Here is a 57,671-nt window from a genome sequence, read left to right as displayed (position 1 = left end):
ATGACAACTTCTATATCACGGTCCATAGCATAATGCTGCAAACCATCATCACTGATGATGATATCAACCAAGTGGCTAGCTTCTAAAACTTGAACCGCTTCTGCGCGCTTAGCTGACACGACTACAGGACACTGAGTACGGCGATACAGCATTAACGGCTCATCACCTACTTGTGACGCTAGAGAATCAGCAACAACAACAACTGGCTGACTGGACTCACGCTTATGGCCACGGGTCACAATACCTGGCCGATAGCCCATTTGTTTTAACATGGCCGCTAATGCAATGACCATGGGGGATTTACCCGTACCACCAACGGTGATATTGCCCACCACAATCACAGGCAGTGTTGATTGATAGCTTTGCTGCAGTCGCTTATTTAAAAACTGCTGCCGTTTATTACGTACAATCGGCGTAGTCAGCAACAACAAGGGCGCTAGACACCAGGTCCAGCCACACTTACTGTACCAAGAGCGAGAAATGGAGCGCTCTAGACTCACTGACCATCCTCTCTTTGCGCGGTATGAGCCAGTTTCGAAATACCCAGCTGCGCCGCGGCATCATACACCTTCATAACCATGTCATAGGATGCATGAGCATCAGCGGTGATGATCAAGGGACGATCGTAATTATCGTTGAAGGTTTCGCGTAAGCCTTGCACCAAGGTATCGATGCGCTCATTAATCAAAGACTGACCATTAATGACAAATTGACCGTCTCGCGTAATGGTAACTTCAACAGGATCTTGCGTCGCAATAGAAGGCGCACCATTGGCCGCGGTAGGCAGATCAATCGTTAGATCGGTTGTCTGCTTAAAAGTTGTACTGACCATAAAAAAGATCAGCAATAGAAACACCACATCAATCAAAGGCGTTAAATTGATGCTGATGTCTTCTATTTTCTGTCTGCGAAATTTCAATGAGTGCCTCTGCTATTCTTTGCCGTCCGCATTGAGCACATCAATCAACTTGGTTGATTGCTGTTCCATGTTTACTACGACCTCATCGATACGGCGTATAAAATAACGATGAAAGACCAGTGCTGGGATGGCCACAAGTAAGCCCGCAGCAGTCGTAATAAGCGCTTCTGAAATACCACCTGCCAGCAATTGAGTATTGCCTGCACCCTGCTCCATCAGCACATTAAAGACTTTGATCATGCCCACCACCGTACCTAATAGGCCGATCAGTGGAGAAATAGCAGCAATCGTACCCAAAGTGCTCATAAAGCGCTCTAACTCGTGGATAACATGGTTAGCCGCCTCTTGAATGCTTTCTTTCATCGCGCGACGACCATGTTTAGAATTCAGCAAGCCCGCAGCAAAAATAAAACTCAGACCAGACTGAGACTGCATGGTACGAATGTAGTCCAGCGTCATTCGGTCTTCACGCAGGCGCGCCATGACATCTGACAGCAATGATCTTGGCGCCACTCGGTTATTACGCAATGTCCAAAAACGTTCTAGAACAATTGCAAGCGTAAGAATAGAACAAAGCAACAGTGGCCACATAAAGAAACCACCTGATTTAAAAAGCTCTAGCACCGAGACCTCCTGTATCAAATTGCGGATAATTTAACACACTCTCAAGCCATTCTGCATGCTCGCAAGCAACTGTTTTCACAAGATTTAGTATTTGATAGCAATCTGAGGATTGAACCCGCCATTGGTCAGCTTCCAGATAAAAGCTGAGCCGCTCCCCCTCTCGCATCGATAACACATTGACTTGCATAGCACGTAACAGATTTACCTGCGTCAAATCATCGACCACGGCAAAGTTCCAGTCCTCCAGCAGAGCGCGCTCAGCAAGGGCTTCTTTTGTAGGGTTGAGTGCCACATTCACTTCACCAAGCCTAACCACATTCTGAGAGCCTAATGCAAAAGATTGATCTTCTTGACGCGACCAAGATGTCACCTGATAACGATCCTTATACCATTGCATACGCCATTCCGGAGCCGCAGGAAAAACAATGGCCGCCAAGAACACCAAACTTAGAAAAGCAAACGCACGCCGACTAGGCAACCAGAATACTCCCCAAAACGCCAGTCCGATCAACAGCACTTTCACCATATTGGTAGCATCAGATTTAGGCGTGATTGCTATGACTTCATATAGCGGCGTTTCCAACCAACCATAAGACCACAGCAATACCGAATCGATCTGGGCATATAAATAAGCACTGTCACAGCAAGTCTGCTCTAACAATGAAATAAGCGCCAATGGAAACCAAATAAAAGCCACAAACGGGATTAATAGTAAGTTCACTAACACCGTCAGAGCACTTAAAGATGACTGCCAACCTAGCGTTAATAGGAGTGCAAACAAAGACATAAGACATTGCATCCAAAGCACTCGCCCACGCTGACTCACGCGCTTGAGCAATAATGCAATTAACAGAACAAAACTAAATGACAACCAGAAAGAAGGATCCAATGCCCTGCCCGGCCACTGTAGCAACATCAGCCAAGCGCAACACCCTAGCACATGGAGTAGAGAAACCTTGTGATGAGCCGCCTTAAGCGAAAGAAACATAAGCGCCATCAATGCCGCGCGTATGGCAGGTTCGCCAAAGCCACTCCAATAGGCATAAGCAAAGCTTGCTGGTATCGCCGCCAACCAATCTAACCAAGACCTTTGCCGCACAAGATAACGCAAAGGTCGAACCCATCGCCACAGCAGTCGACTCAGAAATAAGGCCAACACGCATACAAACCCTACATGCAAGCCTGATACAACAAACAGATGGGTGATCCCCAAATAATTAATAAGCCAGCGATCACGCTCATCCCAATGGCTACGATCGCCTTTAATAATAGAATAGGCAAAACGCCAACTCGGATACCTATCCAGTAACGCTTCAGTCTGAACTTCTTGCGCTTGCTTAGGTAAATAAACAACGGCATCTACCCCCTTAACATAGGCCAGATGCTCACGATAATTGCCAAACAATCGGGCAAAGCTCAAGGTAACCGGAATAAGCTGGCGACTACTTTCTGTATCACACAGCTCTGCGTTGAAGGACCCCTTTGCCCCTCGGATCAAGATAGCCAAATGCGCCAATGAGTCCGCTGAGCGCAAGCAAGCACGCTCTACATCCCAATACAGGGGACTTTTTATTTCAGAATCTGACCATTCTTTCCAACTATTGCTACTTATCAGTGCAACTAAGGAAATAGTTACAATAAACAAACCAAGCCAGTCTTTACGAAAGATTTGATAGAGACATAATAAGAGGATACAAGTAGAATATTGCCACCGGAGCGATGGGGGTGTTAACAGCGCACCTACCAGCACGCAAATATTTAAAAGCAGCATTGGACCTCCTTGTCCATGTGTCGCCTAAGTAGTTATTATGCCTAAGCATTACATAAAGAAATTTGTCCCACATCCTGAAAAGCTGAAACAAAACAAAGCACTTGGGCTGCTGGGGTCACAAATCTATGAAGCCGATCTCTGGCATTTATCTCGCCGCTCTGTCGCCCGAGCATTTTGGAATGGTTTATTTTGGGCAGCGATCCCGATGCCTTTCCAAATGGTGGTCTCCGCATTATTCGCCATCCCCCTTCGCGCTAACATTCCTTTATCCATCGCGCTTGTTTGGATTACCAACCCACTCACCATGCCCGTTGTATTTTATGTGAACTACCTAATTGGCACTTGGATCGTCGGCAATGGTATCGACTCCGAATTCCAAATGTCAGTGGAGTGGATTTGGCACCAAATGGAACATATTTGGCTACCCCTGTATGTCGGCTCTGCGGTTACAGGGTTTGTGAGTGGTGGTATTGCCTACTTTTCAATCTTACTGCTGTGGCGACTCCATGTGGTGAAACGCTGGAAAAATCGTCGTTTGCGTAAAAAGCAAGACACCAAGTAAGCAGCACTTAACACTAAGCAACCGACATAAAAAAGGGGGATTGAAATATCAATCCCCCTTTTTGATTTCCGCCAACGTCAAATTTGACTCAATGTTTTATTACTTAAGCGGTAAGCACGATCCATCCAAGACAACATTTTCTCATCATGGGTGACGATCAAGAACGCCATTTGCTTTTCATTTTTCAGACGCACAATCAGCTCTTGGATCTCCTTAGAGGTAGTTTCATCCAAATTCCCCGTTGGCTCATCCATCAACACGCAAGCAGGGTCATGCGCCAGAGCTCGAGCAATGGCAACACGTTGACGCTCCCCCCCCGACAACTGGGAAGGCCGATGATCTAGCCGTTCGCCTAAGCCCACATCTTGCAGCAACGCTGTCGCCACTTGTTTAGCTTGGGCCGTTTTTTCACCGGCAATCAGTAATGGCATCATGGCATTTTCTAAGGCACTGAATTCTGGTAGCAAATGATGAAACTGATACACGAAACCTAGTTTCTCATTGCGCAACTTAGAACGTTTGGCATCACGCAGCGAATCCCAGGCTTGACCCTCAATCTCAACACGGCCACTGCTGGCTTTATCAAGACCTGCCAACAAATTAAGCAAGGTCGTCTTACCGGAACCTGAACTACCGACAATGGCCACCGCTTCGCCTTTATGCAAAGCAAATTCGATATTTTCGAATACCTGCACATCACGCTTACCATCACGATATTGCTTACTCAAACCGCTACTAGTTAATACTGCATGATTACTCATAACGAAGCGCCTCCGCTGGATCCACTTTTGATGCACGCCAAGCTGGGTACAAGGTTGCTAACACTGTCATTATAAACGCCGCAGAGACGATAAAACGCACGTCTTGCCACTCCAGTTCAGAAGGCAAGTAGTTTATGAAGTAGACATCACCACTTAGGAATTGAATCCCTAAGAAACCTTCTAACCAGGCAATAAAGTCACTGACATTCAGCGCCGCAGTTACCCCTAAAGCAAGACCAATCAAGGTCCCTAACAAACCAATGAAAATACCTTGCACTACGAACACCCACATCACCTGAGTCGAGGTGAGGCCCATGGTTCTTAGGATAGCGATATCATTACGCTTATCGGTCACCACCATCACCAAGGTCGAGACAATGTTAAATGCGGCTACCGCAACAATCAGCAATAGCAACAAACCAATCATGGTCTTTTCCATTTTAATGGCTTGGAACAAGTTACCGTGGGTACGGGTCCAATCGCTGACTTTGTTTTGCCCTGGTATCGCGCGAGCAATGTCCCAGACCAAACGCGGCGCATCGAATAAATCATCAAACGCGATGCGCAAGGCCTCAACATCATCTGCATCATAACGTTTCAGACGAGCCGCATCTTGGATATTGATATAAGCCAAACTCGAATCCAGCTCCGCTCCTACTTTAAAGGTACCTACCAAGGTAAAACGCTTCAAAGTCGGTGTAATACCCGCAATCGAGACATTCGCCTTAGGCAACAGTGCAGTGACCTTATCACCGATGCTAACGCCTAACATGCGCGCTAGCTGCTCCCCGAGCACAATGCCATATTCACCAGACTGCAACGCCTCAATCGAGCCTGAGGTCATGTGGTTGGGCAAAATAGAAACAGTCGACTCTAAGGCTGGGTTGATACCGTTTAACAAGGCACCATGCACACCACGATCCGATTGAAACATCACCTGCGCTTGAATATGCGGCGCAACCGCCTTGACGCCTGGCATGGTCGCCACCTGATCTGCCATTTGCTGCCAGTTCGCCAGAGTAGGCTCTCCCCATACGGTTGCATGAGGCACCATCCCTAGAATTCGCTGACGCAATTCACGATCAAAACCATTCATTACCGATAACACGGTAATAAGTACCGCAACACCCAATGCAATACCGGCAATGGATGAAAAACTGATAAAAGAGATAAAGTGGTTGGCACGCTTAGCACGGGCATAGCGCAGACCAATTTTCACTGGCAATAAATTCATTTAGCAACCGTCCATAACAAAAAAGGGGCTAAAAGCCCCTTCTTATGATCAGCAGATATTAAGCATCGAAATCGATACCAATACGGCGACCAACATCTTCGTAGGCTTCGATCACGCCGCCAAGACCTTGACGGAAACGATCTTTGTCCATTTTTTCTTTCGTTTCAGCATCCCATAGACGGCAACCGTCCGGAGAGAACTCATCACCAAGAACCACTTCACCATTGAATAGACCAAACTCAAGTTTGTAGTCTACTAGGATCATGCCGCCTTCAGCGAAAAGTGCTTTTAGTACGTCGTTTACTTTGAAAGTCAGCTCTTTTGCTTTAGCAAGATGCTCAGGTTTCGCCCAACCAAAAGACTCAACGTGAGACTCATTGATCATTGGATCACCTAGTGCATCGTTCTTAAGGAACAATTCAAACGTAGGTGGGTTTAGCTCCAAACCTTCTTGAACACCAAGACGGCGGCATAGGCTACCTGCAGCAACGTTACGTACAACACATTCGATTGGCATCATATCAAGACGCTTAACCAAAGATTCTGTGTCGCTTAGCAAAGCTTCAAAGTGCGTCGGGATACCAGCAGCTTCAAGTTTACCCATAATGAAGGCATTAAATTTGTTATTTACCATGCCTTTACGATCTAGCTGCTCAACTTTTTTGCCGTCGAACGCAGAAGTGTCGTTACGGAATACTAGAACCATTTTATCAGGGTCATCGGTACGAAATACCGATTTTGCTTTGCCTGCATATAGCTCTTGTCGTTTTTCCATGTGGAGAATCTCCAATAAATACTGTGAGGGATAAATTATTTCGCTAACAGCGAAAGGATTCGGTAAGACGTCAGTGCTGGATTTTCCGTCGCTGATGCATCTACCGTTAAAAAGTAGCCTTCCCGTTGGCGAATCAATTGATAAGGATAGCTACGCTCTGTCCATTCTACATCATCGAGATTTCGACGACGCACCTTAAATAAGATCACTTCTTCATCTTTTGCCAACGCGCCTAGTGGCACTTTAAAATCGATAATGTCGCCAACACGCGCTAGCTTATCTTGTGGCACCAAGGCCAATTCTTTTGGCTCTTCGCTGGTGATATGCAGACCTGACGTATTACGAATAAAGTTATCGACAGACGCTTCATCAGCAAAGTTGCCTAGATACAGCGCCAACTTGCCTTCGCGATTAGTCCAGATGCGAGATTCACGCACTGGCTCACGACCTTGATTTGACAACAACGCCGTTTCTACCGTTAGTTCTTTAGAAATATGCGCCCAAGCTTCAACCATTTGCGCCGCTGATGTCTCATCCAGCGTCAAATCCACGGCTTGCTCGGTACCTTCCGCATCAATTGCAACCAATTGAATTTTCGTCGTTGTTTGCGTACGCGTTGGCTCAAAACCGACCGTCAATCGGTATTGTGTCGGCTTCAAGCGTGTCACACTACTCCAAAGCTTACCTAGACCACTTTGACTCTCAAACTGTAGCGGCTCACTTACCAATTCGGTATCAGTATTGCTGTGAAATACCACGGCCTCACCACTAAAACTAGAGAAGTAGTCTGTCAGCAATTTTTTCGACTGTGCCAGACTCGCTGGAATCTGTAGCGTCACCTCGTACTGACCAATCACCATAGGTACGTGAGTCATCGACTCGTATGGCTTAGGTGCACGCGGTGTTTCAAACTCCCCTGTCGCTTGCAAGGTAGCAACACGATCCTCGTTAGGGATGATCATTTTGTCAGTGACATCATGACGACCCGCAGGCAACTTTAATTCAACTTCGCTACTGCGCGCTGATTGATAATCTAAACCGTGGTCTGTAACAAAGTTCGAACAGCCCGATAGCAGTACAACAGAGGCTAAGCTCCCTGCCATTACCAATTTCTTGGTATGTTTGCTCATACTTATTTGTCCTTAATACCGGAAACAACTAACGCTTCGTTCACTGCATCATGGAATGTTGCAGACAGCTCTGTCAATGGCAAACGGATTGACATGTCACACAGACCTAGCTGAGCCGCCGCCCATTTTACTGGGATTGGGTTTGGCTCAACAAATAACGCACTGTGCAAAGCTTTAATGCCGTTATCGACTGCATGAGCCGCGTCAGCATCGCCTGCTAACGCAAGTTCAGCCGCTTTAGCCACTGCCGCTGGTGCAATGTTTGCGGTCACAGAAATATTACCTTTACCGCCCATCAGCATAAGATCGACTGCGGTTGCGTCATCACCAGAGTAGACAGCAAAGCCTTCTGGCGCTTTCTCAATTAGCTCTTTCCCACGTTCTAGGTTGCCCGTCGCATCTTTGATACCGACAATGTTGGAAATGCTCGCCAAACGTAGGGTTGTGTCGTTTGACATATCCGCCACCGTACGACCTGGTACGTTGTATAGAATTTGTGGGATATCCACCGCTTCAGCGATCGCTTTAAAGTGTAAGTACATGCCTTCTTGAGTTGGACGATTGTAGTAAGGTACAACCAATAGACACGCATCAGCGCCCGCTTCTTTGGCACGCTGAGTAAGATCGATCGCTTCATGGGTAGAGTTAGCACCGGTACCTGCAATCACAGGAACACGGCCGTTAACTTTTTCAACAACCTGACGAATCACATCAGCGTGCTCATCGTAGGTTAATGTGGCAGATTCACCTGTCGTACCAACAGCAACAATACCGTGAGTACCTTGGGCAATATGGTATTCAACGAGCTCATCTAGCTTTTGCTTATCAATACTTCCATCGAGTTTCATCGGTGTGATAAGCGCCACTAAGCTTCCAGTAATCATTCTTACATCTCCACATTGAATTAAGCGTGCATAGTCTACCGCTCACGTAACCCCTATACAACACACGTTAAAGGCAATATTTAGCCTAACTAAGATATCAAGTACACTTGGCATCCAATTTGACGTTTTTCTACGTATAGAAAGCGGAAACTATTGAACAAACGGAGCAGAAAATGAGCTTAAGCATCGGACAAACCGCGCCAGATTTCACCTCTAAAGACCAAGATGGCAATCCTGTAAAACTGAGCGATTATCGCGGCAAAAAAGTAGTACTCTATTTCTACCCAAAAGATTCAACCCCTGGCTGTACCGCACAAGCCTGTAATTTACGCGACAATTACCAAGCTCTGACAGACGCTGGTTACGTTGTACTAGGCATCAGCCCAGATAGCGAAAAACGCCACCAGAATTTTATTAGCAAAAACGAGCTACCTTTCACCTTAATTTCCGATGAAGACAAGTCCGTACATGAACTCTATGGCACTTGGCAATTGAAAAAGTTCATGGGCCGCGAATACATGGGCACGGTGCGCACCACCTTTATCATTGATGAAAACGGCACCATTGAAAACATCATTGAAAAAGTGAAAACCAAAGAACACAGCGCTCAAATTCTTTAACCGCAAAAAAAGAAGCCCAGCAACATGCTGGGCTTCTTTTCAGACACTGACGATCTAGACCGTCTTATCCGAAGAGATCAATCTCTGATCATCCACACTTGGCCAAGCATTAATAATGGCCTTTACTAAAGTCGCCAGTGGAATGGCGAAAAACACACCCCAAAAACCCCAAATCCCACCAAAAAACAGCACAGCAATAATGATCGCCAGCGGATGCAGGTTAACCGCCTCAGAGAACAGTAGCGGCACCAGCACGTTACCATCCAGGGCTTGAACAATTAGGTAAGCCACAAACACGTACCAAAACTCATTACTCGTTCCGAACTGGTAGAAGGCCACCAGCACTACCGGCACTGTTACGCCCGCCGCACCGATATAAGGAATCAACACAGACAAGCCGACTAATAAAGCCAATAACGCTGAGTACCTTAGGTCAAAGAACCAAAACACCACAAACGTCACAAGCCCCACGACGATCATTTCGATTACTTTGCCACGAATATAGTTGGCAATTTGATCGTTCATTTCATGGGAAATATCACGCATCATTTGACGCTCTTTAGGCAACCAAGACGTCATATAACCAATAATCTTAGTTTGATCCTTTAACACAAAGAACATCACCAAAGGCACTAGCACCAAGTACAACATCAGCGAAAATAGCGATGGAATGCTGGTCAATGAGTACGACAAAAGCCATTGACCTACGGTCGCCACCTCTGACGCCAATAGGTTCACCACTTCATCTACCGCCCCCTGACTGACATAAGAGGAATGCTCTTGTGCCAGGGATTGGATCAATGCCTGCAAATCACCAAACATGCGCGGTAGATCATTCACAAAGCGTACCGCTTGCTTCCAAATAATTGGCACCATAACACCAATAAAAGCACCACAAATGGAGACAAAGGCCAAGAACACTATCGTGACAGACAGGTTATGACTCAACCCCATCTTTTTGCAACGACCGATCACACCTTGCAGCAAGAAGGCAAACACCACAGCAATAAAAACAGGCGCTAAAATGCCACCCCAGAAAGCAACCACAAGCAGCGTTGAAATCAACAGCAGAATAAAAATCACCACCTCTTCATTATTGAGGTAGCGAGTCATTAAATTATCAAGTATCCGAATCATAACTAGGACTCTTGTTTACGAGTGACAAAGTGAAAGGTTCCGCCCTGCTCACCTTGCTCAAGCAAGGGCAGGCCCACCAATGATAGAAAATGAGGAATATCTTTTAGTGATCCTTCATCCGTAGCGTAAACACAAATAGTTTCACCGACTGCCATTTTTGCTAAAGCTAGCTTCAACTTAAGTAAAGGCATTGGACATCGATCTTCTTTTGCATCTAGGATTACGTCATACTGCTGTGCGTTAAGCATTTTTTATCCCGCTTTAAAACTCAGGTCACTATGAGACATTTTTTTTTAGGAATCAGCAAGCTACTTCTCACAATTAGCTTGGCATCTAGCATCCAGTTAGCCCATGCAAACACCAGTGATTTACCGGATTTAGCACGCTATGAAAATGAACGCGGCCTATCCAACCCGAGCTATATTCTCGGGCAATACTGGTTCCGTAAAATTAACGGTAGCGCAGGGCTAATTGAGTTCCCACCAGCTTACAACTATTTGAGAGAAGCTGTCGCCAGTATCGTCCCTAACACTGGCTTATATGACAAGACGATTGATTTAGCGCTACTCAATAGCACCCAAACCAATGCCTTCGTTATTCCTGGTAACCATTTATTTCTTTACTCTGACATTCTCAGATTAATAAATAATGAAAGCACGCTTATGGGCCTGTTAGCCCATGAGGTTTCCCATTTGGAATTACATCATTACCAGCGCTCTATTGAAAACCAGAAGAACGAACAAGCCAAAGCCCTACTCTTATTACTAGCAGGAGTTGCAGCGGCGACAGCAGGCGATGGAGAAACCACCTCGGCTTTATGGTTGGGCGGCATGGCCAATCAAGTGGAAAACATGCTGAGCTATTCACGCGCTCACGAACAAGAAGCCGATCGACGCGGCCGTGAACTCATGGAACAAAGCGGTTTCCCAACCAGTGGTATGAACGAATTGTTAGCTGGATTATTTAAAGAATCCATGGGCAGCAACCGTATTGAGTTTTTATCGACTCACCCATTACCACAGAGTCGACTCAGTGACAGCCTCACCGGTCAGGAACAAACATCCGTTTTATTTAGCCCCTCATCAGAATCTTTTAGATACTTCCGTGCCACATTACTTTCCTACCGCGCAGCTTTAGAGGGCTCTCACTACAAGGATTTTCTACGTAGCAGCCTCACTACCCGCGACGAATACAACTATGGTTTAGCGTTAGTTGAATTACTGATGCACTACAATGAAACCGCGGCTGCAAGCATTGAGAAGGTTGCCACACGCAACGAGTTTACTGACTACCTAAAAACAATTATCTATCTCACCCTAGATAACAAGGAACAAGCGAAGCAGGTGATTGAAGCGCGTCTTGCTCTGGCTCCTAACGACCTAACCTTCATCTATCTGGCAGGCCAAGTAAATGAGCAAAAGTCGTATCTACACACTTCGACTGATCAGCTAAGCTATGAAAAACGCATGATTTACCGACACAACATTGAACTCGCACGACAAAGCAACAATCAACCTTTTGCATTGTACAACCATGCCCTGCTGCAATTTGAATTAGGTAAAGACAAACCTGCACTAAACCTTATTAATCGCGCCATTAAGCAATCAAGCGACACTCAAAAGAGCGAGATGGAAAGTATGAAAATCCAATTAGAACTCCTTGAAGACGCACAACGCAGACAAGACCTCAATTAATTCATGCCCTGCCCAACAACGAAAAAAGCAGCCAAATGGCTGCTTTTTAATCAACTAAAATAAACGCTAGCTTACGCTTTCTTGAAGTCCAACATACGCTGCAGTGGCTTAAGCGCTTTGACACGAACGGCTTCATCAACAAAGATCTCATCCGTACCGTCACGCAATGCATTGCGCAATAACTCCAGTGAGTTTAACGCCATCCACGGACAGTGCGCACAACTGCGACAGGTTGCACCGGATCCAGCCGTTGGCGCTTCTACAAAACGCTTATTCGGCGATGCCTGTTTCATTTTGTAGAAAATGCCACGGTCGGTCGCCACGATAAAGGTATCGTTTGCCATCTCTTTGGATGCTTTTAACAGCTGAGACGTTGAACCAACCACATCAGCGATTTCAACTACTGACTCAGGTGACTCTGGGTGTACCAAAATCGCTGCATCAGGGTAAATCGCTTTAAGATCTAGAATACCTTTAGCTTTAAATTCTTCGTGAACGATACAAGCACCGTCCCACAGCAACACATCAGCACCAGTTTGTGACTGTACGTAGTTACCTAGATGCTGATCTGGCGCCCAGATAATCTTTTCGCCGTTATCACTTAAATGCTGTACCACATCCAATGCAATCGCAGAGGTTACCACCCAATCGGCACGAGCTTTGACTGCAGCAGAGGTATTAGCATACACCACCACTGTACGATCAGGGTGCTGGTCACAGAATTTAGAAAATTCATCTTCCGGGCAACCGATATCCAAAGAACAGGTTGCCTCAAGCGTTGGCATCAACACCGTTTTTTCAGGACTTAGGATTTTGGCCGTTTCACCCATAAACTTAACGCCCGCTACCACAAGCGTTTTCGCTGGGTGCTGCGCACCAAATCTGGCCATTTCTAAGGAGTCAGCGATAACACCGCCCGTCTCTTCAGCAAGTTCTTGAATCGCATCTTCACAGTAGTAATGGGCAACGAGTACCGCATCTTTTTCTTTCAAAAGAGCTTTGATTTCATCGCGAAGCGCTTGGTTATCTACAACGGGCTTTTTAAGTGATTCTTCAGCTTCAGACAAATACTTCTGAACTGTCTCGCGTAATGCGGCTTTATCGATTAATTCAGACATTGAGTAACCCCTTGGGAATGGGCAGTGTTGGAGTGATGGTGGGTCGTACTGGATTCGAACCAGTGACCAATTGATTAAAAGTCAACTGCTCTACCAACTGAGCTAACGACCCATTATCACTAAACAAAGAAGAGTTGGTGGGTCGTACTGGATTCGAACCAGTGACCAATTGATTAAAAGTCAACTGCTCTACCAACTGAGCTAACGACCCAACGGGCGCGTATATTACAGTGGTCACTGGATATTGCAAGAAATTATTTCATATTATTCAAATAATTAGTCGCCAAACTGGCCGCATTTGAGTCAGGATGGTTAACAATCACGCGCTGAAAGTAGTCTCGGGCGCTGGCTTGATTACCTAACTGATCGTTGACTATGCCTAGCTTATAGATAGCATCTGGCACTTTCGCATGACCTGAAAAGGAGTCTTGCACGGTTTGGAACTGCACTAACGCTTCGCCTTGGTTACCCAACACTAAAGCCAACTCACCCAACCAGTAATGGCCGTTACCCGTTAGCATGTTATTTGGGTATTGTTTGACAAAACTTCTCAAGGCAGTTTGCGCACCTTCAAAGTTTTTCGAGCGGATCAATTCGTATGCAGCATCGTATGCAGCTTTTGCCTCAGCACTTGGCTCTACCAGCTTAACTGGAGCAGTCACCAAGGTAGAAGCTGTGGCGGTTGGCGCAGCCTGAATGGAAGCAGAACTTGGTGAACTCAATTCAGGAGCTGAATTCTCAACAGGCGCTGGAGCCACACGGGGTGCACTGGACACCTTATTAGACAAATCTGACACTCGCTTATCTAGATCAATATAACGATCCTTAGAAATCGACTGCAACTTATCTAACTCGTATTTCTGTTGCTCTACTTGACCGCGCAGCTGAGAGACCTCTTGCTGCAACGTTTCAAGTTGGTACAGCAAATCCGCCGCAACATTTGGCGAAATCGTATTCGCCGTTGCGATTGGTGCTGACAACGTCAGCACCAATGCAAGGGAGCTTATTTTGAAACGAGTGCTCATTACTCGTAGCGAACCTCAACACGGCGGTTTAGCTGCCAAGAAGAGTCGTCATGACCAAATGCAACTGGCACTTCTTCACCGAAGCTAACCGCTTCGATTTGAGATGCAGCAACGCCTTGGATAGTTAGGTAACGCATGATTGCTTGCGCACGACGCTCACCTAGTGCCATGTTGTACTCACGAGTACCGCGCTCATCAGCGTGACCTTCAAGAACGATACGCGCATCTGGGTTTTCCATTAGGAATTGAGCGTGTTTCGCCAATGCTTCACGAGCTTCTGGACGTACGATAGATTTATCGAAGTCGAAGTAGAATACAGTTGCCACGCCAGCTAACAGATCAGCGGCTTTTTCTGCAGCAGTACGGTTATCTACTACGCTGTTTAGTGAACTATCTGCACTAGCACCGTAAGTAGAATCAGCAGAACCCGCACCTTCGCTTGCCATAGAAGACGCGTCAGAATCTGACCCTGTCGTACTACAACCAGCCAACCAAGCTGCAGACAAACCGATTACTGCAAACTTACCTAATTTTGTTACACTCATTACTAGCTCCTTAAAAAGTGCTTGTTATTTAAAATAGGGAGACCAAGCAGGTTCTCGAACATCTCCTTCAGCAGATGGTAGCCTATATTTGACCAAACCATCAACTGAAACAACTGACAAGATACCTTTCCCACGATCAGACGTGGCATACATCACCATACTGCCATTTGGGGCAATACTTGGTGACTCATCCAAGTAAGTTTCTGTTAACACTTGCACACGGCCAGTGTTCATATCCTGTAAGGCAACATGATAGTTACCGTTATTCTTTTGCACCGTTACCAAGTAACGACCATCTGGGGTTAAACGTGCACGAGTATTCATTTCACCTTCAAAGGTTACGCGCTCAACATTTTTTGTACGCACATCTAGACGGTAAATTTGTGGGTTACCACCGCGATCTGAGGTAAAGATAATACCTTGACCATCCGGCTCCCAAGTGGGCTCCGTATCGATCGAATAGTGATTAGTCATACGCTCAAGACGACGTGTTGCAATGTCTAAGGTGTAAATCTCAGGGTTATTATCTTTCGATAATACTAGTGCTAATTTCTTACCATCTGGTGACCAGGCTGGCGCGCCATTCAAACCACGGAATTGTGTCAGTTGTTGCTGTTTTCCGGTAGATAGTTCTTGAATAAAAATGCTAGGACGACGGTTTCGGAACATTACGTACGCAATTTGACGACCATCATGGCTCCATGAAGGCGATAAAATAGGCTCTTTTGAACTTACGATCACCTGCGGACGAAAACCATCCGCATCCGCCACCTGCAATCTGTATGTCGGACTTGCTTTACCGCCCTCTGCAGTGACGTACAAAATACGCGTACTAAAGGCTCCACGAATCCCCGTCAACTGCTCATAGACCTTATCACTAATAAAATGCGCCGCATCTCGGAAGTTACTTGGAGTGACATCTAATGCTTCACGATTACCTACGCGTGCTTGAGTCAATACGTTGAGCAACTCGTAGCTAATTCGGTAAGTACCATTACCGTTGCTAGCGACACTTCCCACCAACACATAGTCGGCTTTCAATAGGCGCCAATCGCGGTAAAACACATTTTCAGATGAGCTTGGCAAACTTAACATATTGGCACGCGGAATCGCTTCAAACACACCACTACGCTTAAGATCGTTCTCTACAATGCCAGCCACATCTTCTGGTAACGGAGAACCACCCGTATAACCAAAGGGCACTATGGCAATTGGTAATAATTGATCCGAACCACTGGTAATTTCAATAACGAGCTGAGCCCTTGCAGGCAAAGCCAAAGCTAAACAAGCCACAAATAAGGCAAACAGAATGTTCTTTTTCATCAGTTTCTCAAATCTTGCGGGTTAAACAACAAATCGACTTGTCTAAAGTTACTCTCAAAGATATAAGACTCAACCTTTGACAACTCCTCGATTCGACCAACTTTATAAACAGCATCCATAGCGTATTTATCAAAGGTAGCGTTACCACTCCCTTTCAACACACGAACATCAGCCACCTCACCATTGGGTAAGAAGTTAATGCGCAACAATGTTTGCATCCCGTTACGCGCACTAGGCGGACGAATCCAAGCATCAGCCACACGACGGTTGATCAGTGCACTAATAGATTGCACCATCTGCCCCGCTTCGGCGGCTTTTCGCCTTGCATCTTCAGCATCCATGGCTTGCTGCACAGCCTCTTCTGCTCGCTTGCGACGTTCAGCTTCCTGACGCGCTTGCTCTTCTGCCTGACGCTTACGCTCAGCGTCCTGTTTTGCTTTTTCTTCAGCCGCTTTCTTCTCTTTAGCAGCCTGCTCTTTCGCCGCTTTTTCTTCAGCAGCTTTCTTCTCTTTTGCAGCCTTCTCTTTCGCCGCTTTTTCTTCAGCAGCTTTCTTCTCTTTAGCAGCCTTTTCTTCAGCAGCTTTCTTCTCTTTTGCTGCCTTCTCTTTCGCCGCCTTTTCTTCGGCTACTTTCTTCTCTTTAGCTGCTTTCTCCTCTGCCGCTTTCTTCTCTTTAGCAGCTTGTTCTTGGCGCGCTTTTTCGTCTGCTGCCTTTTGCTTTTCTATGGCTGCTTGACGCTCAGATTCGGCTTTTTGGCGCGCCTGCTCTTGCTGCTGACGTGTTACCTCCGCTTCACGACGCTGCTTTTCCAGTGCATCACGTTCCGCTTGTCGCTTGGCTTCTTGCTGCGCCTTACGTTTGGCTTCTTGCTGCGCCTGAACTGCTGCATCGGCCGCACGCCGCTCCTCCGCCTCACGCTGACCAATAACCGTATCCGAGACATCAATGATAGTGGCATTAACAATCGGCGGGCGTTTAGGCGGCTCAGGCTTAGTGTTAGCTAACCCAGCTAATAAAGCACCACCCACAAGAACGGCTACGTGTAGGCCAACAGCCAACACAACCGGTAATGAGTAGCTTTCTTTATCCGTAAACTTCATTATTTACTCTGGCTCCGTTACCAAGCCGACATTAGGCGCCCCAGCACTCTGTAAAGCCACCATCAGACCAATCACCTGGCCGTAGGCAACATTCGTATCGCCACGAACCAATATTGGTAAACGTGGATTCTGCGCCAACACTTTTTGCACTCGATCCTTCAGATCATCCAATGAGATAGCACTCTGCTCACCGCCAATATCGATGTAGTAGTTTCCGTCACGATCCACCGATGCTATCAACACTTCTGATTCATCATTTTGAATCGGTGCCGCATTGGCATTCGGCAACTCCACATCTACACCTTGAGTCAACATCGGAGCGGTAATCATAAAGATCACCAACAGCACCAACATAACGTCAATATAGGGGACAACGTTGATTTCCGAGACCGGCTTACGGCGATTATTACGACGTCTAGAAGGCATGACTAGTTTCCTTCACGCACATGCACTTTGCGGTACAGAACACCACTGAACTCATTGGCAAAGTTTTCGTAACTGGAAGCCAAAGAATCTGCCGTAGTTGAAAAACGGTTGTACGCCACCACCGCAGGAATCGCTGCGGCAAGACCAATCGCAGTTGCAATCAAGGCCTCGGCAATACCTGGCGCCACAGTAGCCAAAGTTGCTTGCTGAACCTCAGATAAACCGATAAACGCGTGCATGATCCCCCAAACCGTACCAAATAAACCTACGTATGGACTAATGGAACCGACAGTAGCTAGGAATGGCAGATGCTGATCCAGCTTCTCTTCTTCGCGGTACAAGGCCACGCGCATGGCACGATCAACCCCAGCGATGATCGCATCGGCATCCACCGCACTACTCTGACGTAAACGGGTGAACTCTTTAATGCCTGCGGCGAAGATATTTTCCATACCTTCCACTTTACGGCCATCAACCGTTAACTGACGATACAGATTACTTAGGTCGATACCAGACCAAAATTGATCTTCAAAGCGGCGTCTCACCTTCAACGCTCGATGTAACACTCGCTTACGCTGAAAGATAACAATCCAAGAAAATAACGATGCTAACAACAGGGTCAACATCACTAGTTGCACCACAAAACTGGCGTTAAAAATTAGGCCCCAAATGGACATAAGTTTAGATTCCTCTATTCAAAATCTTGAGGTAATTGATAGTCAAAATGCTCATAAGCACGCTTTGTCACCTGCCTACCTCGCGGTGTTCGGATCACAAAGCCCTGCTGAATCAAGAACGGTTCAATCACATCTTCAATGGTATCCTTGTCTTCGCCAACTGCGGCTGCGATGCTGTCCAGCCCTACTGGACGACCATCAAACTTTTCTATCATGGTTAACAACATACGGCGATCAAGATGATCAAAGCCTTGGCTGTCTACACTTAACATATCCAAGGCTCGTTGAGCAACTGCTTGTCCTACAAGTGTTTCCCCACTAACCTGAGCAACGTCTCGGACACGTCGCAATAGGCGGTTGGCAATACGTGGTGTGCCACGTGAACGTCGCGCCACCTCGAAGCATCCCGAGTCATCTAAATCTATTCCAAGCTTTCCTGCCGATCGCTTGACAATTGTAGTCAGCGATTCGACATCATAAAACTCCAATCGTTGCACAATTCCGAAACGATCGCGTAAAGGTGATGTAAGCAAGCCCGCTCTAGTGGTTGCACCCACTAAAGTAAAAGGGGGAATGTCAATTTTGATAGAGCGAGCAGCTGGCCCTTCGCCAATCATGATATCAATTTGGTAGTCTTCCATTGCTGGATAAAGCACCTCTTCGATAGCAGGATTTAGACGATGAATCTCATCAATAAAGAGTACATCTCCTTCTTCAAGGTTGGTCAATAAAGCGGCCAAATCGCCAGCGCGCTCCAACACTGGACCCGATGTGGTTTTGATTTCCGCACCCATCTCATTAGCAATAATGTTCGCTAAAGTAGTTTTACCCAAACCAGGCGGACCAAAGATTAACGAATGATCCAGCGGCTCACCACGCTGACGTGCGGCTTGGATAAAAATATCCATCTGCTCTTTTACCACAGGCTGACCAATGTATTCAGCCAAACTCTGTGGTCGAATCGCTCGATCTACCTGCCCTTCACTCCCCCGAATTTGCGGAGAGATAATACGGTCATGTTCAATCATAAATTATTTCAACATACTCTTTAGAGCAGCTTTAATCAGTGTTTCGCTATTAGATTCATCTTTCGGCAACTTGGCAATAGCACGCGCCGCCTCCTGAGGTTTATATCCCAACGCAATTAAGGCCGCCTCCGCCTCTTGGCGTGGGTCCGCTTGCACTTGTACCACCACTGAACGCTCGGTAAATAGATCCTGCTTGGCGGCATGACCTAGCTTATCACGCAATTCCACCACAAGTCGCTCTGCTGTGCGCTTACCCACACCCGGTATTTTCGTCAGTGAATCCACCTGTGATTCTTGCACCGCCAAGATCAGCTCCGATGACGACATACTAGAAAGGACCGACAGCGCCATTTTCGGACCAATGCCATTTACTTTAATTAAGATACGAAATAACGCCCGCTCGTCCTTTGTAGCAAAGCCATACAAGGATTGAGCATCTTCTTTCACTTGAAAATGCGTATGCAGAATGACACTTTGACCAATCGGCGGAAGCTCATAAATAGTACTCATGGAAGCCATGATCTCGTAACCAATACCCGCCACATCGACCAACAATTCCGGCGGAGACTTCTCCACCAAGGTCCCAACAATACGTCCAATCATTACTTCGTCCTCAAATCTGATAATTGCCAGCGCTTCGATGCTCGCCCTGCTCGCTTACCGACACCGTACTCCAAGCCATCGGAAGTACGCGTATTGGCGTGACATAAGGCAATTGCCAAGGCATCTGCCGCATCCGCTTGCGGCGTCGTCTCCAATTTCAACAACAGCTGCACCATCGCCTGTACTTGGCTTTTATCAGCATTACCATTACCCACCACAGATTGCTTAATGCGACGTGCCGCATATTCATACACTGGCAAGTCCGCCATGGCAGCCGCCACAATGGCTGAGCCACGAGCCTGCCCTAGCTTTAACGCCGAGTTAGCATTTTTCGCCAAGAACACTTCTTCGATGGCGAACTCGTTTGGTTTGAACTGCTCAATCACTTCGCTGACGCATTCAAAAATACGCTTTAAACGGACCGCCAAATTCTCATCCGGCAGACGTATACAGCCACTGCTAACGTAGTGGATTTTGCCATTAATAAAATCTACTACCCCAAATCCCGTCAGACGGGAACCAGGGTCGATTGCTAAAATTCGAGCCAAAACGCTTCCCTACTTGAAATAAACAAACACTGTATATTTCAACAGGCCAAGCCACACATTGCAATCAATAGCCACAAAAAAGGGCCAACTGAGTTGGCCCTTTTAACTATGACAAGGTTTGCCTAATTATTCTGCAACCGGCTTACGCACACGGATGCTCAATTCTTTAAGCTGCTTCTCACTTACTTCGCCAGGCGCTTGTGTCAATAGACAAGTAGCACTCTGAGTTTTCGGGAAAGCAATTACGTCACGGATCGACGCAGAACCAGTCATCAGCATCACTAGACGGTCAAGACCAAATGCTAGACCACCGTGTGGTGGCGCGCCGAATTTCAATGCATCCAATAGGAAGCCAAACTTCTCTTCTTGCTCTTCAGCAGAGATGTTTAGCAAACCAAATACGGTTTGTTGCATTTCAGCTTGGTGAATACGGATAGAACCACCACCCAGCTCAGTACCGTTAAGCACCATGTCGTAGGCTTGAGACAGCGCTGTTAGCGGGTTAGCTTTCAGATCTTCTGGTGAGCATGAAGGCGCAGTGAATGGGTGGTGAATTGCAGTCACACCACCATCTGGCGTTTCTTCAAACATTGGGAAGTCAACCACCCAAAGCGGCGCCCACTCACAAGTGTACAGATCAAGATCCGCACCCAACTTACAACGCAGTGCGCCTAGCGCTTCGTTCACGATGTTAGTTTGGTCTGCACCGAAGAAAATCAAATCGCCATCTTGAGCTTCGACGCGATCAAGCAAGGCTTGACGCACTTCTGTTGGTAGGAACTTAACGATTGGTGACTGTAGACCTTCTTCAAGATCAGACTTGTCGTTCACCTTGATGTAAGCCAAACCTTTGGCACCATAGATACCAACGAATTTCGTGTATTCATCGATCTGCTTACGTGTCAGAGCGTTGCCACCTGGCACTTTAAGGGCTGCAACACGGCCTTTTGGATCCGCTGCAGGGCCAGAGAAGACTTTAAAGTCTACATCTGTCATCAAGTCAGAAACCGTTTCGATCGTTAGCGGGATACGTAGGTCAGGCTTGTCTGAGCCGTATTTTTCCATCGCTTCCGAGAAAGGCATACGTGGGAAAGCACCCAAGTCGATGTCTTTAAGCTCTTTGAACAAATTAGAGATCATACCCTCTGTTAGAGACATGATTTCTTCTTGGCCTAGGAAAGACGTTTCCAAGTCGATCTGAGTGAATTCTGGCTGACGGTCAGCACGAAGATCTTCGTCACGGAAACATTTAGCGATTTGGTAGTAGCGATCAAAACCAGATACCATCAGCAGCTGCTTGAACAACTGAGGAGACTGAGGTAGAGCAAAGAAGCTACCTTGGTGAGTACGGCTTGGCACCAAGTAGTCACGTGCACCTTCTGGCGTAGCGCGAGTCAGGATTGGTGTTTCGATGTCTAGGAAGCCATTCTCTTCTAGGTAACGACGTAGCACTGACGTTACTTTAGAACGGAAACGAAGTTTCTGTTGAATTTCTGGTCGACGTAGATCGATGAAACGGTTTTTTAGACGAACATCTTCACCAACGGTTTGGTGATCGTCTAACTGGAATGGAGGCGTTGCGGCACGGTTAAGGATTTCAAGCTCATGCCCTAGAACTTCAATCTCACCCGTTGTCATATTTGGGTTAACAGTACCTTCTGGACGTGCACGTACAAGACCTTTGATCTGTACTACGAACTCGCTACGGCAGCTATCCGCTAGTGCAAAGCTTTCTGCACGATCTGGATCGAATACTACCTGAGTCAAACCTTCACGATCACGTAGATCCAAGAAAATAACACCACCGTGATCTCGACGACGGTGTACCCAGCCGCTAAGAGTGACTTCTTCTGAAATGTTTTTTGCTGTTAACTCGCCGCAATAATGGCTGCGCATAATTCCTATCCTATTACTGTCTCGCTAAGATGCGAACGTACCGTTATTCACCCTGTTTCATTCACGCGAAATGATAAAAAATACTTTAAACAGGGAGGTATTAATCATTTAAGGCCAAGCATTATATGCCAAGCGTCTTGGACTCTCTAGGGTGTGACCTAAATTTATAATCTAGTTAAAGAAAAATTCTTACAATTTCCGCGTCTTGCTCAACACCACGACTTTTCATCAACAGCTCATCACCCTCTTCTTTGCCCAACAAAGATTTCCCAAGAGGTGTCTGGGGCGTCACTAACAGAATCGACTTGCCCTGACTTTCAAACTCGCCGCCACCGCAGCAGGCAGACAATATAATGACTTTGCTCCAACCATCCTCACGCTCGACTTCAAAAACTGAGCCCAGCGCTATCTCATCACTATCTGCAAAAACAAATTTACGGAAGTAAGCTAGATCAGCCTCGCACTCTGACACACGTACAGATTGACCATGGGCCAAGTAAGAATTTTCCAATCCGAACGTATCCCACTTAGTTTCTGCCATACTTTCCGTATCCGTTGCAGCTGAGCGCGCTTGTTCAGCCGCCTCTTTGGCAACCCTGACACGGTTTTCAGCGAACGCAACAAGAGCTGAGTAGAGTTGATCTAAAATCATTTTTCTTCACAAATAAAAAAGCCACTGTAAAAACAGTGGCTTTTATACACGAATTGGCGACGAATTACAGACGAACTGTCGACAAAATTTGCTCTACAACGTCGTCATGGCTGCCATCAGTTAGCTCTATATCAGCCACTGCAGCATCCGCTACCACAACCACTACACCGGTTTGTTTCAGCAGTTCTGCTTCAGCAACTGTCGCATCAAGCTTAGCCAATGCAACCACACCGCGACGTAGCAATGAGCGCTCAAGCAGCTGCGCATCAACTGCCGAACCTGCCGCTAGGGCAACTACTGCAGGCTTCTGGCCCAGACGTGCCGCACGCTCTTCCGCTGTTACAACCGTATCAGCTTCCAAATCACCCACCGCCTCTTCAACCATACCCGCACCAACGGTTACGTTTGATAGACGATCAATAATAATCAAAGCACCTGTCAAAGGACTAGTTTGGTAACTATCGAATGCAACCGGCGCATCAAAACTGATAACACAGTCTGCAATCACGTTAAGCTCTAGCTGTTCAACTTGCATTTGCTCAAGTGTGTTCACGTCAACGCGGTAGTTGATGTGATGTACTTTACCAGGAACCGTTTGCGTACCTAGTTTGAAGTTGTAAAGCTTGCCTGGCACCAATGGCTGCTCAGACATCCATACAACTGACGCACGTAGGTTAGAGCTAATTTCTGGCTCGTGACCTGGGTGAACAATCATGTCACCACGGCTGATGTCGATTTCGTCTTCCAGCGTTAGCGTCACCGCTTGACCACTCTTCGCCACATCTAAGTTGCCATCGTAAGTCACGATTTCAGCCACTTTAGATTTTTTACCCGATGGCAAAGCAACGATTTCGTCACCAGGTTTCACTTGACCCGCTGCGATAGTGCCGGCAAAACCACGGAAATCTAGGTTTGGACGGTTTACGTACTGTACTGGGAAGCGGAACGAATCACTCTTCACATCACGGTTAATTTGAACCTGCTCAAGGATCTCCATCAAAGGACCACCTTGATACCAAGGCGTTTGCTCAGATGCGTTTACTACGTTGTCACCTTTAAGCGCTGACATTGGTACGAAGTGAACATCTTCAGGCTTACGGTTACCTAGCTGCTCAATAAACTCTAGGTAGCTTGTACGGATTTCGTTAAATTTCTCTTCCGAGAAACCCACCAAGTCCATTTTATTAATCGCAACCACAACGTGTTTAATACCTAGCAACGAAGCAATGTAGCTGTGACGACGTGTTTGCGTTTGCACACCGTAACGAGCATCGATCAAGATGATCGCCAAGTCACACGAAGACGCGCCTGTCGCCATGTTACGTGTGTACTGCTCATGCCCAGGTGTGTCGGCGATGATGAACTTACGCTTCTCAGTTGAGAAGTAACGGTAAGCTACGTCGATCGTGATACCTTGCTCACGCTCTGCTTGCAGACCATCTACAAGTAGCGCCAAGTCTACTTCTTCACCTTGTGTGCCAGATTTTTTACTGTCACGTTTTACAGCATCCAAGTGATCTTCATAGATCAACTTAGAATCATGTAGCAATCGACCAATTAGGGTACTTTTACCATCGTCTACGTTACCGCAGGTTAGAAGGCGAAGTAGATCTTTTTCTTCATGCTGTTTTAGGTAGCCAAGGATATCTTGACTGATCATTTCTGATTGATGAGACATTCTTACAACTCCTAGCCTTAGAAATAACCTTGCTTCTTCTTCTCTTCCATCGAACCCGCTGAATCGTGGTCGATGACACGGCCTTGACGCTCTGAACTCTTAGTCAAAAGCATCTCTTGAATGATTTCAGGTAGCGTGTCCGCTTCTGACTCTACCGCACCTGTTAGTGGGTAACAGCCAAGCGTACGGAAACGTACTGATTTCATTTCTGGCACTTCGCCTTCTTTCAATGGCATACGCTCATCGTCAACCATGATTTGAACGCCATCACGCTCAACCACTGGACGTTTTGCAGCGAAGTAAAGAGGAACAATTGGAATGCTCTCTAGGTAGATGTATTGCCAGATATCCAATTCCGTCCAGTTAGACAGAGGGAACACACGAATACTTTCGCCTTTGTTCACCTTACCGTTGTAGATGTTCCACAACTCTGGACGCTGGTTTTTTGGATCCCAACGGTGTTGCTTATCACGGAAAGAGTACACACGCTCTTTAGCACGTGATTTCTCTTCGTCACGACGCGCGCCACCAAAGGCTGCATCGAAACCGTATTTATCAAGCGCTTGTTTCAAGCCTTGAGTTTTCATAACGTCAGTATGTACTGCACTACCATGAGTGAATGGCCCGATACCTTGAGCAACACCCTCTGGGTTTTGATGCACTAGAAGATCAAGACCAAGCTTCGCAACCATTTCGTCGCGGAACGTGATCATTTCTTTGAACTTCCAACCTGTGTCAACGTGCAATAGTGGGAAAGGCGGCTTACCTGGGTAAAACGCTTTCATAGCAAGATGCAGCATTACCGCTGAATCTTTACCAATCGAATACAGCATGACCGGATTGTCAAACTCTGCGGCCACTTCACGAATAATGTGAATACTTTCAGCTTCAAGCTGTTTAAGGTGAGTCAGTCTTGCCTCTGTAACTGTCATATTATCTCGTCCAAATATTAAAAGGCTTCGGCATTTAGTTAACTATAACATGCCAGAAAGTTATAAAAACCAGCCCAACTAGATTTTCATAGCATATAGATATTAAAAAAGGCTCATAATGAGCCTTTTTTGGGAGCCAAATCAATGCAAGCAGACTTAGAAACCGTTTGGCAGATTACGCATCACCAAACCAAGCTCCAATTGCTCCGGTTGGTACGGCAATGGAATACGTACTTTATGACCAGATCCAGGTGCTACCGCCATAGTTTCACCCTTTAAATTTTCCATCGCTTCGATGTTGTAAATCATACTGCCTGTTGGCGTGATCAACTCAATCGAATCCCCTACCTTAAAGCGGTTTTTCACATCAATCGTCAACCAGCCGTTATTCCAATCCAACATCTCACCAACAAACTGCTGGCGATCTGAGATCGAGTTGCCGTATTGGTAGTTCTGGTATTGATCGTGCACATGGCGACGGTAGAAGCCTTCGGTGTAACCTCGGTTCGCCAAGCCTTCCAGCTTATCCATCAAGGACATATCAAATGGCTGGCCATGAATCGCATCATCAATCGCTTTGCGGTACAGCTGAGCGGTACGCGCGGCATAGAAGTGCGACTTGGTACGACCCTCAATTTTTAGGGAATGCACGCCCAACTCAATCAACTTCTCAACGTGTTGAATAGCACGCAAATCGCGGCTGTTCATGATGTAGGTGCCATGCTCATCTTCAAACGCAGGCATAAACTCCCCTTCACGCCCTTGCTCACGCAGCAACACAACATCATCAAATGGCTTACCTTCACCCAAAGTCGGTGCAGTAAATTCAGATGGATCAAAGCTCTGCACACCTTTTAAGTGACTACCATCCGCCGGCACAATATCACCATTCTCGTCTTGCACTGCAGATTTCACATCATATTGCCAACGACATGAGTTAGTGCAAGTACCTTGATTCGGGTCACGACGGTTAAAGTAGCCCGACAGCAAACAACGACCAGAGTAGGCAATACACAAAGAACCGTGAACAAACGTCTCGATTTCCATCTCTGGCACCATCTGACGAATTTCACCTACCTCATCAAGCGACAACTCACGCGACAGAATCACACGTTCTAGGCCAAAGTTATGCCAGAACTTAACCGTCGCCCAGTTCACCGCATTGGCCTGCACTGACAAGTGAATCGGCATATCCGGCCACTTCTCTTTAATCAGCATCATCAAACCAGGGTCTGACATAATCAAAGCGTCTGGCCCCATTTCAACTACAGGCTCCATGTCTTTGATAAAAGTCTTAATCTTGGCATTGTGTGGCGCAATATTGGTAGCTACGTACAGTTTCTTACCTAGACCATGCGCCTCTTCAATACCTTGCGCAAGATTAGCCATGGTGAAGTCGTTATTACGTACACGCAGACTGTAGCGAGGCTGGCCTGCATAAACTGCATCAGCACCGTACGCATAGGCATAGCGCATGTTTTTAAGGGTACCCGCAGGAGATAGCAATTCGGTCATAATAAATCTTTATAGAGGAGTGAATATGGCGCGAATTCTAGCGAATTGCTCAGCATTTTCCTTATGCCAAAAACAAGAAAGGCTGAACAAGTCAGCCTTTCTTTGATCTACATCAACACTGCTAATCGATGACTAAATCAACCACCTTTCGCCATACTCAATTCCAATGACATTTGGCGAACTTGAGCTTTCAAGTTGTTAATTTCACGCAACACTTGTGGACGAAACTCATCAATTGAACGAATCGCCTCTTCAGTATTATCCAAACGAGATCCTAAATTAGAAGGCACAGCGGGTGCGCTCGGTGCTTTTGCTAAGTTATCCAAGCCTTGACCTTGCTGACTGACTTGAGTGGTCAAGCGTTCTAAGCTCTGCTTTAAAGATTTCAACTGACCATCTAATGCCGCAATGCGATCACTCTGAGATTTTATATCACCTGCCTGCTTGATAACCGAACCTATTTCAGAGGATAGATCAGCTACTTTAGCAACCTGCTCTTTTTGTATCGTTTCAAGCGTAGCGACCGTACTGATCATGGTGTTGTAGCCATTTTCAATTTCATTAAAGGCATCCGCCTGCACCGCAGCGCGCTTACCTTGAGTGGAAACCACTTCACGCAAATCGGCCAACTTACCTTCAAGCACTTCAATCTTAGAATCGTTGGTCGCAATTGCGGTGCGGTTACGATCGTAAGCCACTCCCCACAGCTTACGAATTTCGCCTTCATGATTCTTAAGCGTTTCTTCTACCGTAGTCCCCAACTCACTGTTAGAAACATCGGCGGCCACCAATTGACTATCCAAGTCCTGAATTTGACTACGAGCGCCTAACAATTCGTCACGTAGCTTTTGATTTTCCATCCAAAGCCAGTAGCCACCAGCCCCAGCACCACCTATTATTAGTAGCAATAGGAAGTACACAAAACCCAGACTTGGCTTTTTAGTGACCACTTGAACTGAGCCACTAGGCTTCGCTGGAGGCGGGTTAAGGCGCTGTTTTCCTGCCCTTTGGGCAGTGGCGCTGGTCGAGGTTCGGTCATTAAGCTCGTCTTGATCAAGCGTTAAGCTTGGAATCTCAACATCATCATCTTTTCGCATAAAGTGTTCGGCCAATAATCTTTGTACAACTATGAAAATCTATGGGAATAAATAACCATACAAATAGAATGAATATAATATTCAAATGTTCAATGCTAGTATATAAGCACCATTAACTGCTTGATCACAAGCACTTTTCATTACAATAAAGCAAGGAGAAAAGAAATGGCTTTTGAATTACCAGCTCTACCTTACGCAAAAGATGCTCTTGAACCACACATGTCAGTTGAGACTCTAGAGTTCCACCACGGCAAACACCACAACACTTACGTAACTAAGCTAAACGGTCTTGTTCCTGGATCTGAGTACGAAGGCAAGTCTCTAGAAGAGATCATCACTTCTGCTCCAGCTGGCCCCGTATTCAACAACGCTGCACAAATCTGGAACCACACTTTCTTCTGGAACAGCTTAAGCCCTAACGGCGGCGGCGAGCCAACTGGCGCTCTAGCAGATGCAATCAACGCAAAATGGGGCTCTTTCGCAGACTTCCAAGCTGAATTCAGCGACAAAGCAGTGAACAACTTCGGTTCTTGCTGGACTTGGTTGGTGAAAAACGCTGACGGTTCTCTAGAAATCGTTAACACTAGCAACGCTGGCACACCAATGACTGCTGGTCAAACTGCTTTGATCACGGTTGACCTGTGGGAACACGCTTACTACATCGACTACCGCAACGTACGTCCTGACTACCTAAAAGGTTTCTGGGCACTTGCAAACTGGGAATTCGCAGCAGCGAACTTCGCAGCTTAATTTTAAGATTAAGCCAGTCTCAAAAAGCGCGACTTCGGTTGCGCTTTTTTGTTTTACATATTACTGACACAATCCCTTTATAAAGCAGACCAGCTAGTTGTTGCGCTAAAGCCATAGTAGCGTTATTGTCTCGTTACAAGTAATTGATTGTAAAAGGGTCTTCACGTGCTAAAACAACTACTGTTCGGATTAACGGCTTCCTTTAGCGTTATACTTTCAGCACAGGCAGAAACGGTTTATGTTTCTGACATTCAATTCGTCGCTATCCGCGAAGGGATAAGCAACGACTCGCGCGCCACCGAGCGCGGGATTAAAAGCGGCACACCTTTAACCGTGTTAGATCGCCGTGACGACCACATTAAAGTCCGTACTCCTGATGGCAACGAAGGCTGGCTACCGAGCTACTTTATCACCGATGATCGCGTCAGCCGCGATCAGTTGGTTCATCTTCAAAACCAACTCACTCAAGCTAAAGAAGCACAAGTAAACGCCGAAGAAACACTACAGAAAACCAAAGACGTGAATGCTGACCTTGTTTCATCCGTTGAAACACTCACTTCACAAAAACAGGCCCTAGAAAATCAGTTAAACGGCGTCTCTGAATTGGCACAACAAGCCAAAGCTATTGTAACAGCCAACGAAGAATCAGATTACAAGATCCAATCTCTGCAGCAACAAGTAGATACTTTGGTTGCACAGAATGAAGCCATGAACTCCTCTATCGAGCAACGCTGGTTCTTGATCGGCGCAGGCACATTAATTGTTGGTGCTATTTTCGGCCTACTGTTTCCAATGACACGCAGAAAAAAGGTATCATCTAGCTCTTGGTAATACCGAATTGAGGGCAAGATATGGATGTAAACATCGTACACTCTTTTTTTCTTATCTTTGCTGGGGCGGCCGTGGTCGCCTCACTTGCCCTTTACACTAAGCAACCTCTGATTCTTGCCTACATTGCTCTTGGTGCACTATTCGGCCCGTACGCTTTACAGCTAATTGATCAACCCAAACTATTAGACGGCATGTCGCATATTGGCATTATCTTCCTGCTTTTTTTGCTGGGACTCGATATGCAACCCAGCCATCTTTTCAATATGCTGAAAAAGGCCTCTTGGGTTGCCATTTCGTCTTCCCTAGCCTTTGCCGCACTGGGCTATCTTACAGCAAAAGCTTTTCATTACACTGAAATGGAAGCCATCATCATTGGCCTCGCCATGATGTTCTCAAGCACCATTATTTGCATCAAGCTATTACCCACCACCGTACTGCATCACAAACATACCGGTGAAATTGTAGTAGGCCTGTTACTGCTGCAAGATATTATTGCCATTGCGGTATTGCTTGCTCTTGTCGCGATCGGCAACAGCGCAAACGGTGGCGATAGCATGCAGCAATATTTGATGCCTATTGTTGGTCTACCTACCCTAATCATTGGCTCATTTTTAGCTGTAAAGTACGTTTTACTGCCACTCATCAGCAAGTTCGACCGCTTTCATGAGTACATCTTTTTGTTATCTATTGGCTGGTGTCTTGCTATGGCTACCGCTGCTGAAGTGTTAGGCTTATCAGCCGAGATGGGGGCCTTTATTGCCGGCGTCGCGCTAGCTACCTCCCCCATTTCACAGTACATTGCCATCAACCTAAAACCACTACGGGATTTCTTCTTAATCTTGTTCTTTTTCTCGATCGGCGCAAGCTTCAACTTAGACCTGTTAGGTCTGGTGATTTGGCCTGCCCTAGCCTTGGCACTGCTGTCCATGATCGCCAAACCCACCGTGTTTCGCTATTTATTGAAAGGCTTAAAAGAAGACAAAAATACCAGTTGGGAAGTTGGCTTTCGCCTTGGGCAAGTCAGTGAGTTTTCTTTATTAATCGCTTACTTAGCGACATCTTTAGGACTAATCGGAGTAGAGGCAAGTCATGTCATTCAGGCAACCGCCATTCTAACCTTTGCCCTTTCGACCTATGTGGTTATTCTCTGCTACCCCAACCCAATCGCCATTTCCGACCGTTTGAGACGCGATTAATAGAAAATAATCCCATAAATATAGGGGGGTTAACGGTGTTCCTCTTTTATTGCCCTAGCAAAGTATAATAGAATACGCGCGAATACCTGACTAGTTCGCTGAAAAGTCTTGTATACTAACTATGCGAAAAATTCATCCTACACTTATAGAGTAATGTAATGGCTGACTTATCACTTTACAGAAACATCGGTATCTTCGCCCACGTAGACGCGGGTAAGACTACCACTACTGAACGTATCCTTAAGCTTACTGGTAAAATCCATAAGATCGGTGAAGTACACGACGGTGAATCGACTACTGACTTCATGGAACAAGAAGCAGAGCGTGGTATCACAATCCAATCTGCAGCCGTAACTTGTGAATGGAAAGGCCACCGCCTAAACGTTATCGACACACCTGGACACGTTGACTTCACAGTAGAAGTATACCGTTCTTTGAAAGTACTTGATGGCGGTATCGGTGTATTCTGTGGTTCTGGTGGTGTAGAGCCACAATCAGAAACTAACTGGCGTTACGCTAACGAGTCAGAAGTTGCTCGTATTATCTTCGTTAACAAACTAGACCGTCTAGGTGCTAACTTCTACCGTGTAGTAGATCAAGTTAAAAACGTTCTAGCAGCTAACCCACTTGTTATGACTCTTCCAATCGGCGAAGAAGATCAATTCGTTGGTGTTGTTGACATCCTAACTCAGAAAGCTTACGTATGGGACGACTCTGGTCTTCCAGAAAACTACGAAGTTAAAGATATCCCAGCGGATATGGAAGACAAAGTCGCTGAATACCGCGAAATGATGATCGAAACTGCTCTTGAGCAAGACGAAGATCTAATGATGGCTTACCTAGAAGAAGGCGAAGAGCCATCTATCGAAGACATCAAACGCTGTATCCGTAAAGGTACTCGCGAACTAGCATTCTTCCCAACATTCTGTGGTTCTGCATTCAAGAACAAAGGTATGCAACTAGTACTTGACGCTGTTGTTGACTACCTACCAAACCCAACAGAAGTTGACCCACAAGATCTAACTGATCCTGAAACTGGTGAGCCTACTGGCGAGAAAGCAATCGTATCTGCTGACGAGCCTCTAAAAGCACTTGCATTCAAGATCATGGACGACCGTTTCGGTGCCCTAACGTTTATCCGTGTGTACTCTGGCCGTCTTAAGAAAGGTGACACTGTACTTAACTCTGCAACAGGTAAAACTGAGCGTATCGGCCGCATGGTTGAGATGCAAGCAAACGATCGTACAGAAATCACTGAAGCTCAAGCGGGTGACATCCTAGCCGTTATCGGTATGAAGAACGTTCAAACTGGTCACACTCTATGTGATCCTAAGCACGAATGTACTCTTGAAGCGATGATCTTCCCTGAGCCAGTAATCTCTATCGCTGTTCAGCCTAAAGACAAAGGCGGCAACGAGAAAATGGGTATCGCGATCGGTAAAATGGTTGCAGAAGACCCATCTTTCCAAGTTGAGACTGACGAAGAATCAGGTGAAACTATCCTTAAAGGTATGGGTGAGCTTCACCTAGACATCAAGGTAGACATCCTAAAACGTACTTACGGTGTAGACCTAATCGTTGGTCAACCACAAGTAGCTTACCGTGAAACAATCACTAAAGCTGTTGAAGATAGCTACACGCACAAGAAACAGTCTGGTGGTTCTGGTCAATACGGTAAGATCGACTACCGCATCCGTCCTGGTGCGCAAGGTTCTGGCTTCACGTTCACATCAACAGTTGTTGGTGGTAACGTGCCTAAAGAATTCTGGCCTGCAGTTGAGAAAGGCTTCAAGTCTATGATGCAGGAAGGTGTTCTAGCTGGCTACCCAGTACTAGACGTTGAAGTTGAGCTATTCGACGGTGGTTACCACGCGGTTGACTCTTCTGCAATTGCCTTCGAAATCGCTGCGAAAGGCGCGTTCCGTCAGTCTATTCCAAAAGCTGGCGCACAACTTCTTGAGCCAATCATGAAAGTTGACGTGTTCACTCCAGAAGATCACGTTGGTGACGTAATCGGTGACTTGAACCGTCGTCGCGGTATGATCAAAGACCAAGAAGCTGGCGTAACTGGCGTTCGTATCAAAGCAGACGTTCCACTATCTGAAATGTTCGGCTACATCGGTCACCTACGTACAATGACATCTGGTCGTGGTCAGTTCTCTATGGAGTTCTCTCACTACTCTTCATGTCCTGCTAACGTAGCAGAAGCTGTAATCGAAGCTGCTAAAGCTAAGAAAGCTGAAAAATAATCAGCCCTACAGTTAAGACACAAAAAACCCGGCTGATGCCGGGTTTTTTTATACCTATCACTCACAGCACAAAGGGCTGCTTAGTAAGGCATTGGATATTGCTTAAAGATCGCAGCGATATCCGCCTGCAGAGCGTCACTTAGAATCAGATCAAACGCTTTCATATCTTCTTCTAGCTGAAACATTTTCGTTGCACCAATAATTGTCGAGGTGACACCATCCACTCGATCCACCCATGCCAGCGCCATTTGAGAGGCGGTTAAGCCGTACGATTCAGCCAACTCTTTATAGGCTTTAATCGCCCCGTTGGAAGCTTCCGTATCACGGAACAATCCATTGCGCTGCGCAAAACTCCAGCGACTCCCCTCAGGTCGTGCACCATCAATGTATTTACCCGACAAGGCACCCGCTGCTAATGGTGACCAAGGCAAGTAAGCCACATCTTCACGAACACAATTCTCAATCAAATATGGCCAGTCTTTGGCATGCAACAAGCTAAACTCATTTTGAATGGAAGCGACTCGTGGCAAATCATATTTATCACTTAAACGCAGGTATTCATTAATGCCCCACGGCGTTTCATTGGATAAGCCGAAATATTTAATCTTACCCGCTTTAACACACTCCCCTAACGCCTGCAGTATTTCTAGCATTTGCGAAGACTGAGATGCGCTATCAACCGATGTGAAATTAATACGATCAGGCCAGTGTTTGGCAAAATGCGGTGAGGTACGGTTCGGCCAATGAATTTGATAGAGATCGATGTAGTCAGTCTTTAAGCGCGCTAGCGAATTATCCACTGAGCTAATGATGGCTTCAGCGGTAACATCTCCACCATTACGCACCCAAGACAAGCCATTGCCTGCTATCTTAGTGGCCAAAACAAACTCTTCTCGTCGCTGACCATGACGAGATAACCAATCACCGATGATAGACTCCGTTTTACCGTACGTCTCAGGAGAAGGCGGGACAGCATACATCTCTGCTGTATCAATGAAATTCACACCTTGATCTAATGCGAATGCTAACTGCTCGTCCGCATCCTTTTGGGTATTTTGCTTACCCCAGGTCATGGTACCAAGACACACTCTTGATACCTCTACACCAGTTCGACCTAATTGACTGTATTTCATGAACTGCGTTCCCTCTCGAGTTATCTATTAACTCTTAGAATGTAACGGCTAGACAACTGGACTGTCTAGCCGTTGAGAGGGAAACAATAAGAAGCTAGAGCCTCTATTCAGTGCCTAGTTCTGCTCTAGCAATGATTCATAACGTTGATCGGTAAGCGTTTTCAGAAACGCTACTAATGCATCTACGCGACGATTATCTAGCGCCGGAGCCTGAGTGAGTGTTTTCGTATCGACATTTTCAGGCACTTCTGGCTGCCCCCAAGCCTTACCCGTTTCTGGGTTAAGCTTGCGCACCGGGTTATTATATTGATCATAGAACAGCACTACCGTGCGCAGATCTTGAAACACACCATTGTGCATATAAGGCCCTGTGATCGCCACATTACGCAGTGTCGGCACCTTAAACTTACCCCGCTGCTCCTTATCGTTAACAGCAGGATTGGCATACAAACCCTCATCTGCACGAGCCAGATTCAATTCGGCATTGGCCGGCACACCAATATTGCGATATTCATGATTAGTGAAGGGCTCACGCTTAAAAAAGGGTGAAGGATTCAGCTGGTGACAAGCATTACAATTGGTGAACTGCTGCGAGAAGAACAAGGTTTTGCCCAACTCCTCTTGCGCAGTAAATTGCTCCTCTCCACGCATAACACGATCATATTTTGAATCAAACGGCATAAACAGTTCAGTTTGTTCAAAATGCGCAATGGCATCGGTAATAGCACGAAAAGCTCGATTCTTATCAGCAAAGATTTTGTTGCCATACAGCTTTTGAAATTGCTGCGTATAACCAGGGCTTTCCATCACCCGATCCACCACTGCCGATTCGCTCGGCATCTGCATTTCGACCGGATTGGTAAAAGGCCCTGCCGCTTGCTGTGCCAAATCATTGGCTCGGCCATCAAGGAATTGACCACCACGATACTCACCCGACTTAGCACGATGGAAAGGTGGTGTTAAAGCTGCGTAAGACACCGCTGGCGCATTACGCCCCCCCGTCGCGACATTGTCACTACCAAGAGACAAAGCACCCGAAAAAGTCTCACGACGCACATCCGTAAAGGCACGAGAAATATCATGACAGCTAGCACAAGACTGATTGCGTCCAACGGAAAGATTGGGATCGAAAAACAGCTGACTGCCAAGCTTTGCCTTCGGATGATCCATTGCAACAGGCAGATCTTGTCGTGGTACTTGCTGATAATTTTGAACTACGGAACTTTGGGAAGCTGGCTGACAGCCCAACAGTAGAGCTGATAGAGATATAAGCGAAACTAGGTATTTCATAGGTCTACTTCACACGGAGAAGAGACAATCATACTCGCTTAAAGGGCTGTTTTGGAAGTGAGAACTATTGTTAATAAAAACACAGCCGCCTCAATCAACGGATTAAAGCGGCTAGCCTTTTAGTTCTTTTCAGGAAGCGTCACGTTCAACTCAAGTACCGAACAGTCATCGGTATTTTCCAGTTGAATTTGCACATCATCACTTTCAATTTGAACATACTTACGAATCACAGCAATGATTTCTTGCTGCATTTGTTCAAGGTAATCTGGCTGTGTTCGACGACTACGTTCATGAGCAACAATGATCTGCAAACGATCCTTGGCGACTGATGCCGAACTTGGTTCACTTTTACTTTTGAAGTAATCAAAAATTCCCACGCTAGCCTCCTAATAGTCGTTTGAAGAATCCTTTCTTTTGCACGTCAGTGAAACGCAATGGACGTTGTTCACCTAATAAACGATCTACCGCATCAGAGTAAGCCTGACCCGCTTCCGCCTGTGCATCAAGAATAACCGGTGTACCTTGGTTAGACGCTTTCAATACCGCTTCAGACTCAGGAATCACCCCCAATAGCGGAATTGCTAGAATTTCTTCTACGTCTGCAACGCTTAACATCTCACCTTCAGACACACGCTCAGGGTTGTAGCGTGTCACTAACAAGTGCTCTTCAATTGGCGACAAGCCTTGCTCAGCACGACGACTCTTACTCTGCAAAATGCCAAGGATACGATCCGAGTCACGCACAGAAGAGACTTCTGGGTTAGTCGTCACGATTGCAACGTCAGCGAAGTAAAGCGCCATTTGCGCGCCTTTTTCGATACCAGCAGGTGAATCACAAACGATGTATTCAAAGTCCTTAGACAACTCGTTAAGCACTTCCTCTACACCTTCCGTTGTCAGCGCGTCTTTGTCACGGGTTTGTGACGCTGGCAAAATGTAGAGATCTTTGGTGCGCTTGTCTTTAATCAAGGCTTGCGTCAAAGTGGCTTCTTTATTGATCACGTTTACAAAATCATAAACTACGCGGCGTTCACAGCCCATGATCAAATCAAGGTTACGTAGGCCCACATCAAAGTCGATAATAACTGTTTTGTGACCCTTCATTGCCAAACCAGTACCAATTGCTGCACTGGATGTTGTTTTACCCACCCCACCTTTACCTGAGGTTACGACGATAATCTTAGCCAACTATATATCCCCCGAAACTTAATTCTTTTAGCCTTTGCCCTAACCTATAGTGAGGCGATCTCTAATGTTTCATCCACTAATAGCACTTGCGCGGCATCTTTCCAAATAATTTTTTGCAGTGCGTCGCTCAGCATGAAATTGCCAGCAATGGCGACCAGCTCTGCTTCCATGTTCTTACAAAATATACGCGCCGAAGTATTACCTTTCACTCCAGCCAACGCGCGACCTCGCAGGGCTCCATAAATATGAATATTCCCTTCGGCCAAGACCTCTGCCCCGGCACTCACTTGAGACAACACCACTAGATCACCCGATGCATAAATCTGCTGACCAGAGCGCACTGGCTTGGTGATCATTTTGGTAGGCTGAGTCACTTCACGCTCTTCAACTACTGTTTTGATCACCACATGTGGATCTTTTGCCGGTGCAGGCGTTTCATTCTTAACATTAATTTGACGACTGTTAGCATTGGGCAATAAAGGCAATTCAGAATCAAAACGCCAAGCCGGAATAGCCTCTTCAACAGCGCGCCAGCCAATCACAGCCAACCCTAATTCACGGCAAATTTTGACCAAATCCTGAAATTGATCCAATGAAAGTGCTGTCGAACATTGACTAATGTCGATAATAAGAGGCGCTTGATTAAAAAACTGAGGAACTTGAGCAATCTTTTCCTTCAACCCCAACTCGATCTGCTCCAGATTCGGGGATTTGACCTCTAATAAAACCGTGGTCACTACACTCCCTTTGAGGCGAAAGTCATTATCTGACATCTAAAGAATTTCCTTAATTAAATCAAAGCAGTAGCGTTTATAAACAGAATAGTTTACGCAATACGCTATTTTAACAACATACAAGTAGAAATGAAGCAATTCTATGCAAACAAATCACAAACTGTCGTAACATTGTGCCTTAACAGTGCACCTGTGCGCAATTTGAACCAAACCCATAAGCAACTGATTTTAAAAACTTTTTACAGCTTATTTACAAGGTTTTACTATCATTTCTGGGGAAAAGTAAGGCACAACAATTGTTCATACATTTTTATCCACGAAACGATCCAGCCAGCGTCGAAACCCCCAAACCAGCATGTTTATTAACTTGTAACTGAACAGGAATGCGCTCTTTTAGCGCTTCGACATGACTGATGACCCCAATCGTCTTACCCGTGCTGTTTAAGCGATCTAAAGCATCTAACGCCACATCAAGCGTTTCGCTGTCCAAGGTACCAAATCCCTCATCCAAAAACAGCGAATCAATCGATGTTTTATGAGAGACCAATTCCGATAATGAGACCGCTAAGGCCAAGCTCACCAGAAATGATTCGCCTCCAGAAAGCGTTTTCGTATCACGAGTAATATCCCCCTGCCAGCGGTCAATCACTTCTAGTTGAAGACCTTCCCCTTTCTGACGTCCTAACTGGTAACGACCATGTAAGGTGACTAGGTGTCGATTAGCCAGCCATACCAAATGATCTAGGGTGACACTTTGTGCATAACGTCTAAAACGAGCGCCGTCTGCCGAGCCAATCAAGCCGTTAAGATCATCTAGCCATTCAAATTCAGCCTTCTGCGCAGCAATTTCCTGCAGCATGGTTTGATTCGACCGTCGTTTATTCTCCTCGGACTGAAGGCGCTCTGCAATCTGTCCGAGCTCAACTAACACATTTTGATAACAAGTTTGTTGAGACTCAAAGCGAAGTCTTAGCTCAGGCAAACCGTCAAAGGCTTCAATCTTAGGCAATTGTTCAAACAGGTCTTGATGTGACGCTACGTCAACTTGGATCTGCGCCATCAACACAAGACTTTGCTGCACGTTACTTTCTGCCGTTTTTTTCTGTTGTTCAAGCTGTATTTGCTCCGCTTGTGGTAATAGTGCTGCCTTCCATGCGCCTAAATCGTCAAAGCCGGATCCAAACAAGACCTGTTGCCATTCGCCATCCAATCGCTCCAATTCCTGTCGCTGCTGCTGCAACTGAACCTTTATCTCTTCCAGTCGGGTATTAAGTTGCATCTGTCGCAGCTTGTGTTCAGACGAGGCTGTCAGGGCTGCCTCTTTTGCTTGTCGAGCGAGCTCTAATTGTTGCGCCAAGTCACTACGACACTGTTGCACCGAATGACCTGACAAGCCCTGTTGATATTGCTGTTTGAGCTTTGCAAACTGCTCCAGCAGTTGTTGATGTTGGGCCGTGTCCATTTCATATTGGCGCTGCAGGCTTTGCCCATTCAAAGCCATTTGTTCAAGATGCCAATCACATTCGGCAGTTTTTTGCTCAATCTGCTGCACCTGTTGCTGAGCCATTTGCCAAGCCTCTAATGCCTTTAGCACAGCGCTTAAGTCATTTGGCGCATCATTTAGCAGCGATTTATCCGCTAACAAGGTTGAAATAGACTGGCAAAGCCCATCAGACATTGACTGGATATCCAGCTCATTCTGTGTAAAAAGTGCCTCGTTATCCGTTAGCCTCTGTGACAATTGCTGCGCTTGCTGTTGTTTCTGCTGAACCAGCATGTCGTTTTGATGCACGGCCTGAGTCAGGTTCGATAACTGTTCTGACAAGTCACGACGTGTTGCCTCAAGTGTTTGATAATAGTGACTCGCCTCTTTATAGCGCTCTATCTTTTTGCCAACGGTAAACAGCGACTGCTGCAGTGAGGCTAAATCGACATCGGACTTACTAAGCAACTCGAATTGTTGCGCTAAATCCGCCATTTCCGCTTCAATACTTTGAAGTGTCGGCAATAAAGATTCTAAAAAGCCGTTTAGACGCGCTATCTCTTGATGATCGTTTTGCAAGGTTTGCTGAAAACACACCTGCTCTTCGCGATAGGCCTGCAAGCGCTCAACTAAGGAATGATCCTGACTTAAGGTTTCTACCAAGGTGAGGTCATGCTCTTGGGCACCACACAATGGACAGGGACAGCCTGGCTCTAAGCGTTCACGTTCTTGCTCTAAAATGACCACACGTTGCTGCAGCTTGATACGCTGATCTAGATCCTCTATCTGCTGAGCTAAGGCGTTTAAGGAGGCTTCAGTGGTGTTTTTCTTTTCCGATAGCTGCACCAACTTAGTCTGCAGATCAGCCTGTTGAGTAACACTTTGGAGATGACGCTGCTGTAATGTTTGATAACGTTCGGCGGCCTGATATTGTGCCTGCAAATCTGTTTGTTGCTTCGAAAGCGCCTCCAATTCCTCTAACCAAACCTGATAAGGACGGCCATTGAGCAGGCGCTTTAGTGCTTCCTGCGTTTCTTGAATTTGAGTCGTTAACTGATTTTTCTGTTCTAACAAGGCATTGCTATGCTGCTTGTCTGCCTGCCACTGCGCAGCAAGCTGAGTCTGTTCCTGCTGCATTTGCTGAGCTAAGCGCTTGAGCTCAGTCTGTTGCTGAGTGAGCCCGGCTATGCGCTCAGACTGCAACTGCCATTTCTCTTTTAGACTTACAGCTTTCGCACCATCATGCCAGCGTACCAAGGCCTGCGTGTGCGTCTCTCGCTCAACATCTAACTGCTGTTTTTTTTGCAACAGTCGTTGTCGATCCCCATCCAATTGCTGCAATTGTCCTTGACTGGTTTCAAGGCGCTTATTCGCTTCCGTAAACGACAGCTGTAATGCCGCAAGATCGGCTTCCAAAGGCAACCAAGTGCTAATAGCGGCCTGTTCAAACTCTTCTTGTTGAACTTTTTGTTGTGTAAAGGCCCCATCGGTTTGCTGAACTTGATCTTGCTGTTGCGCCATCTGACGCTCTGCAGCTGACTGCTGCTGCACAAGCTCGGACTCGAGTTGCTGTTGACTTTGCAGAGTCTGCTGCGCCTTCTGCAACGCTCGATAGTCAGGCTCAATTCTCTGTGCTTCGATGGCAGCTTGCAGACGAAGATTATCCGATTCAATGGCCACAAGATGGTGCGCCGCTTGCTCAGACTGCTGCTGTTGCAGACTTAACTTGTGCTGCAAACGTTCCGCCTGTTGATACCAATCCAGCACCTTTTGTAACGCTTTCAGGCCAACGTCTAATTCGTTTTTGCGCTGCTCAGAGGCTGACTTCTGTTCCTGCAACGCTTGCCATTCGTCTTCATCCATTAATTTATGGCTGGCTTGTACCGCTTCTAGCTGTTTGATCTGGGCCTTTTGCTCACGGTGCCTTTCAAAGATACGTTTAGAAATATCCGCATACACTTCGGTACCCGTTAGTTCTTCTAAAAGCTCCGCACGCTCATCGGTTTTAGCATTCAAAAACGCGGCAAAGCCCCCTTGAGCGAGCATCATTGAGCGGGTAAAGCGAGCAAAATCAAGACCGGTAATCTCAGCAATCTGCGTTTGCTTTTGGGCGATTTTGTCCGCCAACACTGAACCATCACTAAGGCTTAAACTGCATTGGATAGGCTGCAGATTTCCCTCTGGATTATTACGCGCCCGTTTTTGCTCCCAACTGGAAATGTAGCGTTTGCCTTTCACTTCAAACACCACTTCTGCCGAGCAAAAACCCGTATGTCGGGTCATCACATCGTTGGCTGATTGGGACACACTGACCCGCGGGGTTTGATGATAAAGCGCTAAACAAATAGCATCGAGCAAGGTCGATTTACCGGCGCCTGTTGGGCCTGTGATGGCAAAAATACCAGCATCTTTGAAAGGCTCCGCTTCAAAGTCGATAAACCACTTCCCTTTTAAAGAGTTCAAGTTCTCAAAGCGTAACGAACAAATCTTCATGCTTGAGTCTCCTGATCATTCACTATGCTGGTAAAGAGTTGCTTCAAAGTCTGAGCACGTTCTTGCTCAATTTCTTTTTCTAGTAACAAGCGATCAAATACTTCCTCTGGGGTTATATCTTCTAGGGTTGAAGTCTCACCACTACCATCAAACAAGCTCGCCGCTTTACGCGTACGTTGAACCTTCACCACTTCAATATTGCGACCATCACACAGCTCAGTCAGCTTCTCTTGAAAAGGCCCCAAATTAATATCTTCGTTAACCGTGATATCCAGCCAAATCGCTAAATTTTGCTCATCATCCAGTTTCTCAACCTGCTTCAACAGTTCACTACGAGAGCCTTTTAGTGCTAGCAACTGACGGAAGGCAGGAATCGAGATACGCTCTACTTGTCGTGTTACAGTATCGTAAACACAGACGGACTTTGGGCTATTCGCTTCATCAAAACTCATTGGCATTGGCGAACCGGAATAACGCCAATTTGAATGTCCGCCAACCGGCATAGGCTTGTGGATATGCCCCAAGGCTAGATAATCGAAAGCTGGCAACAGACTAGGCGATAACGACTCAAGACTGCCCACATAGATATCACGCACGGACTCGGTTTTTTCACCACCGACCATGGTCAAATGCCCTGTACCAATGATAGGTACATCGGTCGAGATAGACTGAGCGCAGTCATATTGTTGCTGGTAATAACCCTGTATTTGTTCCGCTAATTGCAACTGCTTGTCAGAACCCGATTGTCCCGCTTCGTAACGCACCATATCCCGCGCGCGCAGAAACGGAATGGCGCACACCAAGGCCGCTAAATCACCCGCTTGATCATACAGAGATAGCACTGAATCTTCTGAGTTCTCCCAACTTGGCCGGGTCACCACATAGGCGTTTAACTTGGCCAGCAGACTTTTGCTTTCATTTAACACACTGACGGAATCATGATTGCCGGCCACCACGATAAACTGACAACCCAGTCTATTCAGTTGCACCACGCAATCATGATAGAGCTCCCGGGCATAGCTTGGCGGCGTAGAGGTATCAAACACATCACCGGCTAAAATCACCGCTTCAATCCCTTGCTCTTTAACAGTGCTAGCCAACCAATTAATAAAAAGTCGATGTTCTTCTAAACGACTTTTTCCCATAAAACTCTGGCCTAGGTGCCAATCCGATGTGTGTAAAATTTTCATTAATTTGAATGTGTCATAAAGGTAAATTCGGCAACACGACAGCGGCTGTCGCTAAGCCATTGTTCTAGCTCTTCTAAAGAAGCTGGCTGATCATTTAGCACCAAGGCTTTATCGAAGCGCTGGAAGGATAACGCCGCAGGTTTGCTAGTTAAATCGATAGGGGCAATGAGAACGTTTTGCTCAAAGCCTGCAGCTTGCATCACGCGGCAGAGGTCCTCTGCCAGGACCTGATTACCCGAGGAATATAAGATTAAATGAGACGCCGAAATATCCAGTTGTGCGCGCTGAGCGCCCTGTTCAATACGAACTTCTGAAAGCTGGTCTATCAAACGTGTCGGAAAGTAAAACGTCAGCAAATCGCCAGTGATGCTGCAACTGACGGATCGGCCTACTTCATCATTAAGTTGCCAGCGAAACACGGCCCCCAAAGGCAAGCTTAACGAACAATGAGCCTGCACCTTACACCACTGATCTGATTGCAGCTCCACTTGATAGGACGCTAGGGCCACAGTAAAACGCTCTACTGGTTTAGTAAGTAATTCCAGCGGCTGATTTACCATGGTTTGACAGGCCAAGATTGGCGTGCCATTGGCTTGATACAGCTTACAGCTGCCACACGCCCCCGCCAAACAGCTGTGTGGAATCAGTGCACCTTGCTTTAACAAGAGCGCTAAGAGGTTTTGCCCAGAGGGCACGTGATACACGTGCCCATCGAGACTTACGGAACAATCCTTCATGCGCTTGCTGCTTTAGGCGTTTGTGCCAATAGGGTCACTAAAATCTGCCAAAACTCGGCCACAGAACTGATTTCCATACGTTCTGACGGCGAATGCGCACCGCGAATATTTGGACCAAAGGACACCATTTCCATGCCAGGGTATTTCGCTCCGATGATACCGCACTCTAGGCCCGCGTGAATCACTTTGACCTGAGGCGTAAAGCCCATTACTGCGTTATGCACCTGATCAAATTGCTGCAACAACGTCGATGAAGGCTCAGGCTTCCAACCTGGGTAGCCATTTTCTAATTTCACCTCACAGCCAATCAAAGCAAATGGTGCCTTAGCCACAGTCGCTAAATACTGTGTCTGACTATCCACCAATGAGCGCACTAACAAGCAACCGGAGAAAGCCATGGAATCGTTTTGTTCATGAAGTTCAATGACTCCCAAGTTACAAGACGTTTCCACCACGCCAGCCAAGGTAGGTGACATACGATGCACACCATTTGGCGCACACAGCAATGCTTGAAGCAGTTGTTCTTGAGTAGAACTTGATAAGTGCGCAGCAGAGCTGGCTGGTAACGATTTAATCGATAAGTTAGGATCCGTATCCACAAACTCTGTAGCGATAAGATTAGCTTGCTGGCTTAACCAATTCTCAAAGAATGCTAGATCCTCGGCAGCTAGCTGCAATATGGCATAGGCATCACGAGCAATCGCATTTCGTAACGTGCCACCAACCAATTCAGATAGACCAAATTCGATCTCTGCACTTAAATCATTTAACAAACGCACCAATAAAACGTTGGCATTGGCTAGGCCTTTATTGATATCAAGACCCGAGTGTCCGCCTTTTAAACCACTGATACTGATACGCACAGCGCTATCAAACTGCTCGTTCAGTTCGCTGGCAAAACGGTGGCTCACATTAATATCCATACCACCAGCGCAACCAATGTAAACATCACCGCGATCTTCAGAGTCTAGGTTTAGCATACGCTTACCCTTAAGAATGCCCTCTTCTAACTGAGAGGCACCGCGCAGACTGGTTTCTTCTTCAATGGTAAACACGGCTTCTAGCGGGCCGTGAGCAATGTCTTGGCTTTCCAATATCGCCAATATAGCGGCAACACCGATACCGTTATCCGCTCCTAAAGTCGTGCCCTTAGCGTGCACCCAGCCATCTTGCTCAAAGGTTTGAATCGGATCGGTTTCAAAATTATGAGTGGAGTCGGATTCCTTCTGTGCCACCATATCGAGGTGGCCTTGCAAAACCACAGTTTCTCGATCTTCCATACCAGCACTGGCGGCTTTGTAGATGATCAAGTTGCCAGCGGGATCAACATAGGCTTTCATGCCCAGCTGCTCAGCCCAATCAAACAAATAGTCACGTAATGCCTTCTCATGAAAGGACGGGCGCGGGATATCGCACAATACTCGAAACTGTCTCCAAATCGCTTGTGGCGCCAGGGACTCTAACCATTGGTTCATTTTTATACTTCTCCAAATAAATAAGCCGTTTAATAGGACATTAAACGGCTTATAGACTGTATGTTTTGCTTAACGCTTTTTCAACGATCCAGCTGAAAAGGTGACAAACTCTTCGGCGCTGGTTGGGTGCACACCAACCGTTGAATCAAAGTGAGCTTTGGTGGCTCCCGCTTTTAAAGCGATGCCCAAGCCTTGAATAATTTCACCGGCGTAGTCACCTACCATGTGCGCACCAAGGACTTTATCGTTTGCACGATCCACAATCAGCTTCATAAAGGTACGTTCTTGCGCACCTGAAAGCGTATGTTTCATAGCTCGAAAATCCGTTTGGTAGACATCGATATCAAAGCCTCTTTGCTCAGCTTCTTGCTCCGACAAGCCAACCGTCCCGATCGGCGGCTGTGAGAATACTGCCGTGGGAATATTATCGTAATCAAAGTTTGGTTCCACACCATCAAACCAATATCCAATCAGTGCCATGGCTTCTTTAATGGCTACCGGTGTCAGTTGTACTCGGTCGGTTACATCACCAATCGCGTAAACTGACTCAACCGTACTCTGATAGCGGTTATTGACTACAATCGCACCGTTCTTAGTGGTCTCGATACCCACCTTCTCAAGGTTTAAAGAAGCGGTATTCGGCACTCGTCCAGTAGCGTATAGAACTTCATCAAACATCAAAGTACGGCCATCTTTCAACGTCACTTGTTTTTGGCCGTTTACTGATTCGATTTCCTCTACATCACTGTCTAGTTCTACATTGACGCCTGCACGAGCGTATTCATTGGTGGCGAAGTCACGCACATCTTCATCAAAGCCGCGTAGCAGTTTGTCGCCGCGATACATAAGAGTCGTTTCAACGCCTAGGCCGTTGCAGATGCCAGCAAACTCTACTGCGATGTAACCGCCGCCCACCACCAAGATGGATTTAGGCAGTTCCTCTAGGAAGAACATATCATCTGACACCAGCACCAGATCGTTGCCAGGGAACTCTGGGATAAATGGTTTAGCACCTACGGCGACCAAGATACGCTCTGCTGTGATCAGCTCTTCGCCGACTTTAACCGTGTGCGCATCGACAAGCTCACCGTAACCTTTATGAATGGTCACACCAGGGTTTTCTAGTAGGTTCTTGTAGATACCGTTTAAACGCTCAATTTCTTTAGTTTTGTTGTCACGCAAAGTAGCCCAATCAAATGTTGGTTGCGCAAACTGCCAACCATAGCCTTTTGCTTGGCTTACCACATGACTGTATTCAGATCCGTAGACAAACAATTTTTTGGGCACACAGCCAATGTTGACGCAAGTTCCGCCAAGGGCTTGTGATTCAGCTACCCCCACTTTAAATCCTTTTGATGCAGCGACACGACTCGCTCGTACGCCACCAGAGCCAGCACCAATCACGAATAGATCATATTGGTAATCCATAACTAAAAAGCCTTTTTGGTTAAATATCTGGTTTAAATTGGGGTCAAGTTGAATTTTTCAATACAACTTTTTTGAATAGCTATTCGAGAAAATTGAACAAGCTATTGTCAATAAGACTTTAATCTGTAACCATTTGTAAAATTTCACAGCAGGTCAGGAATAAAAAATTATTATGAAAGTGGTCTCCTTTAACATCAATGGCTTAAGAGCTCGACCTCATCAAATAGAGGAACTGGTTAATACCCAACAACCTGATGTCATCGGATTGCAAGAAATCAAAGTTCATGATGATGCCTTTCCTCACGAGATTCCTGAATCAATCGGTTACCACGCATACTACTACGGCCAAAAGTCACACTATGGCGTGGCTATTTTCAGTAAAGCACCAGCTACTAAAGTAGAATACGGATTCCCAAGCGATGATGAAGACGCACAACGTCGCATGATCATTGCCACATTTGAGACCGCAAATGGTCCACTGAAAGTCCTTAACGGCTACTTCCCACAAGGCGAGAGTCGAGATCACGAAACAAAATTCCCAGCGAAGCGTAAATTTTATCAAGATCTGATGGATTACCTTGAAAAAGAGTCTGTGGGCGCGCAAGTTATCGTCATGGGCGACTTCAATATCTCACCACAGGATTTGGATATTGGCATAGGTCCACAAAATGCTAAGCGTTGGTTACGTACCGGTAAATGTAGCTTTCTACCAGAAGAACGGGAATGGTTTGATCGCCTACTAGGCTGGGGATTGACGGATACGTATCGTCATCAGTATCCCGACTCACAAGAGCTGTTCAGCTGGTTCGATTACCGCTCAAAAGGCTTTGAAGACACACCAAAACGTGGTCTTCGCATAGATGGCATCTTAGCCAGTGCACCTTTAATAGAGCATCTTGACCAAACAGGGATTGACTACCATATTCGCGGTTTAGAAAAGCCATCTGATCACGCGCCAGTATGGGCTAAGTTCAACCTATAGAAGCTCATGTATTAACACATTAACCAGATTGAGGGTCGACAACCAAAAAAAGGATTTTTACGCCAACTACCCTCAGCCTTATCCACAAGAGAAGTGGATTATTTATTTTTAAATTTGTATTTGATATAAAGTGAAAGTGATTATCACTATACTAATAACTAGCAACTCGAACTACACATCATGCCTAAAGAATTAACTATCTCAGAAATGTTAGACCGCGCCAGCGAAGCCTCCGGCTTCCTAAAAGCGTTAAGCAACGAAAACCGATTGATCATTCTTTGTAACCTACTTCAAGGCGAGTTGTCTGTGGGCTCACTGAATGAAAAAGTGCTGCTAAGTCAATCTGCCCTATCACAGCATTTAGCTGTGCTACGTAAAGACGGCCTAGTGAGCACTCGTCGAGACTCACAAACCATCTTTTACTCTATTGGCGACAGTCGAGTGAAAGAGTTAATCCAGAAACTGCACGATCTTTTCTGTTCTTAACCCTTCTACCCTTAAATAGAAGCAACAGATTAAGAGAAAAAGGTCGCCATTTTATTGGCGACCCACTTTGGCTGTTCAAGCGGTAGCATATGACCGCTTTGAGCAACCACATTAACCGCAACATTCTCCAGCTGAGCTAAGCGCTTCAAAGTTTCTGCACTGACAAATTGATCTGCTAAACCCGCTAACACCAACCAAGGCCGACGACTGCGAGCGATTGCATCCATATTATTACGACGCTCAATAGTGGCTTGTAATTGCGCGATAAAAGCCTCCTGCCCTAGCGCTTTATCCATTGCCAAGATTTTATCCACAAGCTTTTCATTTAGAGCATTATCTGGAGACATCATCGCCTTTGCTTTTTTCACAGGAATGCCGCGATAACCAACCTTCAACACCCATTCCAGTGCCTGTAAGCGTTGTTGCTTTTCACTCTCAGGCAATTCACTTGCACTGTTTGACAACATCATGGCCGAACGAATGCGCTCTGGGCTTAATCGGGCAATTTCACTCAACAGATACCCGCCTAGAGAAAAACCTAATAGATTAACCGGCTCAGCTGGTAACTGTGCAAGCACACCAGACACCATGTCAGACATGCTACCCAGATTCGGGATGACTACATGCTTAATATTGATATGGCTAGGTAAATGGGGCAACAGATCTTGCCATAGCAACTCATTACACATGGTGCCAGGTAAACAATAGACATCAATCATTACTATTCTGGTTCTCTAAATTCAAACGGTCCTTTGCGAATTCTGACGAAGCTCGCAAAACGAGGCAACCCTGTAGAAGTTAGCCCCTGATACCGAAAGGTGACGTAATCACCAATTTGTGGCGGGTTGGCTCTTTCTAGGTCGGAGAAGCCTGTGCCAATTTTAAACTGTCGACCGCTTGCTAACTCCACTAACAAAGCGCCCATCATGCCTTCATATTTGCCATTACCCGAAGCATGACCAATCACCTTGGCTTCCGCATCTTGGAATGGCTTAAGCTTTAATAGCGCATCACTGCGCCCATCTTTTAACAAAGCATCTTTGCGATGCAGCATTAACCCCTCGCCTCCGGCCGCCGTTACCTGATCGAGCAAAGCATAGAGCTGTTCAGAACTTTGTAACTGCAGCTGCTCTATGCCTTCTATAAAAGCGCTATTGGTTTGCTTAATGAGTTCAAGGTAGGACTTTGCCCGTTGCTCAAATACATCCTTATAGTTGGGCGCATCAAACACCATATAACGAATTTCACGCCACTGAGCTTCATCGGGCTGATTGTCTAACACAGTTGTTTGAACAACATTAAAACGCTCTCTGCCGGCCCATAATTCGCCATCCAGCCAGACCTCTGGCCAATCGTGCGTGAACCATGCAGGGCTAACAATAGGATTGCCTTGTCGAGTGGTTAGCTGATGCCCATCCCAAATTGCACGGATGCCATCTAACTTTTCACTGATTAAATAATCGGATACCGTCTCCTCGGCATAGACCCTCGCCAACTGAACCGTTTGGGAATGAGCGGTGAACGACGCCAATAGGATTGCAGCTAGTGCAATAGTGCGCATAAGACCTCCTTGTCTTTGCTTGTTACTAAGAAACAGGCTTTCTCGCCTTAAACAAAAAAGCCCAAGCATAATGCTTGGGCTTTTAAGTGAACGCTGATTAGTTCGACATTTGAACAATCAGCTTATTCATACGTGAGACAAACGTTGCAGGATCATCCAATTGACCGCCTTCTGCAAGGGTCGCTTGCTCGTACAATAGCCAAGCCATGTCTGCAAAGCGATCTTCGTCCGCTTCCGCATCCATTTTCTGAACGATCGGGTGATCCGGGTTCACTTCCAATGATGGCTTAGATTCTGGCAATTGTTGACCCGCTTGCTCCAGCAAACGACGCATTTGTAGACCCATATCAAACTCACCCACCACCAAACACGCTGGCGAGTTAGTTAGACGATCGGTACTGTTCACCGAAGTGACTTTTTCTTCTAGAACAGACTTCATGCGATCTAGCAATGGTTTGATTTGCTCAGCCTTTTGCTCTTTCTCTTTTTTCTGTTCTGCAGATTCTTCTACTTCGATGTCGAGCTTGCCTTTGGTGACGTCTTGGAAAGACTTACCATCAAACTCACGTAGCGATGACATCATCCACTCGTCAATGCGATCACTTAGTAGCAACACTTCATAGCCCTTCTTACGCAGCACCTCTAGGTGCGGGCTATTTTTCGCTGTGTTGTGGTTTTCAGCGTAGATGTAGTAGATCTTATCTTGACCTTCAGGCATACGCTCAACGTAGTCTTTTAATGACTCCGTTTGTGCTGGCTTGTCTGTATGCGTGGTACTAAAGCGAAGTAGTTCAGCGATTTTATCTTTGTTACCAAAGTCATCCGCTGGACCTTCTTTTAGCACGTTACCGAACTCATCCCAGAACTTCTGGTACATTTCAGCATCGTTCTTCGCCATTTTTGACAACATGTCTAGCACACGCTTAGTCAATGCCGAACGCATTGAGTCGACAGCGTTGTCGTTTTGAAGAATTTCACGAGAAACGTTCAAAGACAGATCATTTGAGTCGATTACACCTTTGACGAAACGCATGTATGGCGGTAAGAAGGCTTCCGCATCATCCATGATGAATACGCGCTGAACGTAAAGCTTCAGACCACGCAACATGTCACGGTTCCAAAGATCTTGAGGCGCTTTGGCAGGGATGTACAGCAGACTAGTGTACTCAAGCTTACCTTCCACCTTGTTGTGCGACCATTTCAGTGGGTCTTGGAAGTCATGAGACACATGCTTGTAGAATTCTTGATACTCTTCGTCGCTTACTTCTGCGCGTGGGCGAGTCCAAAGTGCTTTCGCTGAGTTGACCGCTTCCCAAGTTGGTTCAGAATCGTCCGCCTCTTTGATGCTACCTTCCTCATCGTAGGAAGGCATTGGCACTTTTAACATTTCAACCGGAATTGAAATATGGTCAGAGTACTTAGACACCAAAGCACGTAGACGCCAGTTGTCAGCGAACTCTTTACCTTCTTCTTTTAGATGAAGCGTAATGCGAGTACCACGTGTTGCTTTATCAATCGCTTCGATAGTGAAGTCGCCAGTACCCTCAGACTCCCAACGTACCGCTTCATCACTGCCTGCACGACGTGTATCAACGGTTACCTTGTCGGCAACGATAAATGCCGAGTAAAAACCCACACCAAATTGACCAATCAATTGGCTGTCTTTCTTTTGGTCACCGCTAAGTTGCTCAAGGAAATGAGCGGTACCGGATTTGGCAATAGTACCAAGGTTCGAGATCGCTTCCTCACGGCTCATACCCACACCATTGTCATCAATCGTGATGGTACCAGCGTTCGCATCAAAACCGATGCGTACACGTAGATTTGGATCGTCAGACAAAAGATCTGCGTTAGAGACCGCTTCAAAACGTAGTTTATCCACTGCGTCTGATGCGTTTGAGATCAACTCACGTAGAAAGATTTCTTTGTTTGAGTACAAAGAGTGGATCATTAAATGAAGCAGTTGTTTTACTTCAGTCTGAAATCCTAAGGTTTCTTTTTGAGTTTCAGTTGTCATGTTTCCCCATGCTCCTTCGTTTACAACACACGCGCTAACGCGCATAACTTGATGATGTTTAACGATATGGAGGCATGGGAAAATAATTCAAGACTAAAAATTAGCGTTTATGAATAATTGTGAAACCATCACCGATGGGTAGCAGACTAGAATCCACCTCAGGATCTTGATGAACGCGGTCATTTAACTCTCGTACGATACGAGTATCTTTGTCATCAAATGCTTCATCGGCCACATTGCCCCACCACAGGGTGTTATCAATCACCATACAGCCACCCGAGCGCAACAGTTGCTTACCCATGTCATAGTAAGCCAACAGATTGGCCTTATCGGCATCGACAAAAATAAAATCAAACGTACCTGCTTGATCATCCAGTAACGCTTCCATGGACGCTTTAGCATCACAGCAGCGAGTTTCAACTTGCTCTGCAAGTCCCGCCATTTCAATGTGTTTATTGGCGATGTCGAGCCACATTTGCTTTTTATCAAACGCCAGTAGCTTGGCGTCTTTAGCAAGCTTCAAGCCCATAGAAATGGTGCTGTAGCCAGTAAACACACCGACTTCCAACACTTTTTTAGGGTTTTGTAGGGCAATTAACAAACCAAGGAATTGTCCCACTTCTGGGGAAAGCGCCATGCGCGCCATATGGTATTGCGCTGTCTCACGACGCAGCGCCTCAAGCACTTGATGCTCGTTGACGGAGTGTTTAATCAGATATTCGTATAAACGATCGTCCACCTGTACCGTACGATTTACAGGTGGATTGTCATCAGATACTTGTTTCGGAAAATTAGGAAGCATGGGATTTAATTACGAGTCCACGACTTAAAGTTTTAAAGGTTTTGGAACGGAATTCACGACGATACAAGACCGCCACCACCATCAGGCTAGCAGCCATACAAAAATAAGGCCCAAGAAACCAAGCGGAAAATGCCATAGCAAAGTAGTAAGCACGCAATCCATAATTGAACTGGTTGGCCGCCAAACTACACACTTTAGCCATATGCATGGCGTACAGTTCACGCTCACTTTCCTCGACGCCACGCTCAGTTGCCAAGGGTGCACTGCCCACTAATACTGAGCAAAAGTTGTACTGCCGCACTGACCAAGTAAAGGTAAAAAAGGCATACACAAAAATCACCACCAAAACGATGATTTTCAACTCCCACTCTGTTTGGCTCATGGGAGCCAAAAAGTAGAAGTCATTAATAATGCCCATGGCCTGCTCTGAATAGCTAAAGGCGGTAAATAATCCGGCAATGATCAGCAAACTACTGGACGCAAAAAACAGACTGCTACGCTCTAAATTCGCCATGACCGACGCATCTGCAATGCGATTATCTCGACGTAGAAGGCGCGACATCCACGCCAAACGAAATTGGTGCAACACACTCACTAAACAGGTACGGCGCTTGGAATTGTATTGGGCATAGAACGCATAGCCCCACCAGCAGCCAAAAAAAATCGCCAGAGTAACCACATTGACCGGATCAAAAATTTGCGCGAACGGATTAGTGTCCATAGCAGTGTTAACGCCCTTTAAATAGGAGAAGAAACTCCTCGCATTATATCTAAATTTGGCCGAAATCCTCCGTTGATTTACTCTATTTTTTTAAGATTTTGCACCTAATGCGATGCCATTTAATTTATTGATGCATATATTGAAATAAATTCGCCCAAACAAGAAAAGCGAAAATTGACTATTGTCAAACTTCTGAATTTCAGGCTATTCTGAATTTGTTATTCAAAAAAAGGCGCTTCATATGATTCATACGTTGCTAGTTACATTGCTGATTCCGCTGGTACTGTTATTCAGTGTCAGTGTTAAGGCTGTAGATAGCACTGAGCGCAGCCTATTAAAGGGCGGCTTACTTGAATCCGTCTACGAAGTACCCAGTGCAGAAGTGGCTCCTGACATTGACCACGCCATAGTATCTGCCACCCTGACAGAACGCTGCGAACCCAACCGCAGTAAGATCACTTGGGCTGAGGAATCTCAACCTATCAACGTCGTTTCTAGTTGGTTCTGTCGCGGCCCACCGAAAGCGTAATTATTTCCAGTTCACTTTTTTATTTACTGAATTAATTATTATTGAGGTACTTCCTATGAAAACTCTTACTTACACTTCTACAAAAGACATTCATGACCTAACTTGGCCTGAAGTTGAACAAAACATTGGTTTATACACACCTGCGCTTCGCGTTTTCACAGACTTCAAAGATGCAAGCCCACGTTTGATCGAACCAAACGTTCGCGCTGAAGTACTGGTGGATGTAATGAAGAAAGAACACGTGCGTATGAAAATCGTCGTGGACTCTTTAAACAACTTCCTTGGCATTATCAGCCTAGAGGACTTATCTGACGAAGCCTTTATTAAGCATATTGCTGAAGGCTACGTGCGTGATGAACTGCTCGTCATCGATTTGATGCGTTCTAAAGAGGACTTGCTGGCGGTCACTTATAAGTCGCTAAGCAACAGTGATATTGAATCCCTAATTACCAGCCAGAAAAGCAATGAACACCAGCATCTGTTGGTGGTAGACGAGGAAACCATGAGCATTCGCGGTCTAGTTTCAGCCAATGACATCGTGCGTCAACTGCAATTGAACATTGATGTTTCAACCTCTACTAGCTTCGCTAAGCTAAACGATGTGTTGGAGCATGAATACGCCAACAGCAAACGCATTCGTGTTGCTTAAGCAGATAACAGGCCATAACAAAAAAAGGTCAGCGCTAGCTGACCTTTTTTTGTACCCAATAATAATACAACTCGCCTTCTTGCTCTTGCTTCACCAAGGGATGGCCTAAGAAGTTACAGAACTTAGGAATGTCGCGCTCAGTTGATGGGTCCGTGGCAATGATTTTCACCACTTGCCCAGGCGACATTTTACGCACCACCCCATGCAGCATCATCACAGGTTCCGGGCAGTAGAGCCCTTGTGTATCTAAAATTTGGTCATGGTCAGACAAACCGCTACCCTCTTTCACTAAATTAATGCTAAGCGCTGCAAAAACACCTGAATCTGACGCAACAGACATTCCAGCACTTGATCTGGCGACTGATTATAACGCTTAAGCACATTAAAATCGTGGTCTGCCCCTTCAATCCACTGAAGCTCAACATTATCAGGTAATGATTGCTGCATGACCCAGTCAGGCTCACCTAAAGCATCGCGGGTTCCTTGCAGAATAAGATACGGAGTCGCGGCACTACTTTTTAAGTGATCCAAGCGATGCTTTTCAGGCTTTTTGGCGGGGTAAAAAGGAAAGCCAATAGCCACACATGCCTTAACGTTATGAGTCTGACACAACTCGGCAATAATACGACTCCCCATCGACTTTCCGATCAATACGATCGGGGTACTTTTATCCAGTAATTGCCCCACTTCATCGATCAATTTCGGCAGCCTTGGTGGTGGGCGCTTTTTGCCAGTTCGTTCAATTTCCTTCATGTATTCAAGGGTTATTGGCTCAATTTTAAGTGACAAATCCGCCTCTAAACGGGTTTTGAACTGGCTTAAAAAATCGCTCTGATGCCCAGCCCCTGAGCCATGAAGTAGATAAAGTTTCATCATATCGATTGAAAACGTTGCTCTGTGACAAGGAATACCCACAAAGCAACTAGTGCTCCTATTCTTTAAAATGTGAAAAGACTTAGAATCAATTTCGCTAGTTTACCGCTGTTGGAATTAGAAGGAAGGTCCGACTGCTCCGTTCGTTTGATTCGAAGTACCGAACCCCGCCTTTCCAATAAAGACAGCATTATCTTTAACAAGATCTATCACTCAACGTGGTTTGTGGAAGAAACTATGAGCACAGCTTTTGATCACCCAACATACAACTATCGAGTGGTGCGCGCATTCACCATTATGACGGTGGTATGGGGCGTAGTAGGCATGGCTATCGGCGTATTGATTGCGTCACAATTGGTATGGCCAGACCTACTTGCTAACATACCTTACCTACATTTTGGACGTTTACGCCCACTTCACACTAACGCAGTCATCTTCGGTTTTGGTGGTTCTGCCTTGTTTGCGACATCGTACTATGTTGTACAACGTACCACACAAGCAAGACTATTCTCTGACGTTCTGTCGGGATTCACCTTCTGGGGTTGGCAAATCATCATTGTGTCAGCCGCCATCACCCTACCGCTTGGTTACACTCAAACAAAAGAGTACGCCGAGCTGGAATGGCCAATTGATATCATGATCACATTGGTTTGGGTGGCTTACGCTATCAACTTCTTCGGCACCATTGCCAAACGTAAGATGAAACACATCTACGTAGCGAACTGGTTCTACGGAGCGTTCATCATCACGGTTGCCGTGCTACACATTGGTAATAGTGCTGTGGTTCCAGTAAGCGCATTTAAATCGTACTCGGTTTACTCAGGTGCTGCGGACGCCATGGTGCAATGGTGGTACGGTCACAATGCGGTAGGTTTCTTCCTAACGGCGGGCTTCCTAGGCATGATGTACTACTTCGTACCTAAGCAAGCGGGTCGTCCAGTATTCTCGTACCGTCTATCAATCGTTCACTTCTGGGCATTGATCTCTCTGTACATTTGGGCCGGTCCTCACCACCTTCACTACACAGCATTACCTAACTGGACTCAAAGTCTAGGTATGGTCATGTCGTTGATCCTTCTAGCACCATCTTGGGGTGGTATGATCAACGGTGTAATGACGCTTTCTGGTGCTTGGCACAAACTTCGTCATGATCCAATCCTTCGTTTCCTAGTGGTGTCATTGTCTTTCTACGGTATGTCTACCTTTGAAGGCCCAATGATGTCTATCAAAACAGTTAACGCGCTGTCGCACTACACAGACTGGACCGTTGGTCACGTTCACGCTGGTGCTCTAGGCTGGGTGGCTATGGTGAGTATCGGTGCAGTTTACCACTTACTACCGGCTGTTCTTGGTCTAAAACCAGGCGCGATGTACTCAACTCGTTTGATCAACGTTCACTTCTGGCTAGCAACTATTGGTACGGTGCTATACATCGCATCAATGTGGGTGAACGGTATCATGCAAGGTCTAATGTGGCGTGCATTTAACAATGACGGCTCATTGACTTACAGCTTCGTAGAAGCGGTTGATGCAAGTTACCCAGGTTGGTTTGTACGTGTTCTAGGTGGCGGCGTGTTCCTACTAGGTATGCTGCTAATGTCTTACAACACTTACATGACAGTGCGTTCGGCAAAAGGCCAAGAAACTGAAGCTTTCAACGCCGAAACTCAAACAGCATAGGGGTTTAACACATGCGCCATGAAGTAATTGAAAAAAATATGGGGCTCATGATCATCCTTATCGTCGTTGCAATCAGCTTCGGCGCCTTGGTTGAGATCATTCCTCTATTCTTTATGAAACAAACCACTCAGCCAGTAGAGAATCTGCAACCTCTTACTGCGCTTGAGTTGGAAGGTCGTGACATCTACCAACGTGAAGGCTGTCTAAGCTGTCACACACAGATGATTCGCCCTTTCCGTGCGGAAACTGAGCGTTACGGTCCATACAGTGTTGCGGGTGAGTCTGTTTACGATCACCCATTCCTATGGGGTTCTAAACGTACTGGCCCTGACCTAGCTCGAGTAGGCCAGCGCTACAGTGACGAGTGGCACCGTGCTCACTTGTACAACCCACGCGACGTAGTACCTGAATCAAACATGCCAAGCTTCCCTTGGTTGTTTGAAAACAAAATTGATGGCAATGACACTGCTAACAAGATGACGGCACTGCGTATGGTCGGCGTACCTTACTCTGATGAGCAAATTGCATCAGCGAAAACCGACGTGCGTGGCAAACGTGAAATCGACGCCCTAGTTGCTTACTTGCAACAACTGGGCACAGTGATCGAACGATAGGGTCAGAGCATGGACATTAATACGCTAAGAGCACTTGCTACTCCGATTGCCTTTGTTGCTTTCATCGGAATCATTGTGTGGACATTCAGTAAGGGTCGTAAAAGCGGTTTCGATGAAGCCGCCAACCTCCCCTTCGCAGATGACGACGATGAAGTAAGTGTCGCAGAGCGCGAGTCATCCGTGGAGAAGAAAACAAAATGAATGAATTAACTTCTTTTTGGAGCGGCTGGATCATTGTGATCTCGCTAGGCTCTATTTTCGGTAGTTTCATCCTGTTATCCATTGTTCGCAAAGGACAGCGCTTTA

General features: G+C 46.2%; 59 protein-coding genes and 2 tRNA genes (2 of these 61 cut by a window edge). 15 read left to right on the top strand and 46 right to left on the bottom strand.

Features of this window, described 5'->3' with window-relative positions; genetic code table 11:
- The 4 genes in view from lpxK to ACOSVP_RS04035 are tightly spaced (at most 12 nt apart) and all read right to left on the bottom strand, a layout consistent with a single transcriptional unit that may run on beyond the window.
- Positions 1-500: the beginning of a tetraacyldisaccharide 4'-kinase gene (gene lpxK, locus ACOSVP_RS04050; RefSeq protein ID WP_487346206.1), read on the bottom strand. 520 nt of this gene lie to the left of the window's left edge; only the first 500 of its 1,020 coding nucleotides appear in the window; its start codon is at positions 498-500; its stop codon lies off the left edge, out of view.
- Entirely contained in the window at positions 497-919 is a 423-nt protein-coding gene (locus ACOSVP_RS04045) for an ExbD/TolR family protein (RefSeq protein WP_487346205.1), read from the bottom strand. The genes lpxK and ACOSVP_RS04045 overlap by 4 nt, the downstream gene beginning before the upstream one ends.
- Before the next feature lie 12 nt (positions 920-931).
- Positions 932-1,543, bottom strand: coding sequence for a MotA/TolQ/ExbB proton channel family protein (locus tag ACOSVP_RS04040; protein ID WP_487346204.1), 612 nt, complete (start codon positions 1,541-1,543; stop codon positions 932-934).
- On the bottom strand, positions 1,527-3,314 hold the full coding sequence (locus tag ACOSVP_RS04035) for a ComEC/Rec2 family competence protein (RefSeq protein ID WP_487346203.1): 1,788 nt from the start codon (positions 3,312-3,314) through the stop codon (positions 1,527-1,529). The genes ACOSVP_RS04040 and ACOSVP_RS04035 overlap by 17 nt, the downstream gene beginning before the upstream one ends.
- A 37-nt stretch (positions 3,315-3,351) precedes the next feature.
- On the opposite strand from ACOSVP_RS04035, the gene ACOSVP_RS04030 reads away from it, so the two are divergent.
- Positions 3,352-3,876 (top strand): DUF2062 domain-containing protein, encoded by a 525-nt coding sequence (locus tag ACOSVP_RS04030; protein WP_487346202.1) that lies wholly within the window; start codon positions 3,352-3,354, stop codon positions 3,874-3,876.
- A gap of 77 nt (positions 3,877-3,953) precedes the next feature.
- On the opposite strand, the gene ACOSVP_RS04025 is transcribed toward ACOSVP_RS04030, so the two are convergent.
- From ACOSVP_RS04025 to dapA, 5 genes are read right to left on the bottom strand one after another with little or no spacing between them, the layout of a single operon-like run.
- Entirely contained in the window at positions 3,954-4,637 is a 684-nt protein-coding gene (locus tag ACOSVP_RS04025; protein ID WP_487346201.1) for an ABC transporter ATP-binding protein, read from the bottom strand.
- Complete coding sequence (locus tag ACOSVP_RS04020) at positions 4,630-5,871, bottom strand: lipoprotein-releasing ABC transporter permease subunit (RefSeq protein ID WP_487346200.1); 1,242 nt, start codon at positions 5,869-5,871, stop codon at positions 4,630-4,632. The genes ACOSVP_RS04025 and ACOSVP_RS04020 overlap by 8 nt, the downstream gene beginning before the upstream one ends.
- 58 nt (positions 5,872-5,929) lie before the next feature.
- Positions 5,930-6,646: a phosphoribosylaminoimidazolesuccinocarboxamide synthase gene (gene purC, locus ACOSVP_RS04015; RefSeq protein ID WP_055462905.1), complete on the bottom strand. Its 717-nt coding sequence runs from the start codon at positions 6,644-6,646 to the stop codon at positions 5,930-5,932.
- A 35-nt stretch (positions 6,647-6,681) separates the two neighbouring features.
- Positions 6,682-7,776 (bottom strand): hypothetical protein, encoded by a 1,095-nt coding sequence (locus ACOSVP_RS04010; RefSeq protein ID WP_487346199.1) that lies wholly within the window; start codon positions 7,774-7,776, stop codon positions 6,682-6,684.
- Between the two features lie 2 nt (positions 7,777-7,778).
- Entirely contained in the window at positions 7,779-8,660 is an 882-nt protein-coding gene (gene dapA / locus ACOSVP_RS04005) for a 4-hydroxy-tetrahydrodipicolinate synthase (RefSeq protein WP_487346198.1), read from the bottom strand.
- A gap of 173 nt (positions 8,661-8,833) precedes the next feature.
- Here dapA and bcp point away from each other — a divergent pair, with 173 nt between their 5' ends.
- The gene (gene bcp, locus ACOSVP_RS04000; protein ID WP_487346197.1) at positions 8,834-9,280 is read left to right on the top strand and encodes a thioredoxin-dependent thiol peroxidase; all 447 of its coding nucleotides are present in this window, start codon (positions 8,834-8,836) and stop codon (positions 9,278-9,280) included.
- Positions 9,281-9,334: 54 nt separating this feature from the next.
- Here bcp and ACOSVP_RS03995 read toward each other — a convergent pair whose 3' ends face one another.
- Both ACOSVP_RS03995 and ACOSVP_RS03990 read right to left on the bottom strand, forming a co-directional pair.
- Entirely contained in the window at positions 9,335-10,417 is a 1,083-nt protein-coding gene (locus ACOSVP_RS03995; RefSeq protein ID WP_487346196.1) for an AI-2E family transporter, read from the bottom strand.
- A gap of 2 nt (positions 10,418-10,419) precedes the next feature.
- Positions 10,420-10,665 carry a sulfurtransferase TusA family protein gene (locus ACOSVP_RS03990; protein ID WP_487346195.1) on the bottom strand — a complete coding sequence of 82 codons (246 nt, stop codon included), beginning with the start codon at positions 10,663-10,665 and terminating at the stop codon, positions 10,420-10,422.
- Positions 10,666-10,743: 78 nt separating this feature from the next.
- Here ACOSVP_RS03990 and ACOSVP_RS03985 point away from each other — a divergent pair, with 78 nt between their 5' ends.
- The gene (locus ACOSVP_RS03985; protein ID WP_487346194.1) at positions 10,744-12,111 is read left to right on the top strand and encodes a M48 family metallopeptidase; all 1,368 of its coding nucleotides are present in this window, start codon (positions 10,744-10,746) and stop codon (positions 12,109-12,111) included.
- 71 nt (positions 12,112-12,182) lie between these two features.
- Here ACOSVP_RS03985 and nadA read toward each other — a convergent pair whose 3' ends face one another.
- The 18 genes from nadA to ACOSVP_RS03895 all read right to left on the bottom strand — a co-directional run bounded on the left by nadA (position 12,183) and on the right by ACOSVP_RS03895 (position 28,274).
- Positions 12,183-13,229, bottom strand: a complete 1,047-nt coding sequence (nadA, locus tag ACOSVP_RS03980; protein WP_487346193.1) for a quinolinate synthase NadA — start codon at positions 13,227-13,229, stop codon at positions 12,183-12,185.
- Positions 13,230-13,265: 36 nt separating this feature from the next.
- Positions 13,266-13,341, bottom strand: a tRNA-Lys gene (locus ACOSVP_RS03975).
- 23 nt (positions 13,342-13,364) lie between these two features.
- A tRNA-Lys gene (locus ACOSVP_RS03970) sits at positions 13,365-13,440 on the bottom strand.
- A gap of 43 nt (positions 13,441-13,483) precedes the next feature.
- Entirely contained in the window at positions 13,484-14,254 is a 771-nt protein-coding gene (gene ybgF, locus ACOSVP_RS03965) for a tol-pal system protein YbgF (RefSeq protein ID WP_487346192.1), read from the bottom strand.
- Positions 14,254-14,799, bottom strand: a complete 546-nt coding sequence (gene pal / locus ACOSVP_RS03960) for a peptidoglycan-associated lipoprotein Pal (RefSeq protein ID WP_487346191.1) — start codon at positions 14,797-14,799, stop codon at positions 14,254-14,256. Before pal ends, ybgF begins: the two co-directional genes overlap by 1 nt.
- Before the next feature lie 24 nt (positions 14,800-14,823).
- On the bottom strand, positions 14,824-16,122 hold the full coding sequence (gene tolB, locus ACOSVP_RS03955) for a Tol-Pal system beta propeller repeat protein TolB (protein ID WP_487346190.1): 1,299 nt from the start codon (positions 16,120-16,122) through the stop codon (positions 14,824-14,826).
- The gene (gene tolA, locus ACOSVP_RS03950) at positions 16,122-17,222 is read right to left on the bottom strand and encodes a cell envelope integrity protein TolA (protein WP_487346189.1); all 1,101 of its coding nucleotides are present in this window, start codon (positions 17,220-17,222) and stop codon (positions 16,122-16,124) included. Before tolA ends, tolB begins: the two co-directional genes overlap by 1 nt.
- Positions 17,223-17,225: 3 nt before the next feature.
- Complete coding sequence (gene tolR / locus ACOSVP_RS03945) at positions 17,226-17,648, bottom strand: protein TolR (protein WP_487346188.1); 423 nt, start codon at positions 17,646-17,648, stop codon at positions 17,226-17,228.
- A 2-nt stretch (positions 17,649-17,650) separates the two neighbouring features.
- The gene (gene tolQ / locus ACOSVP_RS03940) at positions 17,651-18,325 is read right to left on the bottom strand and encodes a protein TolQ (RefSeq protein WP_487346187.1); all 675 of its coding nucleotides are present in this window, start codon (positions 18,323-18,325) and stop codon (positions 17,651-17,653) included.
- 14 nt (positions 18,326-18,339) lie between these two features.
- A complete protein-coding gene (gene ruvB / locus ACOSVP_RS03935) occupies positions 18,340-19,353 on the bottom strand; it encodes a Holliday junction branch migration DNA helicase RuvB (protein WP_487346186.1) in 1,014 nt (337 codons plus the stop codon).
- A 3-nt stretch (positions 19,354-19,356) separates the two neighbouring features.
- The gene (ruvA, locus tag ACOSVP_RS03930) at positions 19,357-19,956 is read right to left on the bottom strand and encodes a Holliday junction branch migration protein RuvA (protein WP_487346185.1); all 600 of its coding nucleotides are present in this window, start codon (positions 19,954-19,956) and stop codon (positions 19,357-19,359) included.
- Positions 19,956-20,504 (bottom strand): crossover junction endodeoxyribonuclease RuvC, encoded by a 549-nt coding sequence (gene ruvC / locus ACOSVP_RS03925; RefSeq protein ID WP_487346184.1) that lies wholly within the window; start codon positions 20,502-20,504, stop codon positions 19,956-19,958. The genes ruvA and ruvC overlap by 1 nt, the downstream gene beginning before the upstream one ends.
- 126 nt (positions 20,505-20,630) lie before the next feature.
- A complete protein-coding gene (aspS, locus tag ACOSVP_RS03920) occupies positions 20,631-22,400 on the bottom strand; it encodes an aspartate--tRNA ligase (RefSeq protein ID WP_487346183.1) in 1,770 nt (589 codons plus the stop codon).
- A 175-nt stretch (positions 22,401-22,575) separates the two neighbouring features.
- Entirely contained in the window at positions 22,576-23,052 is a 477-nt protein-coding gene (locus ACOSVP_RS03915; protein ID WP_487346182.1) for a GreA/GreB family elongation factor, read from the bottom strand.
- 64 nt (positions 23,053-23,116) lie between these two features.
- Positions 23,117-24,730, bottom strand: a complete 1,614-nt coding sequence (gene cysN / locus ACOSVP_RS03910) for a sulfate adenylyltransferase subunit CysN (protein ID WP_487346181.1) — start codon at positions 24,728-24,730, stop codon at positions 23,117-23,119.
- Positions 24,731-24,747: 17 nt separating this feature from the next.
- The gene (gene cysD / locus ACOSVP_RS03905) at positions 24,748-25,662 is read right to left on the bottom strand and encodes a sulfate adenylyltransferase subunit CysD (RefSeq protein WP_055462925.1); all 915 of its coding nucleotides are present in this window, start codon (positions 25,660-25,662) and stop codon (positions 24,748-24,750) included.
- Between the two features lie 156 nt (positions 25,663-25,818).
- Complete coding sequence (trhP, locus tag ACOSVP_RS03900) at positions 25,819-27,177, bottom strand: prephenate-dependent tRNA uridine(34) hydroxylase TrhP (protein WP_487346180.1); 1,359 nt, start codon at positions 27,175-27,177, stop codon at positions 25,819-25,821.
- A 137-nt stretch (positions 27,178-27,314) separates the two neighbouring features.
- Positions 27,315-28,274 (bottom strand): hypothetical protein, encoded by a 960-nt coding sequence (locus ACOSVP_RS03895; RefSeq protein WP_487346179.1) that lies wholly within the window; start codon positions 28,272-28,274, stop codon positions 27,315-27,317.
- Positions 28,275-28,439: 165 nt separating this feature from the next.
- On the opposite strand from ACOSVP_RS03895, the gene ACOSVP_RS03890 reads away from it, so the two are divergent.
- The 4 genes from ACOSVP_RS03890 (at position 28,440) to fusA (ending at position 33,300) form a co-directional block, all read left to right on the top strand.
- Positions 28,440-29,024 (top strand): superoxide dismutase, encoded by a 585-nt coding sequence (locus ACOSVP_RS03890; protein WP_487346178.1) that lies wholly within the window; start codon positions 28,440-28,442, stop codon positions 29,022-29,024.
- Between the two features lie 165 nt (positions 29,025-29,189).
- Entirely contained in the window at positions 29,190-29,855 is a 666-nt protein-coding gene (locus ACOSVP_RS03885; RefSeq protein ID WP_487346177.1) for a TIGR04211 family SH3 domain-containing protein, read from the top strand.
- Positions 29,856-29,875: 20 nt separating this feature from the next.
- Positions 29,876-31,051 carry a cation:proton antiporter gene (locus ACOSVP_RS03880; protein ID WP_487346176.1) on the top strand — a complete coding sequence of 392 codons (1,176 nt, stop codon included), beginning with the start codon at positions 29,876-29,878 and terminating at the stop codon, positions 31,049-31,051.
- Positions 31,052-31,209: 158 nt separating this feature from the next.
- Positions 31,210-33,300 carry an elongation factor G gene (fusA, locus tag ACOSVP_RS03875; protein WP_487346175.1) on the top strand — a complete coding sequence of 697 codons (2,091 nt, stop codon included), beginning with the start codon at positions 31,210-31,212 and terminating at the stop codon, positions 33,298-33,300.
- Positions 33,301-33,380: 80 nt separating this feature from the next.
- On the opposite strand, the gene ACOSVP_RS03870 is transcribed toward fusA, so the two are convergent.
- The 10 genes from ACOSVP_RS03870 to gorA form a co-directional block, all read right to left on the bottom strand.
- On the bottom strand, positions 33,381-34,433 hold the full coding sequence (locus tag ACOSVP_RS03870) for an aldo/keto reductase (RefSeq protein ID WP_487346174.1): 1,053 nt from the start codon (positions 34,431-34,433) through the stop codon (positions 33,381-33,383).
- Positions 34,434-34,547: 114 nt separating this feature from the next.
- Positions 34,548-35,723: a cytochrome-c peroxidase gene (locus ACOSVP_RS03865; protein ID WP_487346173.1), complete on the bottom strand. Its 1,176-nt coding sequence runs from the start codon at positions 35,721-35,723 to the stop codon at positions 34,548-34,550.
- Positions 35,724-35,842: 119 nt separating this feature from the next.
- A complete protein-coding gene (gene minE / locus ACOSVP_RS03860) occupies positions 35,843-36,100 on the bottom strand; it encodes a cell division topological specificity factor MinE (RefSeq protein ID WP_055462934.1) in 258 nt (85 codons plus the stop codon).
- Position 36,101: 1 nt separating this feature from the next.
- Positions 36,102-36,911, bottom strand: a complete 810-nt coding sequence (gene minD / locus ACOSVP_RS03855) for a septum site-determining protein MinD (RefSeq protein WP_487346172.1) — start codon at positions 36,909-36,911, stop codon at positions 36,102-36,104.
- A gap of 44 nt (positions 36,912-36,955) precedes the next feature.
- Positions 36,956-37,684, bottom strand: coding sequence for a septum site-determining protein MinC (gene minC / locus ACOSVP_RS03850; protein ID WP_487346171.1), 729 nt, complete (start codon positions 37,682-37,684; stop codon positions 36,956-36,958).
- A gap of 271 nt (positions 37,685-37,955) precedes the next feature.
- Positions 37,956-41,621, bottom strand: a complete 3,666-nt coding sequence (locus ACOSVP_RS03845) for an AAA family ATPase (protein ID WP_487346170.1) — start codon at positions 41,619-41,621, stop codon at positions 37,956-37,958.
- Positions 41,618-42,811, bottom strand: a complete 1,194-nt coding sequence (locus ACOSVP_RS03840) for an exonuclease SbcCD subunit D C-terminal domain-containing protein (RefSeq protein ID WP_487346169.1) — start codon at positions 42,809-42,811, stop codon at positions 41,618-41,620. The genes ACOSVP_RS03845 and ACOSVP_RS03840 overlap by 4 nt, the downstream gene beginning before the upstream one ends.
- The gene (locus ACOSVP_RS03835) at positions 42,811-43,548 is read right to left on the bottom strand and encodes a 2Fe-2S iron-sulfur cluster binding domain-containing protein (RefSeq protein WP_487346168.1); all 738 of its coding nucleotides are present in this window, start codon (positions 43,546-43,548) and stop codon (positions 42,811-42,813) included. Before ACOSVP_RS03835 ends, ACOSVP_RS03840 begins: the two co-directional genes overlap by 1 nt.
- Entirely contained in the window at positions 43,545-45,023 is a 1,479-nt protein-coding gene (locus tag ACOSVP_RS03830) for an aminoacyl-histidine dipeptidase (RefSeq protein ID WP_487346167.1), read from the bottom strand. The genes ACOSVP_RS03835 and ACOSVP_RS03830 overlap by 4 nt, the downstream gene beginning before the upstream one ends.
- A gap of 69 nt (positions 45,024-45,092) precedes the next feature.
- Positions 45,093-46,451: a glutathione-disulfide reductase gene (gorA, locus tag ACOSVP_RS03825; RefSeq protein ID WP_487346166.1), complete on the bottom strand. Its 1,359-nt coding sequence runs from the start codon at positions 46,449-46,451 to the stop codon at positions 45,093-45,095.
- A gap of 172 nt (positions 46,452-46,623) precedes the next feature.
- Here gorA and xthA point away from each other — a divergent pair, with 172 nt between their 5' ends.
- Together xthA and ACOSVP_RS03815 are read left to right on the top strand one after the other, a co-directional pair.
- Entirely contained in the window at positions 46,624-47,433 is an 810-nt protein-coding gene (gene xthA, locus ACOSVP_RS03820) for an exodeoxyribonuclease III (RefSeq protein WP_487346165.1), read from the top strand.
- 180 nt (positions 47,434-47,613) lie between these two features.
- Positions 47,614-47,919 carry a metalloregulator ArsR/SmtB family transcription factor gene (locus tag ACOSVP_RS03815; protein ID WP_487346164.1) on the top strand — a complete coding sequence of 102 codons (306 nt, stop codon included), beginning with the start codon at positions 47,614-47,616 and terminating at the stop codon, positions 47,917-47,919.
- Positions 47,920-47,948: 29 nt separating this feature from the next.
- On the opposite strand, the gene ACOSVP_RS03810 is transcribed toward ACOSVP_RS03815, so the two are convergent.
- The 5 genes from ACOSVP_RS03810 to ACOSVP_RS03790 form a co-directional block, all read right to left on the bottom strand.
- Positions 47,949-48,638, bottom strand: coding sequence for an alpha/beta fold hydrolase (locus tag ACOSVP_RS03810; protein WP_487346163.1), 690 nt, complete (start codon positions 48,636-48,638; stop codon positions 47,949-47,951).
- 2 nt (positions 48,639-48,640) lie between these two features.
- Positions 48,641-49,480 carry a DNA ligase gene (locus ACOSVP_RS03805; RefSeq protein ID WP_487346162.1) on the bottom strand — a complete coding sequence of 280 codons (840 nt, stop codon included), beginning with the start codon at positions 49,478-49,480 and terminating at the stop codon, positions 48,641-48,643.
- A gap of 97 nt (positions 49,481-49,577) precedes the next feature.
- Positions 49,578-51,497 (bottom strand): molecular chaperone HtpG, encoded by a 1,920-nt coding sequence (htpG, locus tag ACOSVP_RS03800; RefSeq protein ID WP_487346161.1) that lies wholly within the window; start codon positions 51,495-51,497, stop codon positions 49,578-49,580.
- 100 nt (positions 51,498-51,597) lie between these two features.
- The gene (locus ACOSVP_RS03795) at positions 51,598-52,299 is read right to left on the bottom strand and encodes an O-methyltransferase (protein WP_487346160.1); all 702 of its coding nucleotides are present in this window, start codon (positions 52,297-52,299) and stop codon (positions 51,598-51,600) included.
- The gene (locus ACOSVP_RS03790; RefSeq protein WP_487346159.1) at positions 52,289-53,020 is read right to left on the bottom strand and encodes a DUF599 domain-containing protein; all 732 of its coding nucleotides are present in this window, start codon (positions 53,018-53,020) and stop codon (positions 52,289-52,291) included. Before ACOSVP_RS03790 ends, ACOSVP_RS03795 begins: the two co-directional genes overlap by 11 nt.
- Positions 53,021-53,261: 241 nt before the next feature.
- On the opposite strand from ACOSVP_RS03790, the gene ACOSVP_RS03785 reads away from it, so the two are divergent.
- Together ACOSVP_RS03785 and ACOSVP_RS03780 are read left to right on the top strand one after the other, a co-directional pair.
- Positions 53,262-53,549, top strand: a complete 288-nt coding sequence (locus ACOSVP_RS03785) for a hypothetical protein (RefSeq protein WP_487346158.1) — start codon at positions 53,262-53,264, stop codon at positions 53,547-53,549.
- 55 nt (positions 53,550-53,604) lie between these two features.
- Positions 53,605-54,198, top strand: coding sequence for a CBS domain-containing protein (locus ACOSVP_RS03780; protein ID WP_487346157.1), 594 nt, complete (start codon positions 53,605-53,607; stop codon positions 54,196-54,198).
- A gap of 34 nt (positions 54,199-54,232) precedes the next feature.
- On the opposite strand, the gene tusA is transcribed toward ACOSVP_RS03780, so the two are convergent.
- A complete protein-coding gene (tusA, locus tag ACOSVP_RS03775; protein ID WP_487346156.1) occupies positions 54,233-54,469 on the bottom strand; it encodes a sulfurtransferase TusA in 237 nt (78 codons plus the stop codon).
- 17 nt (positions 54,470-54,486) lie between these two features.
- Positions 54,487-55,074: an alpha/beta family hydrolase gene (locus ACOSVP_RS03770; protein WP_487346155.1), complete on the bottom strand. Its 588-nt coding sequence runs from the start codon at positions 55,072-55,074 to the stop codon at positions 54,487-54,489.
- A 234-nt stretch (positions 55,075-55,308) separates the two neighbouring features.
- Here ACOSVP_RS03770 and ccoN point away from each other — a divergent pair, with 234 nt between their 5' ends.
- The 4 genes in view from ccoN to ccoP are tightly spaced (at most 11 nt apart) and all read left to right on the top strand, a layout consistent with a single transcriptional unit that may run on beyond the window.
- Positions 55,309-56,751, top strand: coding sequence for a cytochrome-c oxidase, cbb3-type subunit I (ccoN, locus tag ACOSVP_RS03765; RefSeq protein WP_487346154.1), 1,443 nt, complete (start codon positions 55,309-55,311; stop codon positions 56,749-56,751).
- A gap of 11 nt (positions 56,752-56,762) precedes the next feature.
- Positions 56,763-57,365, top strand: coding sequence for a cytochrome-c oxidase, cbb3-type subunit II (gene ccoO, locus ACOSVP_RS03760; protein WP_487346153.1), 603 nt, complete (start codon positions 56,763-56,765; stop codon positions 57,363-57,365).
- A 9-nt stretch (positions 57,366-57,374) separates the two neighbouring features.
- Positions 57,375-57,566, top strand: a complete 192-nt coding sequence (locus tag ACOSVP_RS03755; RefSeq protein ID WP_487346152.1) for a cbb3-type cytochrome oxidase subunit 3 — start codon at positions 57,375-57,377, stop codon at positions 57,564-57,566.
- Positions 57,563-57,671 carry the 5' end (the start) of a cytochrome-c oxidase, cbb3-type subunit III gene (gene ccoP / locus ACOSVP_RS03750; protein WP_487346151.1) on the top strand. The gene runs 788 nt beyond the window's last position, so only the first 109 of its 897 coding nucleotides appear in the window; it begins with the start codon at positions 57,563-57,565; its stop codon lies off the right edge, out of view. Before ACOSVP_RS03755 ends, ccoP begins: the two co-directional genes overlap by 4 nt.

The organism is Marinomonas sp. HM11-D (assembly GCF_057626615.1).
The sequence above is the reverse complement of the archived record's forward strand: the minus strand, read 5'-3'. Positions and strand labels throughout refer to the sequence as shown.

Bases quoted from the DNA above. Each gene is read 5' to 3' on its own strand.
- ACOSVP_RS03995 (WP_487346196.1), bottom strand. From the start codon at position 10,417: ATGATTCGGATACTTGATAATTTAATGACTCGCTACCTCAATAATGAA.
- ACOSVP_RS03790 (WP_487346159.1), bottom strand. From the start codon at position 53,020: ATGGACACTAATCCGTTCGCGCAAATTTTTGATCCGGTCAATGTGGTT.
- ACOSVP_RS04030 (WP_487346202.1), top strand. From the start codon at position 3,352: ATGCCTAAGCATTACATAAAGAAATTTGTCCCACATCCTGAAAAGCTG.
- tolA (WP_487346189.1), bottom strand. From the start codon at position 17,222: ATGAAGTTTACGGATAAAGAAAGCTACTCATTACCGGTTGTGTTGGCT.
- dapA (WP_487346198.1), bottom strand. From the start codon at position 8,660: ATGATTACTGGAAGCTTAGTGGCGCTTATCACACCGATGAAACTCGAT.
- ACOSVP_RS03770 (WP_487346155.1), bottom strand. From the start codon at position 55,074: ATGATGAAACTTTATCTACTTCATGGCTCAGGGGCTGGGCATCAGAGC.
- cysN (WP_487346181.1), bottom strand. From the start codon at position 24,730: ATGTCTCATCAATCAGAAATGATCAGTCAAGATATCCTTGGCTACCTA.
- ACOSVP_RS03755 (WP_487346152.1), top strand. From the start codon at position 57,375: ATGGACATTAATACGCTAAGAGCACTTGCTACTCCGATTGCCTTTGTT.
- trhP (WP_487346180.1), bottom strand. From the start codon at position 27,177: ATGACCGAATTGCTATCTCCTGCGGGTACCCTTAAAAACATGCGCTAT.
- purC (WP_055462905.1), bottom strand. From the start codon at position 6,646: ATGGAAAAACGACAAGAGCTATATGCAGGCAAAGCAAAATCGGTATTT.
- tolB (WP_487346190.1), bottom strand. From the start codon at position 16,122: ATGAAAAAGAACATTCTGTTTGCCTTATTTGTGGCTTGTTTAGCTTTG.
- ACOSVP_RS03805 (WP_487346162.1), bottom strand. From the start codon at position 49,480: ATGCGCACTATTGCACTAGCTGCAATCCTATTGGCGTCGTTCACCGCT.
- gorA (WP_487346166.1), bottom strand. From the start codon at position 46,451: ATGGATTACCAATATGATCTATTCGTGATTGGTGCTGGCTCTGGTGGC.
- aspS (WP_487346183.1), bottom strand. From the start codon at position 22,400: ATGCGCAGCCATTATTGCGGCGAGTTAACAGCAAAAAACATTTCAGAA.
- ACOSVP_RS03990 (WP_487346195.1), bottom strand. From the start codon at position 10,665: ATGCTTAACGCACAGCAGTATGACGTAATCCTAGATGCAAAAGAAGAT.
- ACOSVP_RS03810 (WP_487346163.1), bottom strand. From the start codon at position 48,638: ATGATTGATGTCTATTGTTTACCTGGCACCATGTGTAATGAGTTGCTA.
- cysD (WP_055462925.1), bottom strand. From the start codon at position 25,662: ATGACAGTTACAGAGGCAAGACTGACTCACCTTAAACAGCTTGAAGCT.
- ruvB (WP_487346186.1), bottom strand. From the start codon at position 19,353: ATGATTGAACATGACCGTATTATCTCTCCGCAAATTCGGGGGAGTGAA.
- ACOSVP_RS04020 (WP_487346200.1), bottom strand. From the start codon at position 5,871: ATGAATTTATTGCCAGTGAAAATTGGTCTGCGCTATGCCCGTGCTAAG.
- ACOSVP_RS03780 (WP_487346157.1), top strand. From the start codon at position 53,605: ATGAAAACTCTTACTTACACTTCTACAAAAGACATTCATGACCTAACT.
- ACOSVP_RS03795 (WP_487346160.1), bottom strand. From the start codon at position 52,299: ATGCTTCCTAATTTTCCGAAACAAGTATCTGATGACAATCCACCTGTA.
- ACOSVP_RS04035 (WP_487346203.1), bottom strand. From the start codon at position 3,314: ATGCTGCTTTTAAATATTTGCGTGCTGGTAGGTGCGCTGTTAACACCC.
- pal (WP_487346191.1), bottom strand. From the start codon at position 14,799: ATGAGTGTAACAAAATTAGGTAAGTTTGCAGTAATCGGTTTGTCTGCA.
- nadA (WP_487346193.1), bottom strand. From the start codon at position 13,229: ATGTCTGAATTAATCGATAAAGCCGCATTACGCGAGACAGTTCAGAAG.
- ACOSVP_RS03835 (WP_487346168.1), bottom strand. From the start codon at position 43,548: ATGAAGGATTGTTCCGTAAGTCTCGATGGGCACGTGTATCACGTGCCC.
- ACOSVP_RS03785 (WP_487346158.1), top strand. From the start codon at position 53,262: ATGATTCATACGTTGCTAGTTACATTGCTGATTCCGCTGGTACTGTTA.
- ACOSVP_RS03830 (WP_487346167.1), bottom strand. From the start codon at position 45,023: ATGAACCAATGGTTAGAGTCCCTGGCGCCACAAGCGATTTGGAGACAG.
- ACOSVP_RS03845 (WP_487346170.1), bottom strand. From the start codon at position 41,621: ATGAAGATTTGTTCGTTACGCTTTGAGAACTTGAACTCTTTAAAAGGG.
- ACOSVP_RS03870 (WP_487346174.1), bottom strand. From the start codon at position 34,433: ATGAAATACAGTCAATTAGGTCGAACTGGTGTAGAGGTATCAAGAGTG.
- ruvA (WP_487346185.1), bottom strand. From the start codon at position 19,956: ATGATTGGACGTATTGTTGGGACCTTGGTGGAGAAGTCTCCGCCGGAA.
- tolR (WP_487346188.1), bottom strand. From the start codon at position 17,648: ATGCCTTCTAGACGTCGTAATAATCGCCGTAAGCCGGTCTCGGAAATC.
- xthA (WP_487346165.1), top strand. From the start codon at position 46,624: ATGAAAGTGGTCTCCTTTAACATCAATGGCTTAAGAGCTCGACCTCAT.
- fusA (WP_487346175.1), top strand. From the start codon at position 31,210: ATGGCTGACTTATCACTTTACAGAAACATCGGTATCTTCGCCCACGTA.
- ACOSVP_RS04025 (WP_487346201.1), bottom strand. From the start codon at position 4,637: ATGAGTAATCATGCAGTATTAACTAGTAGCGGTTTGAGTAAGCAATAT.
- ccoN (WP_487346154.1), top strand. From the start codon at position 55,309: ATGAGCACAGCTTTTGATCACCCAACATACAACTATCGAGTGGTGCGC.
- bcp (WP_487346197.1), top strand. From the start codon at position 8,834: ATGAGCTTAAGCATCGGACAAACCGCGCCAGATTTCACCTCTAAAGAC.
- tolQ (WP_487346187.1), bottom strand. From the start codon at position 18,325: ATGTCCATTTGGGGCCTAATTTTTAACGCCAGTTTTGTGGTGCAACTA.
- ACOSVP_RS03895 (WP_487346179.1), bottom strand. From the start codon at position 28,274: ATGCGAAAAGATGATGATGTTGAGATTCCAAGCTTAACGCTTGATCAA.
- ACOSVP_RS03815 (WP_487346164.1), top strand. From the start codon at position 47,614: ATGCCTAAAGAATTAACTATCTCAGAAATGTTAGACCGCGCCAGCGAA.
- minC (WP_487346171.1), bottom strand. From the start codon at position 37,684: ATGTCAGATAATGACTTTCGCCTCAAAGGGAGTGTAGTGACCACGGTT.
- ccoO (WP_487346153.1), top strand. From the start codon at position 56,763: ATGCGCCATGAAGTAATTGAAAAAAATATGGGGCTCATGATCATCCTT.
- ACOSVP_RS03865 (WP_487346173.1), bottom strand. From the start codon at position 35,723: ATGAAATACCTAGTTTCGCTTATATCTCTATCAGCTCTACTGTTGGGC.
- ybgF (WP_487346192.1), bottom strand. From the start codon at position 14,254: ATGAGCACTCGTTTCAAAATAAGCTCCCTTGCATTGGTGCTGACGTTG.
- ACOSVP_RS04010 (WP_487346199.1), bottom strand. From the start codon at position 7,776: ATGAGCAAACATACCAAGAAATTGGTAATGGCAGGGAGCTTAGCCTCT.
- ACOSVP_RS03890 (WP_487346178.1), top strand. From the start codon at position 28,440: ATGGCTTTTGAATTACCAGCTCTACCTTACGCAAAAGATGCTCTTGAA.
- ACOSVP_RS03880 (WP_487346176.1), top strand. From the start codon at position 29,876: ATGGATGTAAACATCGTACACTCTTTTTTTCTTATCTTTGCTGGGGCG.
- htpG (WP_487346161.1), bottom strand. From the start codon at position 51,497: ATGACAACTGAAACTCAAAAAGAAACCTTAGGATTTCAGACTGAAGTA.
- ACOSVP_RS03915 (WP_487346182.1), bottom strand. From the start codon at position 23,052: ATGATTTTAGATCAACTCTACTCAGCTCTTGTTGCGTTCGCTGAAAAC.
- ACOSVP_RS03840 (WP_487346169.1), bottom strand. From the start codon at position 42,811: ATGAAAATTTTACACACATCGGATTGGCACCTAGGCCAGAGTTTTATG.